Here is a 57,671-nt window from a genome sequence, read left to right as displayed (position 1 = left end):
GATATAACACCCACTGCTCCGCTCACTATCATAGGGAAAGTAAGAGCATCATCGCCACTGAGAACTTCAAAGTTATCTGGCTTATATTTTATAATTTCATCTACTTGCTCTAAGCTACCTGAAGCCTCCTTGATAGCTACCACATTAGAGAAGCTATTAGCTATCCTTATAGTTGTTTCTGCCGTCATATTAACGCCTGTTCTTCCTGGTACATTATAAAGCACTATGGGCAATTTGCTTACATTGGCTATTGCTTTAAAATGTTCATACAGCCCTTCCTGACTCGGCTTATTATAATAAGGACAAATACTTAATATGCCATCTACCCCTGACCAATCAGACTCTTTTATTTCACGTACAACTGCTGCGGTATTGTTTCCTCCACAATATTTCAATATAGGTACACGCCCTTTTACTACGTCTATGACCGTTTTAGTAATTTCGTCTTTCTCACCCTTTTCCAAGCATGGCGTTTCACCTGTTGTTGCAAGGATAACTATAAAGTCGGCTCCGTTACCTATCTGGTAATCTACCAAACTTTTTAAGGCTTTATAATCCACACTTCCATCTTTCTTAAAAGGTGTAATAAGAGCTATACCTAATCCTCGAAATATGTTTTGCATACGTTTTATGTTTTTAGAAGTATCTTTATATAATAAATGCTTGTAAATATAAGCCTAAAGACCATTATCTTTCGTCCCAACTTATATATGCAAATGTAATAATTAATAGTTAGATGTCCAAAGTTTTCAATGTTTATTTATACATTAACATCAAGCATAATAACAGCGACAAAGCAATCTGTTAGCTGCACTAATGCCATTTTAAAGCATTAAAAGGGTATCTCCTCTAAAAGGAAATACCCTTAACTTTTTATACACTTAAAAGCGCGCTTACGCTTTTATATTTGGCTCTTCAAGACCTAAATGCTTCTTCTTATCTACCACTTTCAAGAACAATCCAATAACCAAAGCTGCTACTCCAAGCCCGGCTAACATAAGTAAAGGAGCAGTATAATTGAGCTTTGTAGGATCTGTAATACCCACATTAGTAGCATCAAGAACATTACCAATGAGCAAAGGTATTAACCATAAGCCTATGTTCTGTATCCAAAAGATTAAAGCGTATGCCGAACCAATGATCTTAGCATCTACCAGTTTAGGAACAGATGGCCATAAAGAGGCAGGAACAAGTGAGAAAGAAGCTCCAAGAACAAGTATTGTCAGATAAGCTACTATAACGCCACCTACATCATTACCCTTAAACATAGGAAGCACAAAAGCAAATGTAAGATGACAAGCTATTAACAATATAGAGCCTAACACAAGCATAGAGGCTGCCTTACCCTTATGGTCTACATAGCTACCAAGTATAGGAGTTATACCAACTGCTAACAATGGGAACACGGCAAATATTGTTTCTGCTGACTGTCGCATATATCCCATATAGCAATATGCCACTAAAGAGCATACAGAAAGACAAAGAACACCATACTTCACACTCTTATTCTTCATAAAATTGAACATAAAAGCGGTAGCCGCAATAACTAACATCAAGCCATATTGCACAAAGGTTACCGTACTGGAAGCCCAAAACGAGTCTGCTGGCACTGGCTTAAAAGTAAGATTACACTGAAGCATATTTACAGCATACTTCTGGAATGGGAAGATAGCAGAATAGTAAAGCACACAAAGTAATGATACTAACCAAAAGCCCATAGAGCTTAATATCTTACCAAGATCGCTGAGCTTAAAGGGATCGTCTTGTTCTTCTGCCTCACCAGTCTGACTATCGAGCTTCTTATCCATAAAGAAGTAAACAACAAACATCATCAAAGCAATGCAAATAAGCACTACACCAAAGGCTACCGAACGAGATACATCAATGTTTCCGCCAAACTTGGCAAAGAAAGGAGAAAAGATCATACAAGTAGCAACACCTAAACGAGCCAATGCCATTTCTGAACCCATGGCTAAAGCCATTTCTCTACCTTTAAACCATTTCACTATACCTCGTGAAACAGTAATACCTGCCATCTCTGTTCCACAACCGAAAAGCATAAAACCTATAGAAGAAACCTTTGCCGATGCGGGCATTCCTTCATAAAAAGGCGACACTCCAAGTTGGTCGAAAACAGGTATATAGTTAAGATTAGCTGTAAACCAGTGGTCTAAGCCGCTACCTTTAAACCCTTCACTTATAGCATAATATTTTATACATGCACCACAAAGCATTACCAAGCCCGAAAGCAATGCAGTGAAACGTACCCCCATCTTATCAAGTATAATACCTGCAAAAATAAGGAAAAACACAAAAACATTAAGAAAAGTTTCTGACCCCTGCATAGTTCCAAATGCTTTAGAACTCCAGCCGCGCTGGCTCTCCATTAAGTCTTTTATAGGCGACAAGATGTCTACAAAAATATAAGCACAAAACATAGCAAGTGCTAAAAGAAGAAGTGCTGTCCAACGGATTCCAGCAGAATCTCTAAGTGTTGTTTTTTGGTTTGGATCTGACATATTTATCTTTTTATTAGTTGTCTATATTAATATTCTGTTTTGTTTCTCTTTTCACTTCTTTAACCATCTATCAAGCCAATTCTTGAAAGTACGTTGCCATAATATGCCGTTCTGTGGCTTCAACACCCAATGATTTTCATCAGGGAAAAGTAGTAATTCGGCAGGTATACCACGTAAGCGGGCAGCATTAAAAGCTCCCATACCCTGATTAGCATTTATACGATAATCCTTTTCTCCATGAATGCAAAGTATAGGTGTATCCCACTTATCTACACTTTGGTGAGGACTGTTCTCGTATGTTCTTCTTGCAGCTTCTGTACGATCCTTATTCCAATAAGCATCATCATACTCCCAATTGCTAAACCAGACTTCCTCTGTATCGGTATACATACTCTCAAGATTAAAAGCACCATCATGCGAGATAAAACACTTAAAGCGTTTATTATGATGACCTGCTAAATAATAAACGGAGAAGCCTCCAAAAGAAGCACCTACTGCTCCAAGACGATCTTTATCCACATAAGGCAAATGTGCTGCGGCATCGTCTATGGCAGATAAATAGTCGCTCATACACTGACCTGTCCAATCGCCTGAAATATCTTCATTCCATTTGCTGCCATATCCAGGCAAGCCACGCCTGTTAGGCGCTATTATAACATACCCATTTGCTGCCATCATCTGAAAATTCCAACGATAGCTCCAAAACTGAGATACAGGGCTCTGCGGTCCCCCCTCACAATATAATAATGTAGGATACTTTTTACTTGCATCAAAATTAGGAGGAGTGATTACCCATACCTGCATATCCTTACCGTCAGAAGTTTTAACCCAACGATCGGTTACATTAGCTTTTGCAAGCTGATCAAGGATATGTTTGTTTTCAAAACTTATCTGTGTTTGCACACTTGCCTTTTCCTTTTTAGAAGGAGTTACTACATATATATCTGCCGGTGCAGACATACTCTGCCTTATTGCCAAAAGCTTCTTTCCAGCATCACCTAAAAGAGCCACACTTGTATAATCGTGCTGACCTATAGTAAGCTGCTTAACTTCACCTTTCAAATTAGTTTGATAAAGGTTTACACATGCATGCCAGCAACCATAAAAGTACAAGTCTTTAGAATTAGCAGCCCATGTAAAACCATCTACATTAGAATCGAACTTTTCTGTAACATAAACTTTCTTTCCTGTAGCCAACTCCATTACACAAAGACGATTACGATCGCTCTCATAACCATTATTCTTCATGCTCTGCCAAGCAATATATCTACCATCTGGCGAAAACTGAGGATTAACATCATAACCCACCTGCATATCGCCACTTTGGCTGTTTACTTTTTGGGCGCGCATACTCTTTGTAGCATCTATCTCAGGCTCTTTATACCCTACTGGCTTGCAAATATTTACAGTGTTCTTAGTAGCAATATCGTACATATAGATGTCCGCATCTGTAGATATTGCATACTTAACACCTTCACGCTTGCGAGAAGTATAAGCTATCTTCTTTGAATCCTTGCTCCAAGCTATCTGCTCTATGCCTCCAAAAGGTGCTAAAGGGCTCTCAAAAGGCTCACCTTCCATAATATCTATACCCTCAGATACTCCCTTATCACTCACTTCAGATAAGAAAGGGTGTGTATTAGTCTGCACATAATGGTCCCAGTGTCGATAGTTCATATCTGTTATTACCATACCAGAGGCTTTAGGAAGGTCAGCAGGATTCTTTTTTATCGTACCATAATAGGGTATGCTTTTTAGAAGAACTACATGCTTTCGGTCAGGTGAAAACTTAAAACCTTCTATATCAATAGAAGAATGGGACAACTGCTTCCTATTATCACCATTAGCACTCATCACCCACAACTGCCCTTTAGAAAGATAAGCTATGGTGTTATTATCTATCCATATAGGGTCAGTCTCATTGCTTGACGATTTTGTTAATAAGCGGTCATTCTTTCCATCGGCATCCATTACACGGATAACTTGGTGCCCCTTATTTTCCTTCACACTATAATAACCTACCTGATACACCACTTGTCTACCATTTGGCGACGACTGGGCAGAGGTAATCCTGCCCATTGCCCATAACACTTCTGGTGTCATCACATTACTTGAAAGAGATATTTCGCTCCTTCCTATATTAACATTTTGCGCTTTAGCCATACTTCCTCCTGATAATAAAGCCGCAGTCATAGCAATTATTATTCCTTTATTCATATATAGAAAATATCAGATTAGATGTTAATGTTTTTTCCTTTTGTTAAGCTCCTCTTGCCTACGCCTAATATCTTCCTGCTTTTTTGCCTGAAGCTCCTGCAAGGCTTGCATACGAGCAGCTAAGCCGCCCATCTTCTTCTTAGGATTATTTTTATTCTCTTTCCTTCTGTTTTCCAAATAAGCTAATAGCTTTTCTTCATTTGTAGTCTTACGAAGAGCCCACATAATAGCTGCAGAGAAAAATAGTGAAACAAAATAATAGAAATTTAATCCTGAAGAGTAATCATTAAAAACAAAGAAGAAGAACAGTGGCATAAATAGCATCATATATTGCATCATCTTCATCTGATCGCCTTGCGAGCCTACCATCTGGTCTTTCTGCTGCTGCATAGTAAACCAAGAATAAAGCAAGTTAGCTGCACAGAATAAAATACAAGTAAGCGAGATATGATCGCCTATCAACCACACATTATGTCCCCACTCTACAATTGGGTCATACGTGCTTAAATCCTTCATCCATAAGAAGCTTTCACCACGCAGCTGTATAGCATTAGGAACAAAGTTGAACATAGCTATCCATATAGGTGCTTGTATAAGCATAGGCAAACAGCCCGAGAGCGGGCTAACACCATACTCTGAATACATCTGCATCATAGCCTGTTGCTTCTTCATCTGATCTTCTTTACCATTATACTGCTTAGTAGCCTCATCGAGTTTTGGCTTTAATACGCGCATCTTTGCAGAGCTCATATAGCTCTTTTTTACCATAGGATAAGTAATGGCCTTAAGCAGCAAAGTAATTAGTATTAATACTATACCCATAGGGAACAGCTTGCTCAGAAAGTCGAACACGTATATAGTAAACCAACGATTAATGATACGGAATAGTGGCCAGCCTAAGTAAACCAAACGTTGCATCTCAAGATTTTTACCAAAAGTGCTCTCTGCCTCTACTGCTTGCAGCTTACGAAAGTCGTTTGGTCCAAAATAAAACTCAAACTCTGAAGGCTTCTTTCCACTGGGGTCGAAAGCTGTTTTCATATTAGCTTCATACTGCTTTAGATAGCCGGAAGATTTATCTTGTGGCACACTCTTTAGCTTAGCTCCTGAAGAGAAGTTGTCTTTAGAAATCATAACCGCCGAAAAGAACTGATTTTTAAAAGCTACCCAGTCTGTAGCTTCCTCTGTAGTTTCTTCTTTTTCAGCCCCCTCACTTAGGTAACTTGTACCTCCTTCGCTCTTCTTATACGTAAGCGTTGCATAGCGATTTTCAAAAGAAAAGCCACGCTCCTGCTGCCGCACCTTATCAAGCCACTCTACCTCCATCTGATTATTAGTAGGACTAAATAACCCTTCTACGCCCTGCGCCTTAACGCTAAGATGCAACAGATAGTCTTTACCTAACTTATAAGTTAATGTCAATGATTTTCCCTGTGCTGCATTTGCTGTAAAAGTTACAGTAGAATCGGTCTGATTAGTAGGAGTAAAATAAAGATCTTTTGTCTCTATATTATTAGCCTTTGCTGCTAAAGCAAAGTTAAGACTCTGATCATTACCATCAAAAAGGGTTACATACGGCAAATCCTTTGATCCGTCCTTAACAGCTATATTATGCCCGACATAGTTTTTTATAATAGCCTTTGTAACAACACCTCCCTTGCTGCTTAACGTAAGAGCCACATTGTTATTTTTTAAGACTATATCCTGCTTTTTTCCTTTCAATGCTTCATAAAAAAGCTTTGTTGTGTCTAAAGCTACAGCTTGCTTTACTTGCTCTGCCTTAAAGCTATCTTCTTTATCCTTTTGTGCTTTTTTAGCAGTAGCTATAGAGTCGGCTACAAATTGTTTTCTCTGTTGTGCTATCTGTTCTTTTGAAGGCTGTTGCCACCAAGCAAAGCCAAAAAGCACTAACGCCATTAGGACAAAGCCTGTAATAGTGTTTTTATCCATTATTCTTATTTCTTATTTTCAATTGCTGTTTTTACAAAATCTACAAAAAGAGGGTGCGGGTTTAGCACTGTAGACTGATATTCTGGGTGAAACTGTGTACCTATATACCACTTCAAACTTGGTATTTCCACTATTTCCACTAATTCGCTCTCAGGATTTTTTCCTACACAGTTCATGCCGTTACGCTCATATTCCTTTATATAATCGCTATTAAATTCGTAACGATGGCGATGACGTTCCTGTATGTATTCTTGCTTATATATATTAAATGTACGCGAACCTTGTTTCAAAACACATTCATAAGCCCCTAAACGCATTGTACCTCCCATACTGGTTATGTTCTTTTGCTCTTCCATAATGTCTATTACATTATGCTTGGTCTTCTCGTCCATCTCACGTGAGTTAGCGTCCTTATAACCTAAAACATTACGTGCAAACTCTATAACCATCATCTGCATGCCTAAACATATACCAAAAGTAGGAATATCATGAGTACGGGTATAATGAGCTGCAACTATCTTTCCTTCAACTCCTCGCTGCCCAAAACCAGGACATATCACTATACCATCTTGCCCCTTCAGATGCTCTGCTACATTATCTTGGGTAAGCTCTTCGGAATTGATAAAAGTAAGCACAGTCTTATAATCATTATAAGTACCTGCTTGCAAAAGCCCTTCACGAATGCTCTTATAAGCATCTTGTAAATCGTATTTGCCTATCAACCCTATATGTACTTCTTTCTTTGCCTTACGCCTACGCTCAAGAAAGGCTTTCCATGGACCTAACTCTGGTGTAGGTCCTATAGGCTCACCACACTTACGTAATATAGCCACATCAAGCCCTTCCTCTAACATTTTTAAAGGCACTTCATATATACTTGGCAAATCTTCGCTCTGAACGACACAGTCTAAATCGACATTACAAAAAGCTGCCACCTTCTTTCTAAGAGACTCGTCAAGGTGTAACTCGGTACGAAGAATAAGTATATCAGGCTGTATACCTACACTTTGCAGCTCTTTTACACTATGCTGTGTAGGCTTTGTTTTAAGCTCTCCTGCTGCTTTAAGATAAGGTACGTATGTTAAATGTAGGTTTATGGCTCTCTTACCAAGCTCCCATTTCATCTGCCTAATAGCTTCTAAGAAAGGTGCCGACTCTATATCGCCAATAGTACCCCCTATCTCTGTAATAACAAAATCGTAATGCTTCTTCTTGCCTAACATCTTTATGTTACGCTTTATCTCATCTGTAATATGAGGTACCACCTGAATGGTCTTACCTAAATAATCGCCACGACGCTCCTTATCTATAACACTTTTATAGATTCTACCCGTTGTCATAGAGTTAGCCTTAGTAGTTTTAATATCGGTAAATCTCTCATAGTGCCCTAAGTCAAGATCTGTCTCCATACCATCAACCGTTACATAACACTCTCCATGCTCATAAGGATTTAATGTTCCGGGATCGATATTGATATATGGATCAAACTTTTGAATGGTAATATTATAGCCTCTTGCCTGTAGAAGCTTACCTATTGACGAAGATATAATTCCCTTCCCTAAAGAAGAAACAACACCACCTGTTACGAAAATATACTTTGTTTCAGCCACGATAGATATTTTTTAAGTTTATAAGTATAAAGGCATAATTGCCCAAAACTAAAGTGCAAAGATACAAAAATATGTGTATTAATCGTTTCATATCTATATTTTTCTTACAAAAGAAACATTAAAACAAAGCAAATAAAGCTCTTTCACAAGAAAACAACTTCTAAGCAGGCATTATGACCTATATAAATTATATCTTTTTACATGCCTTTTATATAGCATAGATTAAAAAAGAATTGTAATTTTGCAAACAAGAGATTCTTTTTATTTTAATCAAAATATTTCCAAGACAACATGAAACGTTTTCTAACAGCTATAACTTTCCTTTTCTTAATCTTATTATATGGCTTTGCACAAGCCACTACTACTACACCTATAAAAGCCCCTACTAAAGACATTTACCTACAATACATCGACTCTCTACAAGCAAAAAGGGACACAATATTATATAGTAAAAACTTTAGCTTATCTCCTAAAGATAAAATAAAATATAAAGAAGTGAGGCTATTTATGCCTACTACTTTTTACCACGACATTATACATAAGTCGTTTGCACCAAATAACACACTCTCCAGCTTTGACAACACACTGCTCAATATTTACTTACAACGCCCTTATCTCGTAGAAAACTCCTCTACTAAGCTAACAAAAGATATTAACACTATTGACAATCTTAGGGTTACTATTCATCATGATGCTGAAATAGTAAAAAAAGCAGAGGAGAAAACTCCAGAGCCTATAGCAGCCCCCATAAAAGTCATGATAAAGAAGCCTAATTTCTGGGCTTTCAAAGGCGATTATTCTTTACAGATGATGCAGAACATTGTTACCGACAATTGGTTTCAAGGAGGTGAAAGCAACTATTCTGCCTTGGGAGCTATAAGTATGCAAGCCAACTATAATAACAAACAAAAAATAAAGTGGGATAATTTTCTTGAAATGCGTTTCGGCATTCAAAGCACACGGTCAGACTCCTTACACAGAGTAAAAACTACAAACGACCTTATACGTCTTACATCAAAATTCGGATTACAAGCTACAAAGCGTTGGTATTACTCTGTGCAGATCATTGCCAACACGCAGTTTGCACACTCATATAAAGCCAACGACCCTAAAGTATATTCAGACTTTCTTGCACCATTCAACTTAAATTTATCTCTCGGTATGGACTATTCCATAGACTGGGCTAATCATCATTTAAAAGGAAACATACATATAGCGCCTTTGGCATACAACATGAAATATACCAGACTTTTAGACCTCTCATCACGTTTAGGAATAGGGACGGAGAAACATTTTCTCAACGATATAGGTTCTGAATTTAATATACAATTAGACTGGAAAATACTCGAAATGCTTTTATGGCGTACTCGCCTTTACGGATATACCACCTATTCACGTACAGAAATAGAATGGGAAAACCTCATTTCATTCAAATTCAACAGATATATTTCTACACAGCTATTTATATATCCGCGCTTCGACGACGGTGTGGCTCGTGATAATAATCATGGCTTTTGGCAGTTTAAGGAATATGCTTCCATCGGATTTCAATATAACTTTTAATCAATCAGTAAAATAACCACAAGACATACAAATATATAATGGCAAAAAAAGCTATAACTATCAATAAGCTAATCTTCTTCTTTAAACGCCAAATATGGAGACATTCCTATGTACGTTTTAAGGATAATCCTTTAATATATATAGCTCAAAGGCTATATCTTGTGTTTAACGGACTTTTCGTAGAACGCCATTGGGGATATGCTGCACAATTAACATACAACACCCTGATGGCACTTGTACCTATGTTTGCTGCTATCTTAGCTATCGCACGTGGGTTCGGATTTGAGGACTATATCGTAGAATGGTGTAGACAGCTCTTTGCTAATCAGCCTAATACTGCTAAAGTAGTATTAAACTTAGCAAAATCGTATATCAACTATACCCATACTGGTGTTATCCTTGGCATTAGCTTAGTATGGATGCTATATTCTGTAATATCGCTCTTTAACAACATAGAAGCTGTCTTTAATGGCATTTGGGGAGTAAAGAAAGAACGTAGCATGGGTAGGGCTATTACCGATTATGTGTCTATACTGATATTCCTGCCTCTTACATTAATCTTACTTTCCGGGCTTAGCATTTTCTTTCAATCTGTAATAGGACATCTTCCAGAGTTCCAACTTCTCACGCCTATCTTGCAAGAGCTTATCAGCTTTATGCTACCTCTATCTATACTAACCCTTCTCTTCATCTCTATGTACACGCTCTTACCTAACACTAAAGTGCGTGTATCTATGATATTTATTCCTGCTTTAATGGCTGCATTCAGCATTATTATTATACAAAGTATCTACATACATTGCCAAGTGTTTTTTGCAAGTTACAATCTCATTTATGGCTCTTTAGCTGCCTTACCACTACTTATGTTATGGCTACAGCTTTCATGGTATATCTGTATAGGCTTTGCTGAGTTAGGACGAGCTAATCAGGAGCTTACAGACGGAAGATATATCGGCGAGATGCGTAAGGATAGCCCACGAGAAAAGCTACGTAAAGCCTGCGTTATAATGAGCATTATGGGGCGTAGACAAATGAACGCGGAAGGACCTACTGACGCTCAACTACTACAACAACTAACAAGCTATACTTATACACAGATTATGCGCTCTATTAACGACCTTATAAAAGCAAAACTAATAACCAAAACCCTTAGTGAAAACAATATAGAAGTATTTACGCTTAACCACGACTCTTCCAAACTTACAATGGGCTTTATCATTCGTTCGCTACTTGGAGCAAAGGCACGCCAACGCAAAAATAGCACAAGCCTACATATCAATGATAACGAAGAAACATTACTTAACAAACACTTCGACAACTATATAAAGTCTATTGACAATATAGCTGTTACCAAATTAACTAACAAAAAAGACTATTAAAAAAGCCATCTTCTACATTCTTAAAAATAAGATTTTTCAGAAAAGAGAAACATACTTAAAGATTAAAAATAAGTTATTTTTAATCCATTTTTAACCTATTTTTGAGTTAAAAATAGGTTATTTTTCTTTTCTATACATGATTTTTACCATAAAGAAAGCAAACCTTTTTCTTACAAAGAAGCATAAATTTTCCGGTGTATAGACATCTTTTCCCCTTCCTAAACATAAAAGACGCCCATATACTATATATTTCTTGCTTTATATATAGCTTCTTTAGCTGCGTTTATCTCTTGAAATTTAGCTTCTGCGGCTTTCCTTATATCCTCACCAAGCGATGCCACACGGTCTGGGTGATGCCTAAGAGCCATTTTGCGGTAAGCGTCTTTTACCTCTTTATCCGTTGCCGAAGGTGATATTCCTAATATCTTATAATATACATTAAGATCCGCTTTCGAAGATGAATATTTTTGCTTTCCCTCGTATGAATACCCCATATTTAGCATAGATTCAACATCTTGCACGCTAAGATGAAGATGAAGGGCTATATCCTTTAATACCTCTACTTCTTGAAAAGACACCGTTCCGTCTGCTTTAGCTATCATTATAAGATAATCGAGAAGCTGAAGACGCTGCTCTTCACTCATGTTAAAAGATATTTCCATGCAACTTCTATGAATAACATTCTTAAAAGCAAGCATACCTTCATTATCCATTTTTTTTAAAAGACGTTTAAGAATAATCTCGCCTTGCAAAACAGCTTCATCACCAAAATTATAACGAAGGAACTTACGAACATATTCCATTTCAGAATGCATAACCTTAGAGTCTGCCTTAATGACATAAGAAGATAGCACAAGCAGGGAAAAGAGAAAAGAGTTGCGCATCTCTTCAAAAGATGTTTCTCCATAATTTTCTGCCGACGATTCTTCGTCATAACCGCCATTATTAACATTGCCGTCTGCCCCTTTTGCTGCATCTGCTAACAGGCTACCAACACAGTAACCTGCCAAAGCTCCTAATATATTACCACCTGAAAGTATCCAGCCAAGTGCAGCACCTATCCATTTTCTCTTAGTCATTATTTATATATTTATTGTTCTTAAAATAAGTCTTTTGCAATAAATGTGCCAATAATTTTTTAATATAATTTCTCTACAACTCTTCATAATATGGTATATCATCTAAAAACATATATCTTTTCTCCTTTTCATTAAGCTTGCAAACATATATTTCTATTCCATTAGTCACTATAATATATGGCACAGAAAGAAGGATATTATAACTAAAAATCTGATCAAAAACCCTTTGAGTGATAGATATTTTAGGAGCTTTATACTCTATTATCATACGGGGCTTTAACATTTTATCGTATAAAACACTATCGGCTCTCAACTTTTTATTACCTAAGCTGAGGCTAATTTCATTAGCTAAAAGTGCTTGAGGATAATTTTTCTTTTCAACGACAAAACGTATAAAACTTTGTCGCACCCATTCCTCAGGTGTTAATGCTATATATTTCCGACGAAGTATATCTAAAACATAACGCCGCCCATTGTGTTCTTTTATAGAGAGATCCTTATATAAAAAGTTTGCTTTCATTGCCTTTTATTATATTTTTATGATATAGCACAAACACAGTAAGCATACTTAATGCTTAATACATATACCATAGCTTATCCACTAACAAAGATACATATTTTCTGTAAAGTGCTGACAAATTTCCCTTTTAAAGTATAGAGCTATAATGAAAAACAAATATCTCATACCTTAAAAACCTGAAAGCAAACAGCCTTTGTAAAACTGTAAAATAATGATTTTTAACATATTGCAAGGACATAATAACTATTTTGTCATGTTGCGCTTTTTTTGTACTTTTGTTTTTCATAAACAATATTCATATCACTCACAAAAAAAACAGTGGGCTAAATACAGGATTTCAAAATCTTTTTATGCAGAAATATATAGAGGTAAAGGGTGCAAAGGTAAACAACCTAAAAAACATAAATGTAAGATTACCACAAGAAAAATTTATAGTTATCACAGGAGTATCAGGTTCAGGAAAATCGTCTTTAGCTTTTGATACATTATATGCAGAAGGACAACGCAGATACGTAGAAAGCTTATCAGCATACGCGAGGCAGTTTCTTGGCAGAATGGCAAAACCTAATGTCGATTTTATTAAAGGATTACCTCCTGCTATAGCTATAGAGCAGAAGGTTATCTCAAGGAATACTCGGTCTACTGTAGGGACCTCTACCGAGATATATGAATACTTACGTTTACTTTTTTCAAGGATAGGGCACACATATAGTCCTATTAGCGGAAAAGAGGTAAAACACAACTCTATAGAAGATGTAATAGAAAAGGTAAAAGAATATCCAGAAGGGACTAAATTCTGCATTTTAACACCTATACATATAGCCGAAGATAGGACTTTTACACAACAGTTAGAAATGAATATGCAAGAAGGCTATAACCGCATTTATATAAATGGCGACTTTATAAGAATAGATGACTATTTAGAAAAGTCTCACGATAAGAGTATAAATGAAAAAGATGTTTACCTTGTAATAGATCGCCTCTCTTTAGATGGTACAAAAGATAATATCTCTCGACTTACAGACTCTTGCGAAACAGCATTTTTTGAAGGGCACGGAGAGCTATTATTACTCTTTTTACCTTCAAAAACCATTTACAATTTCTCTATACGCTTTGAAGCAGATGGCATTATTTTCGATGAGCCTAATGATAATATGTTTTCTTTTAACTCGCCTATAGGAGCTTGCCCTACATGTGAAGGGTTTGGTAGTGTTATCGGAATAGACGAAAGGTTAGTGGTTCCTGACTCCACACTCTCTGTATACGATGGCTGCGTGCAATGCTGGCATGGCGATAAGATGAAACAATGGAAAGAAGAATTTTGCCGCCGTGCTGCAAAAGACGATTTCCCTATATTTAAGCCGTATCATAAGCTGACACAAAAGCAGAAAGACCAGCTTTGGAAAGGACTACCTTGCGAAAAAAACATGGACATTCATGACAAATTTTGCATTAATGCCTTTTTTCAAATGCTGAAAGAAAATCAGTACAAGATACAGTATCGTGTAATGTTGAGTAGGTATAGAGGGAAAACTACTTGCCCTGACTGCAACGGAAACCGCTTAAAAAAAGAAGCATCATGGGTGAAAATAGCAGATAAAGCCATAACCGACTTAATAAACATGCCTATTATAAAACTAAAAAAGTGGTTTGACAATTTAGAGCTGCCTAATAATGAAAAAAATATAAGTAAACGTCTGTTGGTGGAAATAATTAACAGGCTACAATTTCTCATAGACGTAGGGTTGGGATACCTTACCCTTAACAGACAATCTAACACATTAAGCGGAGGGGAAAGTCAGCGCATTAATCTTGCCACCTCATTAGGCTCGCCTTTAGTAGGCTCTCTTTATATTTTAGATGAACCCTCTATCGGACTTCATAGCAGAGACACCGAACGCCTTATCTATGTTCTTAAAGAATTACAAAAAAGTGGTAACACGGTAATAGTAGTAGAACATGATGAAGAAATAATGAGAGCAGCCGATTATCTGATAGACATGGGGCCTGATGCAGGCAACTTGGGAGGAAAAATAGTGTTTGAAGGCAACATGAAAGCATTAGACAGTAAGCTAAACGACAAAGATGCTATAAACAAACTTTTAAAGAAATATCCACTATCGCATACCATTGCATATCTTACTCATAATGAGAAGATAGAAGTTCCATCTACACGACGCCCGTGGAATTTATACATAAACATAAAAGGTGCGCGTATGAACAATCTTAAAGGCGTTGACGTAAAGATTCCTCTTAACATTTTTACAGCTATTACCGGAGTAAGTGGTAGCGGAAAATCTTCACTTATAAAAGGAATTCTTTACCCTGCGCTAAAACGTAAGTTAGACGAAGCTGCTGATATGCCTGGCGAATACTCAAGCATGGAAGGAGATTGGAAAAAAATAAAGCATGTAGAGCTCGTCGACCAAAACCCTATAGGGAAAAGCACTCGCTCTAATCCTGCTACATACGTTAAAGCTTACGATGAAATTCGTAAAATATATGCAGATCAGAAACTATCAAAACAGATGGGTTATACACCACAATTCTTTTCTTTTAATGCAGAAGGAGGAAGATGTGAAGAGTGTAAAGGAGCAGGAGTAACAACAGTAGAGATGCAATTCATGGCAGACTTAACACTAAAATGTGAAACATGCCACGGCAAACGCTTCAAAAAAGAAATCTTAGAAATAAAATATAATGGAAAAAACATATACGACATATTAGAAATGACCGTATCGGAGGCTATTTCCTTTTTTACAAAAAATAAAAATAAGTCGGTTGTTAAACGATTAAAACCTTTAGAAGATGTCGGATTAGGATATATAAAAATGGGACAAAGTTCCTCTACATTATCAGGTGGAGAGAACCAACGCGTGAAATTAGCTTATTTCATAGGACAAGAACAAATAGAGCCTACCTTATTTATTTTTGATGAACCTACTACAGGCTTACACTTCCATGATATTAAACGCTTACTTACGGCTTTTTATGCACTAATAGAACGTGGTCATTCCATAATCGTTATAGAACACAATTTAGACGTAATAAAATGTGCTGACCACATTATAGACATGGGACCTGAAGGAGGTGATAACGGGGGAAGTATCATTGCAGAAGGAACACCTGAAGAAATCGTAAAATGTAATGCAAGTTTGACGGGTAAATACTTAAAAGAAGTATTATAAAAAGTAACAGATGCTTAGTATAAAATACTACTAATAAAAAAACAACAGGTAAGTTGTAGTATATAAAAAACATACATTAACAAGATTATAGCTTATAAAGAAAGAGGGTATACCATTTTTGGCACACCCTCGTTTTTTACTTATAAATGTTGTTTTGTAACATAAATAGCACAACAACTTTTATATATAAAATAAAAAACAGAAGTAATAAAAAGCAGTTTACTAAATAGAGTCTAAATAGTTCTTAGCCGGATTAGCATACATCTCAAGCATACGTTTAGTTAAAAACTCCTCATCACGATTAGGTATCTCTATCCTATTGAGCTGGTTATTAAGATATTGCTCAAACTTACGCTCCTCTTCTAACGTATAATAATCCTTATAATCCTCGCAACCATTTAATAGATCTAAAGCAATATAGTTATTTGGAAACAATTTATAATTACGATATATCTCTTTATCTATATGTAATGCTACAGTGTCAAGCAGCTCAGAATTGTTCATTTCTACCTTTTTTAAAGAATCAAGATAGTCGTTAATACAGCAAGCTGCATGCAAATGAATCTTACCTTTATATCCCATTATACCAGTACGCATACTTATAACATCGTCCATAGGACCTTTTTCCCAATTAATGTTATCTCGCCGTGCCTGATACTCTGCAGCTTTAAGATAATCGCAAGGATCATATTCGTATGAAATAGCTAATGGCGATATGCGTAAAGATTTAAGCCTGTCTAAAGCACTACCCTCTCCTGCGAGTGTCAACATTTTAAGAATAGAACGTTGTGTTCTATCTTTAGAGTCCTTTGAGCGACCCTCACGTTGTGCTATCCATAAATTTTCATGTTTCTCTTTTATAGCAAAATGCATATAGGCAGACAGCGTATGACTAAAGGCTAAACGCTCACGAGCCAATAACCCACGCTTTACTATAAAGCTTTTATTAACACGTACTATGTCGAGTACCCATGGAATACTAAGCAAATTATCTCCAATAGCTATTTCGCAAGTAGTAGAAAATTTCTTTTCTATGAGCAACATATCTAATAAAGCTGAATCGAGCACTATATCACGGTGGTTACTCATAAAAGTATAACATTCCTTATTAGAAATCTCTGATATATCCATATCGCAACCAGTACTTTGCTTAGCAAGCAATTCTTTCAAAAACTTATAACAAAAAGCTAACTGAAAGTCTAAATTAGTCTTGCAAGCTCGCATCTGTTGTGCTATCACTTCCAAAGGTACATCTGGATATAAAAAACTTAAAACAGCCCTAAACTGTTGGTTAGCAAGCAACCTATCGTACACAGCAGGCAACTCCTCTGGCTCAAAAGGGCGAATATCATTAAAGATATCTGGAATTTTCATTGATTTAAAAAATATTTTATTGTTTAATTTTCGTATAAGAAAAAGGTAATTATTGTTTACTATTTACTTGTGTATTACCGCGAGCTATAACCAGCTTTATACCTAACTCCTCTATGCGTAATACATCAGCCTTCTTTATATGCTCATCTGTAATAATTATATCAATATCTTCTAAATTAGAAATTTTTGCAAAGCCACGCTTACCAAACTTAGATGAATCGGCCAAAACTATAATCTTTTGAGATGCTTCCATCATGGCTTTGTTAAGGCGGGCTTCACGTATATCAGTTGTTGTAATGCCAAAATCAAAGTCTATACCATCCACCCCAAGGAAAAGCTTACTAAAAGAACACTCGCTTAACATCATTTTGCTATAATCACCCACTACTGATAACGAACTGTGACGAAGTGTTCCACCTAACTGTATAATATCTATATCTTCTTTTTGAGATAGAATTTGCGAAATAGATGTAGAAGAGGTCATAGCCGTTAGCCTATGTTTAGGATGAATACAACGAGCAAAATTATGCAACGTAGTACCTGATGCTATCAAAATAGAATCGTCGTGAGTAATAAGCTGAGCTGCTTCGTAACCTATAGACATCTTCTCCTCTTGATATAAACGCTCTTTATCATTAACAGAACGGTTAATTGTAAACGGATCTATAAGAATAGCTTTACCATGACTACGATATAGCTTACCTTGTATTTCTAATTCTGTTAGATCCTTACGGATTGTTACCGAGGTTACATTAAGTATAGAAGCTAAATCAGTAACAAGAACAGAATCTTTCTTTATTAGCTGATCTAAAATGATAGAATGTCTTTCTTCTTTTGTCATATGAAGATAAGTTTTTATTTCTTATTTATTTAATAGTATACTAAATATATTTTTCAAAGGTACTAATAAAGATAATACTTTTTCTCAAAGTTATTTACTTTTTTAGGGAATAGTGCTTTTTTATAACTTTTTTATATGATATTAACGGCTTCAAAAAACACTTTCGTTACGTAAAAATCATATTATTTTACATTTTAAAAACACACTACCAAACACTTATTTTTATACAACATACTATATACATTTACTATAACTTAGTGAAATGTTTGCGCAAACAGCTAAAAAGAACACTGAAGAAAGACTTTCTTATCTTAAAAAATAGTTAAAAATAAAGCTATTCTTTGGATATAAAAACGTCTTATTGTATTTTTGTTTCGCAAAGAAATGTTTTATATTTCGTATCAAAAAAAACAACTGGTCTTAGTCTCGTTGAACATAAACAATAATCTATTAAACAACCGACATATTTAAAATGAAGGATTTTACAACTAAACATTATGATGTAATTATCATTGGCGGTGGTATTACTGGTGCAGGAACAGCGCGCGATTGTGCTATGCGAGGCATGAAAGTACTATTGGTAGAGAAAGATGACCTTACTAATGGGGCTACTGGACGTAATCACGGATTACTCCATAGTGGTGCACGTTATGCCGTAACAGATCAAAGCTCGGCTACAGAATGTATTAAAGAGAACATGATCCTTCGCAAAGTAGCACGCCATTGCGTAGAAGAAACCGATGGACTTTTCATCACTCTTCCCGAAGACGATTTGGCTTATCAGGCTACTTTTGTAGAATCTTGTCAAAAAGCTGGCATTAACGCAGAGATCATAGATCCCGAAGAAGCACGCCACATAGAGCCTGCGGTTAACCCTGATCTAATAGGTGCGGTACGTATCCCTGATGCTTCTATCGACCCTTTCCGCTTAACTGCAGCTAACATTCTTGACGCACGAAATCATGGAGCTGATATTCTAACTTACCATGAAGTAACAAACCTTATTGTAAAACAAGACAAAGTGGTAGGTGTAACTCTTCGTAACAACTTAACAGGAGACGTTTATGATATACACTCCTCATTAACAATAAATGCAGCAGGAATATGGGGGCATCTTGTAGCTAAACGTGCAGGAATAACTGTAAACATGTTTCCTGCCAAAGGAACATTACTTATATTTGGACATCGTGTTAACAATATGGTTATAAATCGTTGTCGTAAGCCTGCTAATGCCGACATATTAGTGCCAGATGATACCGTTTGTGTTATTGGCACTACGAGCGATCGTGTTCCTTTCGATACTATAGACAATCTAAAGGTTACAAACGCCGAGGTAGATTTATTAATAAGAGAAGGCGAAAAATTAGCTCCAAGCCTTGCTACTACACGTGTTTTACGTGCATATGCTGGTGTACGCCCATTAGTTGCAGCAGATAACGATCCCTCAGGAAGGAATATTAGCCGAGGTATTGTATGTTTAGATCATGCCTCACGAGATGGAATGGAGGGATTTATAACCATCACTGGTGGCAAGATGATGACTTATCGCTTAATGGCAGAAGAAGCAACTAACCTTGCTTGTAAAAAACTTAACATTAATAAGCCTTGCCAAACTGCAACCGTACCATTACCAGGGTCAGAAGAAATCGTAAAAGATTCACATGGCAAACGATACAGCACGTCAATAAATGCTGCTGAAGGCAGACATGGACAGTTTGCGAAAGACCTAAAATTAGACACCGTTGAAGATTCTGCTCTTATATGTGAATGTGAAGAAGTCAGTGTTGCAGAAGCAAAATTTGCAATAGAGAAATTACATGTACATAACCTATTAAATCTTCGTCGACGCACTCGTGTAGGTATGGGTACTTGCCAAGGAGAGCTTTGTACTTGTCGTGCGGCTAATTTTATTTGTGGAAATAATGTAAAAAAGTCAGAAGAAGATTTATTAGAATTTATTAATGAACGATGGAAAGGTATGCGCCCTGTAGCATGGGGACAATCGCTTAGCGAGGCGCAGCTATCAGCACATATCTATCAAGATTTATGTGGATTAGACAAACTTAAAGCATCTTTGGAGGAAAAATAATGAAATTTGATACTATTATTATAGGAGGTGGACTAAGTGGCTTAACTGCAGCTAATGTGTTAGCTACAAAAGGGCAACGGGTAGCTATTATTACTAATGGGCAAAGCAGCTTACATTTCGCGTCTGGTTCGTTCGATTTATTAGGATATGATGCTAATGGCAAAGAAATAGAAAAGCCTTTAGAAGCTATAAAGCATCTAAATGCGAAACATCCATATACTAAAATAGGGGCAGAAAAGATAGCTTTGTTAGCTAATGAAGCACAAGTATTATTAAATTCATGCGGTATCCAAACCATAGGAAGTGCTGAAAGAAACCACTATCGTATCACCCCAATGGGAACATTAAAGCCAACATGGATAAGTATTAAGGGAATGGCTACATGTAAAATGGGAGAAAAACTTGCACATAAAAAGGTTGCTTTAGTAAATATTGCTGGTTTTTTGGATCTTCCTACTAACTTTATTTTAGCCGGACTTTCCAACTATGGCTCAAATATAGAATTAAAAAGCATTCATTTAAAAGAGTTCGATTATATACGTCGCAACCCTACAGAAATGCGAGCTACAAATATAGCTAAGGTAATCCACGACAAAAATCTAATAGAACGTATAGCTATAGAAATAAATAAGTTATCAGGATATGATACTATTCTTTTCCCTGCAGTAGCAGGATTACGCAATTCTACCGAAGATGAAATGCTACGCAAACTGGTAACTACACCTTTATATTATATAATGCCTATGCCCCCTTCTGTGATGGGAGTACGCGTTGCTATGACAATGATGAATAGTTTTAAGGCACATGGTGGAGTTGAGCTTGTAAGCAACAGGATAAATGGTGGTAAAATAAATGATGGTGAGGTACAATACCTTACTGCCGACCATCTTCCTGAAGAGAAATTAAAAGCTGACAATTATATTCTTGCAACAGGATCATTTATGAGTCAAGGATTAGTAAGTGATTATGAACATATCTTTGAGCCTATTCTTAACCTCGACGTACATGCCTCTTCTAATCGTGAAGAATGGTCGGAAGAATCGGTTTTCGAGCCTCAAGCCTATATGAACTATGGAGTTGCAACCGACTCAAAGTTTCATCCTTTTAAAAAAGATATTACCATTACTAATATGTATGCCATAGGCTCTGTGCTCGAAGGGCATAACCATATCAAGCAAGCTGATGGTACTGGTGTTTCATTATTAACAGCTTTGCAAGTAACAAAGGATATATTAAAGTAATAAGCTAATGACTATGGAAGGTATTCAATTAAAAAATATAAGTAAAAACAACTTAGAACAATGCTTAAAATGTTCTATCTGTACAGCATATTGCCCTGTATCAGCTGTTGAGCCTAAGTATCCCGGTCCTAAACATTCAGGTCCTGACGTAGAACGTTATCGCTTAAAGAACGAAAAATATTTTGAAGAGATACTCAAGCTGTGTCTTAACTGTAAAAGATGTGAAGTAGCTTGCCCACATAATGTACGAATTGCAGACATCATACAAAGTTCGCGTATTAAATATAGTAAAAAGACTCCTAAGTTGCGCGATGTAATGTTGGCAAATACTGACTTTGTCGGAACAATGTCGAACATGGTAGCACCACTTGTCAATTTTTCTTTATCCTTAAAACCAACAAAGATTATACTTCATAATGTCATGGGAATAGACAAACACAGACAATTCCCTGCATATACTACTCAAAAATTTGAAACATGGTATAAGAAGTATGCTGCATCTAAACAAAATGATTATAATAAGCATGTCAGCTATTTTCATGGTTGCTATGTAAACTATAACTTCCCACAACTTGGAAAAAATCTTGTAAAAATCATGAATGCTTGTGGCTATGGTGTCCACTTATTGGAAAAAGAAAAATGTTGCGGAGTAGCTTTAATAGCTAATGGACTATCAAAGCAAGCGCGCCGACAGGGAGAAATAAATATGGAAAGCATACGTAAATCATACAAGAATGATAATCGTATAGTCCTTACAACAAGTTCTACTTGTACGTTTACCATGCGAGACGAATATAAACATCTTCTCAATATAGATAATGATGATATACGCGAAGGCATAACTTTAGCTACTCGTTTCTTATATCGCCTTATAGAAGAGGGGAAAATAAAACTCGCTTTCCGCAAAGATTTCAAGATGCATGCTGCATATCATTCGGCTTGCCACATGGAACGTATGGGCTGGGTTATTTATAGTACAGAGCTTTTACGTATGATACCTGGGTTAAAACTCACTATACTCAACTCTCAATGCTGTGGTATAGCAGGAACTTATGGCTTCAAAAAAGAAAACTATGCCAATTCTCAAGCAATAGGTAATGACCTTTTCAAGCAGATTAAGGACGTTAATCCCGACTATGTTACTACAGATTGTGAAACTTGCAAATGGCAAATAGAAATGTCTTCAGGCTATAAGGTGCTTAATCCTATATCTATTATTGCAGATGCTTTAGATGTAGAAAAAACTATAGAGCTAAATAAATAGAGAACGTTTTACTTGTTTTGTCTTTAATAATATTATCAACCGTGTATTAATAGTTTTATGCTATAATAATACACGGTCTTATTTTATATTTATCCTTATGTCTCACCATAAGAAAACGCATCTACTTTTATAATATAAAAACACTACTATTAAATGTTATTCAAACCTCACTGCCCAGTTTTTAAAACGTATTATACCTTCTTCACCAAACTTAGAAAGACTCTTTATAGCCTGCTCATACGTTTTAGTAACATTAGGTTTGCTTTTTGAGAAAAACTTATCAGCATAACAAATAATTTCTTCTTCAACCGTTTCTGGTAAAAAGTCTTGCTTGGGAAGAGGCAAATTACAATCTATTATCTGCTGCTTTGTTATACCTGCTCCTGTATGTCGCTCACAAACTCGAGCATGTAACGGATAACCTTCTTTACGCAAAAGGTTAGCTCCTAAACGCCCATGACAAATATAAGGCTCACTTCCAAAGCAAAATATGCTGGGAGCATCACAAAGGAAAATCCCTATGTCATGTAACATTGCCGCCTCTTTTATAAAGGCTCTGTTTACCTTTAAGTCAGAATGAGAGTCTACTATAGCAAGAGCTTTATCTGCAACATCCATACTATGTTCTAACAAAAGATGTCTTAACTTATCATTATCAGAATAATATTTATCTATTATAGCAATATAATCCATTAATAAAATGATCTTATAAAATAAAACAATCCATACGTAAGAAGTGTTCTATCGTATGGATTGCTATTTTTATTTATTATAGAAAGTTATCAATCTTTGTGCTCTCGCTCTATATAAGCAATAACATCTCCTTTATTTACCTTAGCTCCTTGCTTTGCATTAATCTCTACAAGTTTACCACCAAGAGCTGCTGGTACTATAACTATCTCACCCCAAGTAGCTACAATATAACAGAAGACATCTCCTTCCTTATATTCCTTACCTATAAATGGCTCTATAGCAGGTGCTGCCTCGCCATCTCCTTGGAACTCCCAGAACAATTGTCCCTTAACAGGAGCTACTAACGCATCGGCTTTAGCATGTTTGAAAGCAGTAGCCTCTTCTATGCTAACACTTGCGCCCAACTTTGCATCTTTAGCTTTTTGCAAGTCGGCAAGGAAATTTTTCTTTGCCTGACCACTCTTATAGTTACGATACTGCTCTGGGTGCATAGCAAGCTCAAATAGCTCTTCATCATCTTGTCCATAATCCCAACCATTCTCATCCATCTCTTTTCGGAAATCGTCTAATGATAAAGGTATAAGGGTATGAGGGTCGGCTGTAGTAAATTCTAATCCTTTCTCTTTGGCTAAAGCTACTATCTCTGGAGCTATCTTGCCCGGTACCTTACCACTCTTACCTAATATCATTCCCCACATAGAATCGTCCATCATGACAAAGCGTCCTTTGCCTTGCTCAAGCGTTAACAAATTCATTAAAGCTATATTCTTAGTATACTGTGAGAAAGGTGTTACCAATGGAGGATAACCTATACGAGGCCAGACATAAGCTACTTCGTCAAAGAGCTTAATTAAAAGGTCGTCTGTAGAAAGCTCTGGTTCTCCTTTCTTTCTACGAAGATTATTTATAGTGGCATGAATACCACCTAAATCTGCCATCATAGAACCCATCATACCTCCGGGTAAGCCGCAGCCAAGAAGTAAAGAACTGGATATTTTGTTTTTAGGATTAATAAAATATCCCAACCATTCATCTATAAACTCTTGAGTCATAGCACGCGCCTTCATATAAGCGTCCATATTTATTTCTGGCACATCAAAGCCTGCATGCTTTAACATGCTTTGAACAGAAATAACATCAGGGTGTACCATACCCCATGACAAAGGCTCTATAGCAACATCAAGAATATCACAACCATTCTTTGCTACCTCAAGCATAGATGCCATAGAAAGACCCGGACCAGAGTGGCCATGATATTCTATAACAATGTTAGGGTGCTTATCCTTTATGTTCTTAGTTAGCTGTCCTAATAAAGCTGGCTGTCCAATACCTGCCATATCCTTCAAGCATATCTCTTCTGCACCTGCAGCTATCAACTCTTCTGCAAGATTAGTGTAATAATCTATTGTATGGATAGGAGAAGTAGTAATACAAAGAGCTGCCTGTGGTATCATACCTGCTTCCTTAGCCCACTTTATTGAAGGTGCTATATTACGGATATCATTCAAACCATCAAATATTCGAGGAATATCTACACCCTGTGCTTTCTTTACACGATACATCATAGCACGAACATCATCAGGAACAGTGTACATACGTAAAGCATTTAATCCACGATCAAGCATATGTGTCTGAATACCTGCTTCATGAAGTATCTTTGTATAAGCACGGACAGACTCGTTAGGATTCTCACCAGCCAGCAAATTAACTTGCTCAAAAGCTCCACCGTTTGTTTCCACACGTGCGAAACAACCCATTTCTATAAACACTGGAGCTATCTTTACTAACTGATCTTTGCGTGGCTGAAACTTTCCTGAGCTCTGCCACATATCTCTATAAATGAGACTAAATTTTATTTGTTTTGCCATATTTAATGCTATAATTTGCTAATGTATACCTCTTGCACATACGCAATAAGTAGTGCAAAAGTAGATAAAAAATACCAAAAACAAGTGCTAACGACCTACTTTTTGCAATAATTGACTATCTTTGCAAATAGATTTTAACACACTAATATGAAGAATATATACATACTAATTATCACCATACTTTGTATAGTATCTTGCTATAATAAAAAAGCTACATACGATTATGGAGCTATAAATAATAGCACGAAGCTAAAAGGCGACAAAACATTATATGGCTTAGCCTGTGATGGGTGTTCCGATTCTATCGTTGTATTCCTGCCTAACGATGGTGGTAACCCCATTCGATTAAACATTGTCAACGCACGCAAGAACAATAAGGTGTTTGGAACACTTAATATAGGCGACGAAATAGCAATATTACTTAACCCACACAACAAAAAAGAAGCCATACTTGTTATAGACTTAGAACAAATGAAAGGCACATGGACTTTCCAAGTAATACCCACTTTAAAGCCAAATCCCTTAAAAACAGAAAGCCAAATAATGGCAGAAATGAGCGACTCTCTAAAACAAGCACTCTTTATACCACGCGAATATGGATTTACTCTAAAAAGTTTTAACCAAGCTTCACCCGTGGGATATGTTAAGAAAAATAACACTTTAGAGGACGAAAGCCCGGTAGAATATCCTAAAGTAACTGTATACACTTCATGGCACATTTATAACGGAAAGTTATACCTATATAAAGATACTATTGATAACCATGGGAAACGTATACCTAACGACTCCGTTGGGCATGATGACGGTACGATGATATTTCTTTCAGCCGACTCGATGGCTGCTAAATTTGGAAAAAAAATAATGCAATATCATCGCAAAGCAAGTGCAATAGAAGCTAATAAAAGAGCACAAGAAGCTCAAAAAACTATACCAATAACTGCTAATAAAAAAATAACAACTAAATAACACAAACCATAACAATGAACAAACAAGACCTTACAACCTATTCCATCTCATGCTATGCTAACAATAGCCAGTGCAAACACATTAACGACTGCATACATCAGCATGTTGCAAAACTTCGTAACCAAGACGCTATAAACAACAAAATAGAGCTAACCGTGTCGCCATCATATCTTGCTCATGTACAAAAAGAGGGTGAATGCGAATATTATAACTCTAAGGAAGAACTACTTTTTGCAAAAGGTATGACACATATCTTTGACAAAGTGCCTATGGCTATATACCCTCAAATACGCAAAGCCGTCATATCTGTTTTTGAAAGTAAACGCGTCTTTTTCTACTATCGCAATGGCGAACGCCTTTTACACCCTACACAGCAAGCTGAAATTATTAATATCTTTAATAGTTATAAAATAACGCCACCTACCTTTGATGAGTATATTAAGTCTATCGACTGGGATAAAGCATAACTAAAAAACATTATCTAACCATAAATGTAACACACATACATAAGTAGTGTACATCACCTACACTACTTGTGTATATCACCTACACCGATAGTGTACATCATCTACACTAACATTATAAGAGCATTTTTGAATCTTAATTCCGAAAAGATATTACTTCGTTTTTAGCCCAATAAGTTTTATTATAAAATAACTATAAAATAAAACACAGTAAATTATCTTGCCTTTTAAAATTCTTTTGTAACTTCGCAAAATAACTATATACACTTTTTATATGTATGGAAAACGAGGGAAAACTAACTAACATACCACAATCATGGACTAAATTTATATTAAAAGATGCCAACTTTGTAGATCTTATGTTACGACGAATAACTAACGTTCTCATTGTGGCAAATCCCTATGATGCCTTTATGTTAGAGGACGATGGACGCATAGAGGAAAAAATATATAATGAATATATGGAGTTGGGGTTACGCTATCCCCCTATGTTTACCCAAGTTTCTACGACAGAAGAAGCCGAAGACATACTCGCTTCCACACAGATAGACCTTGTTATATGTATGCCTGGCAATGCTGATAACGATGCCTTTACTATAGCACATGGTATAAAAGAAAAGTTTCCACAAATGCCCTGTGTGGTTCTTACACCTTTCTCCCATGGTATAACACGCCGTATGAAAAACGAAGACTTAAGCATCTTCGACTATGTCTTCTGCTGGCTTGGAAACACTAATCTCATTCTCTCTATAATAAAGCTCATAGAAGACAAAATGAATATTGAGCACGACATAGCACAAGCAGGAGTACAAATGCTGCTACTCGTAGAGGATAGCATACGTTATTACAGCTCTATCCTGCCTAATCTATATAGCTATGTCTTAAAACAAAGCAAAAACTTTGCTACAGAAGCTCTTAACAGGCATGCTGCTACTATGCGTATGAGAGGACGCCCTAAAGTAGTTTTAGCACGTACATATAAAGAAGCCATAAAGATATATGAAAAATATAAAGAAAACTGCTTAGGAGTAATTAGCGATGTGCGTTTCCCTATGTCAACAATAGAAGAGTCGGAAATAGCAATGGCTGGGTATACACTAAAAGAAAAAGATGAGGAAGCCGGATTTAAGCTATTAGAAACTATTCGTGCTCAAGATGAATATCTACCTCTTATCATGGAAAGCACCGAAACAAGTAACCGTGAACGTGCAGAAAAAGAAGGATTTAATTTTGTAGATAAAAACTCTAAAATGCTTAGCGTAGACCTTCGCCACCTTATGGAAGAGCGTATGGGCTTTGGCGATTTTATCTTTCGAGACCCCAAGACACACAAAGAGATAATGCGCATTCATAACCTAAAAGAGCTACAAGACAACATCTTTACTATTCCTAACGACTCTATGCTTTATCATGTATCACGCAATCACATGAGCCGCTGGCTCTGTGCACGTGCTATATTTCCTGTAAGTAGCTTTTTAAAACACGTTACATGGCATGAGCTTAAAGATATTAATGCACATAGGCAGATTATCTTCGATGCTATAGTGCAATATAGACAAATGAAAAATATTGGTGTTGTTGCAGAATTCGACCGTGTACGTTTCGACCGTTATGCACATTTTGCACGCATTGGCGACGGCTCTTTAGGAGGCAAAGGGCGTGGGCTGGCTTTCTTAGATAATGTCATTAAGCGACAAACCGACTTTAACAAGTATGACAATGTTAAAGTACAGATACCCAAAACGGTAGTTCTTTGCACTGATGTGTTCGATCAGTTCATGGAAAATAATAACCTATACGAGCTTGCTTTAAGCAATGCTACCGATGAAGAGATACTTAAAGCTTTCCTTAAAGCGCAATTACCCGACAGCTATCATGACGACTTTCTAACCTTTATAGATGCCACTCGCTCGCCTATAGCTATCAGGTCGTCCTCTCTTTTAGAAGATAGCCATTACCAACCTTTTGCGGGTGTTTATTCCACTTATATGATACCTTACTTAGGTAACCACGAACAGATGTTACACATGATGGCTGCCGCTATAAAAAGTGTATATGCTTCGGTATTTTATAAAGAGTCAAAAGCATATATGACTGCAACAAGCAATGTTATAGATCAGGAAAAAATGGCTGTCATTCTTCAAGAAGTAGTAGGAAAAACTTATGGCGACCACTACTATCCTAACATCTCTGGGGTGCTGCGTAGCATTAATTATTACCCCGTTAATAACGAAAAAGCAGAAGAAGGTATAGCCTCGTTAGCTTTAGGGCTGGGTAAATATATTGTAGATGGAGGACAAACTCTGCGTGTATCACCCTATCACCCTAATCATATTATTCAGCTTTCACGCAACGATTTCGCTATGCGAGACACACAAAATTATTTCTATGCTATAGATATGACTCTCGCTGGCACTGACTTTAAGGTAGATGATGGCTTTAACATAAAAAAGTTTGATATACAAACAGCTATCGAAGACAACTCTCTTAATTTCATAGCCTCTACTTATGACATAAACGATCGACGTATTCGCGACACACATATAGGTAAAGGTCCTAAAATTATTTCCTTTGCAGGCGTGTTACAATATGATGTTATACCATTACCCGAACTACTACGTATGTCGATGCGTTATGGTGAAGAAGCTATGCGTCGCCCCGTAGAAATAGAGTTTGCTTGTAATATTAACCCAGACCGCACAGCAGAATTCTATCTTTTACAAATACGACCAATAGTCGACTCTAAACAGATTTTAGATGAAGATATAGAACAAATACCTGATGAAAAATGTATCTTACGTAGCAATAACTCTTTAGGACATGGTATATCAAATGATGTTTACGATGTTGTTTATGTGAAATATGATGATAAATATGATGCTCGCTATAACTCACAAATAGCTTTAGAAATAGAAAAAATTAACGACCAATTCCTTGCCAATGGCAAAAGCTATGTGCTTGTAGGACCGGGACGCTGGGGAAGTAGCGAGCCTTGGCTTGGGATACCTGTAAAATGGGCACATATATCTGCCGCACGAGTAATAGTGGAAGTAGCTCTGAAAAACTATAATATAGACCCTAGTCAAGGTACACACTTCTTTCAAAACCTCACTTCTTTCGGAGTAGGATATTTCATGGTAGACACTAATAAGCCTGAAGAAGGGAGCCTATTCAATAAAAATATGCTCGATGCCATGCCTGCTATATATGAAACAGAGCATATTCGTCATATACGCTTTACACACCCATTAACAATAATGATGGATGGAAAGAAGCAAATAGGAGCCATTTTAAACAAATAAAAGAACGGTTTTCTTGCACGGTATAATTACTACTAAAAAGCCTTTCTTTATCATTCTAATACGCTATAAAAAGAATCTTCTAAAGAAAGGCTACATCTTTATTAATAATTTTACTCTTTAAAAGATATGCTACATCTTATGATTCATAAACCTATATTCTGCTAATTTCTCATACTTTGTGCCTGGCTTACCATAATTAGCATATGGATATATACTTATACCGCCACGTGGAGTAAATATTCCTGTTACCTCTATATACTTAGGACTCATCAGCTTTATAAGGTCTTTCATGATAATATTTACACAATCTTCATGAAAGTCGCCATGATTACGAAAACTAAACAAATAGAGCTTCAAGCTCTTACTTTCCACCATACGCACATCAGGAACATATGATATTCTTATTTCAGCAAAATCTGGTTGACCTGTAATAGGGCACAAGCTGGTAAACTCTGGACAATTAAACTGCACCCAATAATCATTACCTTGATGTTTATTCTCAAAAGACTCTAAAACCTCTGGAGCATAATCGCTCTTATATTCAGTTTTTTTACCTAATAACTGTAGTTTATCTTCTTCTCTATCCATCTTTTAAAATATATACCCAAGCATTTTTAATATGCTTGGGGGGAAAATTAGTTGTGTTTAATTAAGACTAAATACCTTCCAAATACTATAATTAATACCTGTATCGTAGACATCTTCACCTTCATGCGCCTTCAAAGCCTTAACTACTCTTATCGTTATAGGTAAGGCTAACACCTCATAAAATGTTTTAAGGAACACCTGCCAAAGCATCAGCTTGGGTAGCTCTTCCGTAGGAACAACTCCTGATAAAGCAAGAGGAAAAAATATTATAGAGTCTACACTCTCACCTGCTATAGTACTAAGAATAGCACGAGCAGAGAAACGCTTACCTCCATCACGCAATTTCATCTTACTCATAACGTAAGCATTTGCAAACGAGCCTAACACAAAAGCTATAAAAGAAGCTACTGCTACACGAGGGGCTAAGCCAAAGACAGCATGAAAACCTGCATCATTTTTCCAATAAGGAGCACCCGGAATCCAATCACATATAGCACCCATTGTTACAAAAAAGAAATTCATAGCAAAGCCTAACCATATTAACAGACGAGCTTTCTTATACCCCCATACCTCACATACACAGTCATTAATAATGTAAGACACAGGAAACACTATCAAACCACCTGTCAAACTAATACCTAACACTGAAATCTGCTTTGTTTCCAATAGGTTTGCCGCAATAAGGCAAACACAAAAAAGCACACTGAAAAGCAGGAACAGTACGCTTACCTGTTGTTTTGTTTTTTGCATATCTTGTTTTTTTAAAGAGGGTTTAGCAAGTACCCCTGTAATAATTAAAGTGGTGCAAAGTTACAAAAAATATTGTAACTTTTAGTAACATATACATTTTAAGATATGAATAAAAAGTAAAAGTAGTGTTTTTATTATAAAACCTGCGTCCTATATAAATAAATATTACTACATTTGTACGCATTGAAACTAACTACAAATACAGGATTATGAAAAAGTTTTTAATAATGGCTACGCTTGCAGTGTGCACTTTTGCTTTACATGCTCAAGATACTAAGCCTTATGAGGAGAAAATGAATAGTATTGAAGCTCAATACAAAGTATTGCTCAATGAATATCAAGCTATTAAGAAAAGATCTAAAACATCTATCACAACAGAAGATGCTAATAAGATAGAAGAGATAAAAGCTAAAGCTGAACGCTTAGACTCCTTACAGAAAGCAACAACTTTAGAGATAGTACGTAAATTTAAAAACACTACTTTCCCTGCCAAATATGTTTCTGACTTAGTATATAGCTTCGACTTTGACGAGATGAAAGAGGTGTGCGACCCTTCTTCTGGCTATTACAATGACAAAAGCATGGAATTGGTAAAGAAAAGATGGGAATCATTACAACTTCGTCAGCCGGGAATAAAATTCCATGAACTAAAAATGGCAGACCTTAATGGTAAAGCTGTTACCCTTAGCGATTATGCAGGTAAAGGCAAATATGTCCTCGTAGACTTTTGGGCTTCATGGTGTGCCCCTTGTCGTATGGAAATGCCTAATGTCGTAAAAGCATACAAACAATTTCACCCTAAAGGATTTGAAATAGTAGGTGTTAGCTTTGATCAAAAGAAAGAGTCATGGGCAGCTGCAGTAAAGAGCTTAGGCATGACATGGCCACAAATGTCCGACTTAAAGGGTTGGCAATGTGCTGCTGCTAAGACTTATGGCATCACGACCATTCCTTCTAACATACTAATAGACCCACAAGGCAAAATAGTAAAGATAGACCTAATGGGAGAAGAGCTGCAAAAAGTCTTGTCTGAAATATATAAATAAAAAACACATAAATATAATACTTAGTATATATATAATGTAAAGAACATCTATAAGGTATAAAACCTTGTAGATGTTCTTTCTTTTATTATCAAGATATATAAGACTTTGAAATATCATTCTTTTTAACTACCTTTGCATATTTAGAATTAAACTATTATTATGCAAGATCTCTCAGATGCACAATTAGCACATTTATTAAATAAAGATATATTTCATAATATTTCCAAAGCTGCCGATAAATTAGGATTAGAATGCTATGTTGTAGGTGGTTATGTTCGCGATTTGTTTTTAGAACGCCCATCTAATGATATAGATGTAGTGGTAGTAGGAAGCGGCATTAAGGTAGCTCATGAGCTGAAAAATATCTTAGGAAAGCAAGCACATATATCTATTTTTAAGAATTTTGGCACTGCTCAGGTAAAATATAAAAACATAGAAGTAGAGTTTGTTGGTGCTCGTAAAGAAAGCTATAGCCATGATAGCAGAAAGCCTTTAGTGGAAAATGGCACCTTAGAAGACGACCAAAATCGTCGCGACTTTACTATTAATGCCATGGCAATATGCCTAAACAGCCATCTTTTTGGAAAGCTAATAGATCCCTTTGGAGGCATTGATGACCTTTGGGACGGTATAATACGCACACCTCTCGACCCTGATGTTACCTTTTCTGATGATCCATTGCGCATGATGCGTTGTGTACGTTTTGCTACACAACTCAACTTTTTCATAGAAGACGACACTTTTGCCGCACTTGAACGTAATGCGGAACGCATAAAAATAATTAGCAATGAGCGCATTATAGAAGAGCTAAATAAGATAATTATGACTAAAACTCCCAGTAAAGGATTTGTAGACTTGCAACGTTGTGGGCTATTACAAATCATTATGCCAGAGCTTACATCTATGGACGTTGTAGACATAAAAAATGGTAGGGCACATAAAAACAACTTTTATCACACACTTGAGGTGCTTGATAATATTTGTAAAAAAACAAATAACATTTGGCTAAGATGGGCAGCTCTATTACATGATATTGGGAAACCTAAATGTAAACGCTGGGATAACATTATAGGTTGGACATTTCATAACCACAACATAGTAGGTGCAAACATGGTACCTAAACTATTTAGGAGAATGAAATTGCCCATGGATATGAAAATGAAATATGTACGCAAACTTGTAGATATGCATATGCGTCCTATTGCTATTGCTGATAAAGAGGTAACCGACTCTGCTGTAAGACGACTTATAAATGACGCTGGAAATGATATTGACGACCTTATGACACTATGTGAAGCAGATATAACAAGCAAAAACGAGGTACGCAAACAACGCTTTTTAAATAATTTTAAAATAGTAAGGGAAAAGATAGAAGCACTTAAAGAACAAGATTACAAACGCCTTCTACAACCATGTATTGATGGAAATGAAATTATGGAAATATTCCATTTAAAACCAAGCTATGAAGTAGGCTTACTTAAAAAATCATTAAAAGAAGCTATCTTAGACAACAAAGTGCCAAACGAACGTGAGCCTTTACTAAAATTACTAAACGAAACTGCAAAAGAGTTAGGCTTAATATAAGTTTTAACTCTTTTATTTTTACAAAGTAAATATTGTTAAAAAGAGCACACCACTTTATATATTTACAAAAGAAATTGAGTACTTTTGCATTAAAAGGATAAGCATTTTAACAACTCAAGTTATCATTTCTTTTAGTACTTTATTAATTTAATAGTTATTAGGAACATCTAAAAATGAGTTGTTAAATATCTCCCAACTGAAATAATATTATAATAAAACAATATATGAAAATAAACAAATTATTATTAGTTACAATCACTTTGTCTATAATTTTAGTTGGTTGCAATAAGAGCCAGCATACCCTGCCTACAAGTGATGAATATCCTGTAATTACTATAGGAGCATCAAATGCACAATCAAAAACAACATATCCTGCCACTATAAAAGGTATTCAAGATGTAGAGATAAGACCAAAAGTTAGTGGGTTTATTACTCAACTTAATGTGCATGAAGGTCAATATGTTAAAACGGGGCAAGTATTATTCGTTATAGACAACTCTACCTACCAAGAAGCTGTGCGCCAAGCACAAGCACAAGTAGCAGCAGCACAAAGCACTGTAATGCAAGCTCAAGCAGGAGTTGTTACTGCTAAAGCTAATTTAAATTCGGCTACTGCACAAAGAGCTACTGCCTATTTAACTTATAGTAACAGTAAAAATCTTTATGCTAACAAGGTTATTGGGGAATATGAGCTACAATCTTCAAAAAATTCATATACCACAGCAGAAGCTTCTGTGCGCCAAGCACAAAGCGGAATATCACAGGCTGAAGCAGCTGTGCGCCAAGCTCAAGCACAAGTAAAACAAGCTCAAGCAGGATTATCAACAGCTAAGAACAACCTAAGCTTCTGTTATGTAAAGAGTCCTACTTCTGGATATATCGGAAGTTTGCCATATAAGGAGGGGGCACTGGTAAGCCCTTCTTCTATACAGGCTGTTACTACTGTGAGCAATGTTTCTACTATGGAGGTTTATTTCTCCTTAACAGAATCAGATATGCTAAAACTATCACGCACAGAAAATGGATTAACTAAAGCTATTAGGACTTTCCCTTCTGTTAGCTTACAGCTCATAGATGGATCTATCTATAACCATGAGGGTACTATAGTGAAAACAAGTGGTATAGTAGATGCCGCAACAGGGACTATCAGCGTTATAGCTCGTTTTCCTAATCCAGAAAGATTATTAAAGAGTGGTGGTAGTGGTCAGATTATAATAGCAAAGACTGACAACCATGCTATAGTTATCCCACAAGAAGCAGTGGTGCAGGTTCAAGACAAAATGTTTGTTTATAAAGTAGATAAATATAACAAAGTGCATTATACCGAAATTATCGTTGCTACAGAGAACGATGGCAAAAACTACATTGTTACTCATGGGCTAAAGATGGGTGAGAGAATTGTTGTCAAAGGAGTATCTGCTCTTACTAATGGTGAAAAGATAAAGGCTTTAACAGAAGCCGAATATGCTAAAGCCATTAAGAAGGCACAAGAGTTAAGCAAGAGTCAATCTTCTGCTTCTGCCTTTGTAAAAGCTATGCAAAGTAATGACAATAAATAATATTAATATTCTCACATAGGATAAACAAATATGACTTTTTCTAATTTTATTAAGCGACCGGTATTATCAACAGTAATATCTATCTTTTTTGTTCTATTAGGTATAATCGGATTAATAGCTTTACCCGTTGAGCAGTATCCTGACATAGCTCCTCCTACCATACAAGTATCGACAAGCTATGCAGGTGCTGACGCTCAAACCGTATTAAACTCTGTAATTGTTCCTTTAGAAGAAAGTATAAATGGTGTAGAGAACATGACTTACATGACCTCTCAAGCTACTAACGAAGGTAAAGCTCAAATCACTATCTACTTTAAACAAGGTACAGACCCTGATATGGCTTCCGTTAATGTACAAAACAGAGTAACTCAAGCACAGGCACTATTACCTTCGGAGGTAACACAAGTAGGAGTAACAACCTCTAAACGTCAGAGTAGTAATGTTATAATATTTGCTCTAACAAGCGATGACGGACGTTATGACGAAAAGTTCTTAACCAATTATAGTGATATAAACATCGTTCCTGCCCTAAAACGTGTAAAGGGAGTAGGTAATGTGCAGATTTTTGGTGCATTAACTTATAGTATGCGCATTTGGTTACAACCTGATAAGATGAAGCAATATAACCTAATGCCGCAAGACATAGTTGCTGCTCTTGCAGAGCAAAACATAGAAGCTGCTCCGGGAAAGTTTGGAGAACAGAGCGATATGGCGTATGAATATACTATGCGCTATAAAGGACGTTTAAAAAATCCACAAGAATATAACAACATTATTATTAGTAGTAATACCGACGGAAATACTTTATATCTTCGCGATGTGGCAAAGATAGAATTAGGAGGATTATCTTATGCTGTTAGTATGGAAAGCGATGGTAAGCCTGCTGTTATTGGTGCGGTACAACAAGTATCTGGATCGAATGCAACCGAAGTGGCTAATGGCGTAAAAAAAGAATTTGAAAACCAAGCAAAAAATTTCCCTCCCGGCATGAAGATGAATGTCGTTGTTGATGTTACCGACTTCTTATTTGCCTCTATCGAAGAAGTGTTTTTTACACTATTCTTAACCTTGGCTTTAGTATTTCTTGTAGTATATATCTTCTTACAAGACTTACGTTCCACACTTATCCCATTGATTGCTGTCCCTGTCTCATTAATAGGTACTTTCTTATTCTTATGGATGTTTGGCTTCTCTATTAACCTGCTCACTCTATCTGCTTTATTACTCGCTATTGCAATAGTAGTAGACGATGCTATTGTAGTAGTGGAAGCCGTACACGCTAAGCTGGACATAGGATATAAAAGAAGCTTAACGGCTTCTATTGATGCCATGAACGAACTCTCAAGTGCTATCATCTCTATCACTCTTGTTATGGCTGCCGTCTTCGTACCTGTTTCGTTTTTAAGTGGTACATCAGGTACTTTCTATCGTGAGTTTGGTGTAACTATGGCTATTTCTATAGTTATTTCAGCCATCAATGCCCTAACATTGTCCCCTGCTCTTTGCGCTTTATTATTAAAACCACATAATAAAAAAGAAAATAAAGCAAACTCTACTTTTATTAATCGCTTTAATACATCTTTTAATACCGCATTCGATAAGATAACAAATAAATATAAAAAAGGTGTTGAACGTATTATAAAGAAACCTATTATCACAGCAATAGCAGTTGTTTTTGGCATATTAGTGCTAATAATCACTATGAGCACTACAAGTACGGGGTTAGTACCTAATGAAGATACTGGTAATATTATGATATCCATATCTACTCCTCCTGGTACCTCTAAATCGGTAACGAGGCAAATAGTAAACGACGTTGATAAGATGTTAGCTAATAATCCTGCCATAGAAACACGTCAAAACCTTGTTGGATTCAGCTTAATAGGTGGGCAAGGCTCTAATCAGGCAGCTTTTTTTATAAAACTTAAGTCGTTTGATAAACGTGCTTCTAAAAATATCTTCTTACGCATAGCAGAATGTTTTAAGCAAGGTAGCCTCATTCCGCTGTTCTTAAACCCTATGGAGTCGAACATGGTTTTAGGTATGATATATAAGCAAGTGGCAAGCATAAAAGGTGCTCAAATATTAGCTTTTGGACCTCCTATGATACCAGGCTTCTCTATGGTAAACGGTATTACTATGACCATGCAAGACAAAACAGGTGGCGACATAAATAAATTCTTAAGCGTTACACGCAGTTTCTTAGAAGAATTGCAAAAACGTCCTGAAGTTTCAAAAGCTATGACTACCTATGACACACAATATCCTCAATATATGGTAGATGTAGATGTTACCAAAACTAAACAGGCTGGCATTTCGCCTAAAACTGTTCTTTCTACTTTACAGGGATATTATGGTGGTATGTATGCTTCTAACTTCAATACTTATGGTAAGCTATACAGAGTAATGATACAAGGATCGGCAGAAAGCAGACTAACAAAAGAAAGCTTACAAAACATATACGTGCGTACTCCAAAAGGTATGGCTCCTATAAATAGCTTTATTACTTTACAGCGCATTTATGGACCACAAGTAATGAATCGTTTCAACTTATTTACTTCCATAGATGTTAATATAACTCCACAAGAAGGATATTCTTCTGGAGATGTGCTAAAAGCCATAAAAGAAGTCTCTAAAGACCATCTTCCTGCTGGATATGGGTATGAGTATTCGGGCTTAACACGATCGGAGAGCGAGCAAAGTAACACTACAGTTATTATATTTGCATTATGTATAGTTTTCGTTTATTTAATTTTAAGTGCGCTATATGAGAGCTATCTCTTGCCTTTAGCTGTGGTACTTTCTATTCCTTTTGGCTTAGCAGGAGCCTTTCTCTTTACACTTTTGTTTGGACATAATAACGATATTTATATGCAAATATCTCTTATCATGCTTATTGGCTTATTAGCAAAGAACGCTATCTTAATAGTAGAATTTGCTTTAGACCGTCGCCGCACAGGTATGGATATACGCCATGCTGCCATTCTTGGAGCTAAAGCTCGCCTTAGACCGGTGTTAATGACAGCATTAGCTATGATAGTGGGCTTAATACCACTAATGTTTGCAAGTGGTGTGGGACGTAACGGAAACCAAACTTTAGGAGCAGCGGCTGTAGGTGGTATGCTTATAGGCACACTTTGCCAAGTATTCTTTGTTCCTACATTGTTTACAATATTCCAACACATTCAGGAACGCTTTTCTCCTATACACTTTAATAATGAGAAAAACAAATATAACTTAGAAAAACCGGATTAATATGCTTAGAAAGCTAATTGTAAAAAGCAAGAATATAACAGGTTATAACTTTTCATATAGATTATAAAATGAAGAAATTACACATATTTATAATAGCGTTTGCAGCCTTGTCTTTGACAGGCTGTAAAAGCCTTTATGGCAACTATAAACGTCCTAAAGCAAAGATGATGGGCGTTGTTCGCCACCCAATAGACGACCATGCACAGCTTGATGGTACTAACGATTTTGGCAATTTGCCATGGCGCAGCGTCTTTACTGATACCCTATTACAGAAAATCATAGAACGATCGCTTGACAATAACCCTAACCTTATCAATGCAATTCTCAATATAGATATTGCAGAGCAACAGCTTAGAGCAGCAAAGTTAGCCTTTTTACCTAATGTGATATTAAGTCCTACAGGGACAATATCTTTATTTGGTAGCCAACCAGAGCCTACTAAAGCCTATACCTTCCCCATTGCTGCAAGCTGGAATGTTAGCCTTTTCGGTCAACTCCGTGCACAGAAGAAGTCGGCACAGGCCATGCTCATGCAAACTAAAGATTATAAAGTAGCTGCCCAAACATCGCTTATTTGTAATGTTGCTAACCTGTATTACACACTCTTAATGCTTGATAGCCAGAAAGAGATAGTGGAAAATATGGCTAAACTTGCCAAAGACACATGGGAAATGATGAAGCTACAAATAAAGTTTGGACGTGCTCGCTCTACAAGTGTGCAAAGTGCAGAGGCAGCATATTATAATATTCTAACACAAGGAGTTACTATAAGAAACAATATTCGTAAAGCAGAAAACTCTTTAAGCCTGCTATTAGGTGAACCCGCACATAAAATTAATCGTGGAAACTTCTACTATCAAACTCTTCCTGTAACCTTCTCTGGTGGCATTGGTATAGAGCAGCTAAGCAATCGCGCCGATGTTCATGCTAACGAGATGGCTCTTGCACAATGCTTTTATAACGTGCAAGAAGCTCGGAGCAGATTTTATCCTGCTTTAAACATATCGCCAACAGCAGCGTGGTCGAATGGTAATGGATTAATAAGTCCCGGAAAACTACTTCTTAGCATAGCAGGAAGCCTTACCCAGCCCATCTTTGCACAAGGAAAACTAAAAGCAGGACTTCGTGTTACTCAAGATCAATATAAGCAGGCTTATAACAAATGGCAAAACAGTATTCTCACAGCTGGAGCAGAGGTTAGCAATGCCCTTGTAGGATATAGCTCTGCTAACGAAAAGACCAAACTTATTCAACGACAAATAGATGTGTTAAAAAAGAATGTAGAGCAAACACAGCTACTTTATAAGCAAAGCTCAAGCTCGTATATAGAAGTTATTACCGCACAACAGGGGCTATTAAACGCTCAAATAGAACAGGTGCAAGAACAGTTTGCCAAGCTACAAGCTATAGTAAATCTATATTATGCCTTAGGAGGCGGTGCAAAATAAAACAATAAAAAACACGCCTTTTACTAAGGCTACACCTCTTTTTATATTATAAGTCCACTCATTCTCTATAGGGTAATATATCCCTTTTTAGAATGAGTGGACTTATTTTTTTTTATAGCAATACCTATAAAACAAAAGCTATAGGGTTTTTATAAATATGCCTTTACTTATTAGGCACTACAACAGGCTTCACCTCAAAGTCGACTGAAGAGTCGTCAATATCAGAGAATTTCTTACCATCAAAACGTCTTGTTAGCATCTTTCCTGCACCTACCTCTAAATCATCGTCAGCTTTAGTGTAAACACCATTCCATGCTTTATCTAATTTTCGTGAAATAGGTGCATATGAAATCTTAGTTGTTGTTGCCCCCTTATACCTCACATTTACTGCATCTACTACCCATTCATTAGGTAAAAACATTAATATTTGATGCTTAGAATGACCATCGCTTGTCCAATTTACATAACGTCCATATTTACTTCCTGAATTTTCAACTTCTTTAAGTAGCTTTTCATTAGTAGTAGCATTAGTCATATCTGCTTTTATCTTTTTTATAGGCTCTGCCAAGCGTATAAGTGCTATTGTAAAGTTTCGCTCAAAACTAAAATCACTTGCATCTTCTTCGTTCCAAATTCCTACTTTTGTTTTATCATCTTTCATATTAAGTTGCTGATCCTTATTGTCATCTACACAGTAAAGGAAAGTCATATGTGGCACTTCATCATTACCATTCTGTCCCCACTCAAAATTAGCCTTTGAAAGATCTATAAACTTATCCCAGCCTTTATATTGCTTAGGATCTGCCTCAGAATCTTCCAAATATTTCTTTTGATGCTCTGCATGGTTAACAGCGTTCATGGCAATAACAATAGTTTCTCCCTTCTTTACAACATAAGGCTTATTGTCTTTATTCAATGGGAAACCTATCATATTTGATACTCCAAAACCTTTTTGAGTATAATCGTCTTTAGGGTTTGTAAACGCAACAGGTTCTGCCGCATCATACAAACATAATGCCAATACTGTATTCTCAAGACTTATATCATGGTCGGTAGGATTATAAATAGAAATAAACTTATCGTCAGTTTCTTCTGACTTATCACCATTAGGTGTAATCATATAGTTACCAGCGTAATAAATATCTTTTATTATCAAGTCTGGAGATTTTGCCTCTGCATTGTTTTTGTCTTCAATTATGTCACCATTACGGGTACAGTTAGCAAACAGCGCTATTATAGCCAAAGCGCATAAAATAGTTTTCTTCATTGTTTTATTTGTTAGTTATATTAATATATATGTATACAAAATAGGTGTAAGTCCAAAGGTATGTGGGAAAAGGTTCTACGCATATCTACGAACTTACACCTTTGTTAATAAAAAAAATAATCTATCTTTTTTTTTATTCTAATGCTTACTTTTTCTTTGTGCGAGCTTGTATAGAATTTACTTTCCAATAAGCTTCTGCATTAAACGTTGGTTTTCCTTTCTCATCGCGCTTACAAAGAGAAGGAATGCCCTTAGCGAAGTTAAGGCTTGAGTTCATCTGTGCCACAAAGCCCTTGCCATCTGTTCTACGTATCAAAGCTCCTTGCATATCGAGAGGGTTGAAAGATGTGTTAGCAAAATCGGCACTACCATAAATTCTTTTACATACGCTTGCAGTACCAGCATCATACCACCATACCTTTTCTTTCTTCTCATTGCCATTCTCCATTATTGGACGCCCCTTAGCATCATACATAGTAACCTCACTTGGAGCAGTAAGAAGGTCAAACTTCTTATTTGAAGAAGGGCATATAGTTAAGAAGTCTACCACCCAGTTGTAGTCAAGCTCTATTGTTGCAGGAAGACTGGTGCCACCTTTAACATATATCTCTTGATAGTAAGCTGTAGGATATTTGCTCTTATCTTCTAACGCCTTTTTCTTAGCAGGATCAGATTCATCATTTATAGCATCTCTCTCTGTAGCATAATGGTCGTATAACGTATACCAGTTATGACGAGAACGTGGAGACTCATCAGGGAAAAAGCCCTCTGCATCTTTTACATGAGGCTTTGTAGCGTCGCCGTCAGGCAGCTTAACTAAAGCTATACGCATGCTCTGGTCTACACCACTAAAAGGTAAATCGTCCCATAAAACCAAATCCTTCATGTTAGGAATATCCTTATTATCATATTTATCATCAGGGTTAGGTTCACGTTGGTTACATAGCTCAAAGGTTTTATCCTTAGGCAGCTTGCTATAATCTGGTAAAGCCTCCCAACCCATATAGTCCGATGACTTAGATGCGTATTCGCTTCCTGTTTCTATTTCGTTCTCTTCAAAGAACTTCTTTTTATGATCGCAAGCGTATTTTACTATTATTACGCTGTCGCCAGGCTGAATAATATGTGGCTTTTTTGTTACAGGGTCGTTAGGGAAATAAGACATTCCGCTAATGCCATAATAACGATTAACAAAAGTACCATTACCTTCTGCTTGCAAAGAATATTGCATGCTTGGGTCTGCAGCATGCACAGCTATAGCCATATTAGCAAGCGATATAGGCTTATCGGTAGGATTAGCTATCACTAAATAGTTAGCATCGGTATATCTCGCATATTGGCTATCCATTTTATACATTGATAAATCTTTCCAAGTAAGATACCCTGTATAAAACACCTCTTTAAAGATAAGGTGGTTTACTTTAGAATTAGCATCAGTTTTATTGGGCATATCCCCATTTCTCTGACACCCAACGAAAAGCGTTGACAACGACATGCACGCCAACGCTAACATGCAATTGATTTTTTTCATATCTTTGATCTTTTATAGTTAATTATATCTGCTCTCGTTTATAAGAACCAGTTACCGAAGGCTCCAAAGCCATGTGTCTTAACATTTTGGCTTGCCCCGTATGCCTCTTCGCCTGTTAAACCTATCTCCTTGCCAAGATAATAATAATAAGGCTCTGTAGGAGAAACGTTAGTAGGGTCGGAATCGAACCTGTTACAATACACCTTTATAGGAATATTAAAGCGTGTAAGCTCTTTCCATTCTGGCTTTTCGAGTGATGTTACCTTAGAGTCCCAGTAAGGATCATAGAAAGGCGCGCATGCTTTTACGCTCTTCATCCAGTCCCAATAACCAGCATAGTCTAACTCTTTATTAGCAATGGTAGCCTTAGGAATGTAAGCCTTTTTACCTTTCTTTATCTTCATAACCCTTACAGAAAGATAAAAATAAGGTAAGATGTATGAAGGACGAGAATACTTTTCGTGATCGCTTGTAAAACCTTTTACCTTAAAAGGCCATGTGTCGTTTGTATAACTTGCCCCTACTCTCTCATCTATATATGGTCTAAAGTTAGAAGAAGGCTCATTAGCCTCATAGTAAAAGTTGATATGCCCTTTTAAGCCTACACAGTCTTTATCGTATGTAGCACACGAATTAGCATCGGAAGCGTCGAGAGGAGGTAACAAACGAATGTTATAAAACTCGCGCATACCATCTGCCATAGCATTCTGGTGCCATGTGTCGCGATAAAAATACTCAAACAAGTTTTTAGTAGCGTTCTGCCTACGCTCGAATTTAGTATCACCTAAGTTCGTATCGTCATCTACTTTCTTAAAATAAGGCGACTCAAGAGGCGTTGGATCTACTTTGCCATTTTCTCCGTTTTTATCTAACTGCCATGTACCTCTACAGTCCATTACCTTATAATCTTTGCCCTTATCGTCTACATCGCTGATAGTAAAGAATATCTGATACTCATCAGAATGCTTATATATCTCGTCGTTAAGCAGCTTACCATCTTTATCTAAGAAATATAAGCATATACCCCAAAGGTTTTTATCTCCACCTATAAGGCGAATGTAAGGTTGCTTGGGGGTAGGCTTGCCCAACTTCTTCTCAAAGACCGTCTGTATGCTCTTTTCCCATTCTACCTTTACTGTAGGAAAATCTGTATTGTTGTTTTCGACAACTACAAACTCCTCTTGACGCCAAGGAGCTGCTGGGTAAACATAGTTGCCATGAAACTTCTCATCACCATGTGAATGGCCTTCCTTAAACATTACTACACAGCGTGCCCAGTTGTGAAAGGCTCCGTCCTTATCAGGATCTTTCATATCTTCGGTAAATGGAGCTTTCCTTTGCAAGCTATCTACCATGGCGTCAGCACCACTATGTGGCACTTCTTTTTGTTCCAACGGGTTCTCGGTATAGTTGATATGCATATTTCCAAAAACGAAATCATCGCATGAAGTGCAGCATAATATCAACAAGAGAACGAGCGAAAAACTATATTTCTTCATTTTGTTTTTTTTATATATGTATATATAAGTCTTCTTTAAAATTGTCTATATCTTATAGGCTTCTCATAGATAAGCACTATTTTTTACATGACAAATATATTCTTTCTATTTCTCGAGATTAAATAATCTTTAGAGAAGAAATATTTCTTTATAAGGTCAGTGCCCATCTTAGGGTAATACTTAGAGAAATCTTGCACAAACTTGTCTTCTTGCACAAACTTGTCTTCACAGTCTTTCATGCCGGCTATAACACGGAATGTTAAAGGAATATCGATGTCGTGATTGCTCCATTCTGATTTTATCTGATTAAATCTGTAAAGACCTGTTTCTGCTCCTTGGTGAATACTGCCAGTTATACCTGGAGCTTTCACGTTATCTTCAGGATCTTCGTTACCATATTTAGGCCAAATAGTAATCTTACTATTATTACCCTCTGCTGCCTGCTGCGAAACTATATTACACAGGCTAACCTGTAAAGCAAACTCTGTATTAGCCTGCTTAAACTGCATAACGCCTTTAAAGCCCATACGGTCTAAGAAGTTAGAATTGCCTGTACCTATCTTACGCATCTGATGTAAAAGCTCCACAAAGTCGCCCTGACGCTGTCTAAGATGGTTTGTACCATCTGTTACAACACCACCATCGCCACTACCCTCTTGGTATTCATAGCCTAACTGATGCTCAAATGGGTCGGTATCACGATACTCGTATGTAAAGAGTTTGCTTGCATACTCTGCTGCATGAGGCACACTAATAGCCTGATAAAACCTATGACCATTCCACTCTGCTGTGTTATCTTTCAAAGAAGGGAAGTCGTTAACAGCCTTTGCTATTAAGGTGGTATCGTATGGAACTGACTTTGAAGCATCTCCATCTAAAGGACCTGGCACGGCGTTAGTAGTGGTAATATCACATTGCTTTAGCTTATCGCCATCTTTTTCAAAGGTAAAGCCTGTATAGAAAACAGGATCTTTGCCCAAGGTATGTGGATAAAAGCCTTGCTTGCTGTCGCTCTTTATTGTTTTACCATCTATGCTGTAACGATGTCTTAACACCTCGTTACCAATGGTAAAGAAATGCTGATGCTGCACCAAGGTAGAGTTTTCATAATCTGGAGTACCATTTTTATTATAATAAAACTGGATAAACTCACCGTTTATAATCTGGTGATTAGCCCCATAATAGGTAAGCTCAAGACCATAATATACATTGTTTAAAGCTACAACATCGAAGTGGTCGCGCTCGCTGGTTATCTGCATCTGGCCATCATCGCCCTTGCTAATCTCTATCTGTTGCATTAAAGGATAGTTGCCTACGGCATCGGTATTAACACTTATCATGTTATACGAATCCTGATTGTAAGTGTTATCAATACTGTTGTCGGCACCAAAGTTGCCCACCTTTATGTTACCGCCCTTAAAACCCATTCTAAGAACAGCACTTACAGAATATATCTGTGAGTGGCCTTTACCATTATACTCGATAGAAGCAGGTGGCGCCTTTACTACACCCCTTAAGAAGTCGTCTACTTTATCTGTAGAGCAAGATGTTAACAAGCTGCCACATGCTAAAATAATAGAGTATATAAATATTTTATATCGTAACATTGTCTTTAAAATTTAATTAGTGTACGCAAAGAATAGTTCATACCACGCTCGTGTGCATAATATCTAAAGCGGTCGGTATATTCTTTATATAATGTATTAAGGATATTGTCTCCTATCAACATAAACTTAACCTCTCTCTTGCCAGGCAGCTTAAATGTAACATCAGCCGATGCTCCAAGCAAGAAATAAGGGTCTGGTGATACGGGTACCAAATCTTTATTAGGATCGAAACGGTTTTGCTTTGTAACATAATTGCCTGATAAAGAGAAAGAAGCAACTGTCTTTTTCTGTTTACCAAAAGCTATGTCATAGCTTGTAGACAAGCCGTATTTATCCGAAGGCATGAATGGTAACCAGTCGTCGCGGGTAACGTTACGAGCAAAAATCCATTCACCTTTAGCCACTACGCTCAAACCTTTAACAGGCTTTACAGTAGCCTCTACATCGCCACCAAACAACCTAACATCGTCTTGGTCGTACATAAACTTAGCATACTTTCCGCTCGGACTGTTATGAAAACGATCCACACCATAACCTATATGGTCGTATATGTAGCTATTAATGCGCTGATAAAACATACTTGGCTCTACAGATATCCATGTGTTACGATATCTTGCGCCCAAAATAGACTTCCAGCCACGCTCACTCTTTAGGTTTCTGTTTCCCACTACCCAGTAAGAACCTTCCTGAAGACCAATGGCATAAAGCTCATTAATATCTGGTGGACGCCATGACCAACCTATGTTAGCACGCATATCCCAATTGTCATTAAACTGGTAATGAGCTGCGAAACTTGAGGTAAAATTACTATATACCTTAAAGTCGTCATAATAGTTGTAAGCGTTTAGCGTAGTGTAACCACTTACACTCATAACACGGAAATCGTAACGCAAGCCCAGCTCACATTGCAGCTTTTCTAAGAATGTAGCCTTTTGCAGCAAGAATGCACCCATGGTAAGGGCAGCAAAGTTTGGCACAAAGGCAGGATTTCTTGTACCAGGGAAATTATAATTAGACTGATATGTGTTAGCTAACCCCGCAAAAGTAGACATCTTGAAAGGCTTCCACGTCTTTTTATAAGAAAGGTCGCCCTTATAAGTCTTTAAGATAAGGTCTTGCATAGGTATAACGCTCCACTCTTTCTTCATACGATTTTCATATTCCTGACGCAAATTCTCTTGGAAAGACACCGTAAGATCTAACGTCTGAGTTGGGTCTATACGATATTTTACCTCACCTTTTAACGTAAAGTGTTGCGACTGCTGGAAAGGTATACCTATATGATAAGAGAAAGGCTGCAATGACGACTCTAACGGACGCCCTATGCGGAAACGCTCCTGAAGCTGTGTAAGGTCTGATATCTGGCTACCAAAATATATTCCTTCGCGCTGATAAAACAAGCTCGCAAGCACTGTTGCTGTAATATGCTTATTCTCAAAGCCTCCTAAGGCAGACATGCTTATATTATTATAGCCAGTGTTATTCATTATATATTCCGGAGTATGATAATCGCCACCTTTGGTATAATTGCCATGGAAACGCACACCAAAATTTTTCCAGCCTGCTTCAATACTTCCTGAACCGCTCACACCGCGTGCGTTAGTATCGTAACCTATATTAGCTACTCCCTTTACTATAGGCTTCTTATGCCCATAAGGTAAAGGAGCGTCGTTAAGCAAAACAACACCACCCATAGCACCAAAACCATAACGTATACACTCTGCACCCTTTACTACCTCTACCATACTGGCACCAGTATAGTCTATCTCAGGTGCATGGTCGTTACCCCAGCTTTGGCTTTCGAGCTTCACACCATTATTCATAAGCAAAATACGGCTACTGTGCATACCTTGTATAACAGGCTTTGCAACGGTGCTACCTGCACTAATAGAGCTAACACCAGGTATAGTTTCCAGCATCTTAGCAAGCGAAGTGGCACCTCCCTTTTCCAAAACGCTCTGATCTATGGCAGCAGCTTGCTGCAAAGTGTTAGTGTGCCTGCGCTGAGTAGTAACGGTAACACCTTTCAACGTCTGTGCATCTTCCTTTAACCTTACAGTAACCTTAGCACCGTCTTGCATGTTTACAAAAATAACACTGTTTTTGTAGCCAATGTAAGACACAGTAACTTTTGATTTACCCGTACTTTGCTTAAACACTAAAGTACTACGTCCAGCTTGGTCAGTTACACAAGGATTATCTAAATCGCTACTACGTATCACCGCTCCGGGAATAGGATCGCCGGATTGTGAGTCCACAACAGTAATAACGACACTCGCCTTATCTGACGCAGCCATTACGGACTTTTCTTGATTAACCACAATTCCGGCATAGGTCATATTGCTAAAAAACAATAAGGATACTAACAACAATGTTTCCTTCACAATCTTTCGCAAACTTAACCCGCACACCTGTGGATGTCGAAAATTTCTTAACATTTTTATTTAGTTGATAATATAATTTGATGCAAAGGTATAGTTCTTTTTTCTATCTATTTAAAAAGAGCTATCACCAAAAGTAGGTATTTTTACAAAACGCCTATCCTAATAAATGAGGATTAAAAAAGGTTTATATTTTCCTTTACAACTATAAAAGTGATAAACCCCATGTTTTACCACAATTTAAGGCATATATAGAAGAAGAACAGAGGAGGTATAGATAACAAAAATAGGTTATTTTTGTAGCATTTTTAATTTATTTTTAGTTTAAAAATAGGTTATTTTTAATCACCGCTAATAACCCTTTTTTTATAATAAAAATATCTTTTACCTGTTTATACATTATATTTCTTCTTTTAAGAAAATATCACAGGTGCTGTTTTTTCGATTTAATCCATAAAAAAAACTAAAACCGCTGCTCTATTTTTTATATACACTAAGCTAAGAAAGGACGCTTGGTAGCAAACAAAAAAAAGTGAATACCTAAATATTAGGTATCCACTTGCTTTTCACAGGGTGGAAGGTGGGACTCGAACCCACGACATTCAGAACCACAATCTGACGCTCTAACCAACTGAACTACGTCCACCGTATTGAGTACTTATCTAAAGCGAGTGCAAAGATACAAACTTTATTTGAATACTCAAAATAAATATGAAAAAAAAAACGTCTTATCCTTTTTATTTCTTTGCAGGAGCTATTGGAGCAGCTTGCTTCGTAGGAGTAGCCTGCTTCTGCTGACTTGCACCAAAATTAGGCAAGTTGTTAGGGTTAGTAGGCTGATCGCTTGTAGCAGCTTTCTCTATAACGCTTTCATCAGTGCTTGCCGTAGGAGCAACGTAGGCACTTGCTATACTAATTATTACCATTAAGGCAGCAAAAGTCCAAGTGGCTTTCTCTACAAAATCGGTAGTCTTACGGACGCCCATAATAGCATTAGAAGAAGAGAAATTAGACGACAAACCGCCACCTTTCGACTCTTGTATCAATACAATACAAATCATTAAAAGAGCGATAACTACAATTAAAACAATGAATAAAGTGTACATCTGCTACTGTATTATTTTTTATTATTATTAATGATAAGTTTCTCTAAGAAACGTATTTGGTCTGCAAAGTAACGATTTTTTTTTGGATAATCCAAATTTAACCGTGTAATAATTTCCAGTGCTTTAGAATATCTACCTTGTTTGATATAGATGCGTGCCAAAGTTTCGGTGAAGTAACCAGCATCTTCTGCATCATTGCTTTCGTCCTCTTGCGGCACATTTTCCTCTTCCTTATCTAAAGCGTCGTCCTCTTCTCTATGCAAGGTTATCTTACCACCGTCGTTATTAATAAAATTGTCTATCAGCTCTTGTCCCTTAAGCTGCTGCTCTTCAGAAGAAGGTGTGCTGCTTTCTGCCTTTAGCAAATATGCCACATAGTCTACCGTAGCATCAGCCACAGTGGGCTTTTCGCTTGAAGAGGAGCCGCCTGAAGCATTGTCATAATCTTCAGGTATCTGGCCTAAGAAGCTATCAATGAGCGACGTTGTGCGGTCTTCAGGGGCTGCATCGTCTTTCTTAAGGGCTGCGTCTTGACTTTTATGAGCATCATTCTTTTTTTGTATCAACTGATAATGAACGCCTTCTACAATATCAAACAACACCCTTCTATCGGTAATATACACAGCAGCACGACGCAACTCTTCATCGAAAGTAGGCTCATGGAGAAGAAACAAGTTCTTTAAAAGCAACACTCTCGCAGGCTGATAATAAGGATATAAGGCTATTAGGTTACGTAGCTCATAAAGCGTAGCCTTATCAAGAAGCTCTGGATGAGATATTAAAGATGTAATGTTCATTATAAATAACTTTTCCTATTACCAGTTAGCTAATGTAGCATTAAAAATCTGATCGGTAATATTTTTTATCATTTCCTCTACCAACTGCTGCTGAACGGCCTGAAGGCTCTTTGTAGACTCATACGTAGATGTGGCTGTAAACTGACGCTCAAAGTCCTCTTTATGGTTAGTAGTGTTAGTAAACCTCACATTCACCGTAATGGAAAGCTCTGTTTGAGAGGAACGTCCCTCACTTGAGATGCTCTTATTACGCTGCTGATAGCTAACTATCTCGCCCTCTACTCTCAAGTCGCCACCACGTTTTACTTGCTGTAGCTTAGTATGATTAGCATAAATATCTTTCAAAGCATTATTAAACATCGGACCCATCGGACCCCACACATAAGCAGAACGGATAGGAAAATCGGCTATCTGTATAGTATGCACCTTAGCATAATCTACACTTGCACCATTAAACTTATAACTTATCTTACACGCCGCAAGCAATGTTGTTACCATAACACACCATAGAAAAGCCATTAACAGCTCTTTCCCCGTTACCTTATATATATACTTGAATATTCTCATCATAGCTTCTTGGTTTCCCCTAATTTATTATTTTGCTAATTTCTCTAAGCCATATTGCTTAATACGGCGGTATAAGGTCCTATCGCTAATGCCTAACTCCTGCGCGGCTTTCTTACGATTACCATTATTACGAATAAGAGCTTTCTCTACCATTTGCCTGCCTATATCGCTTAGGTTAAGAGATGAAGGCTCTGATATTTCCTCAGCATCTGCCTCTTCTACTGTTTCTTCGTTAGCTGTTTCACTGGCAAGGGGAGCCTTACTTGCCACTACTGGGACATTGGGCGTGTGTGTAGAGGTAAAAGAAGAAGGTGTAGCGTGGACAGCACCTTCCTCTAACTGCTTACGCATAGAGTTAAGATCGCGCCTCAAATCGCTTACATTACCTCGTAGCTCATAGAGTATCTTATACAACATCTCACGCTCATTCTCGTATGAGTGAGAGCTACCAGAGCCTATAGTAGCTAACTGAGTGCTCTCTTGGTCGCGCGGAATAAACTGTAATAACTTCTCAGCGGTAATATCTGCATCTTCGCTCAATATGGAAATCTGCTCTGTTATGTTCTTTAGCTGACGCACATTGCCCGGCCACTTATATTGTAACATTATCTGCTTAGCCTCATCGGAAAGCACAACCTTTGGTAAATGGTATTTCTCTGACATCTGCATAGCAAAAAGGCGAAACAGTAACAAAATATCATTTCCACGGTCGCGTAGTGGTGGTATCTGTATAGGAATGGTGTTTAAACGATAAAACAAGTCTTCTCTAAACTTACCCTCGCTAACAGCTTTACGCACATTTACATTAGTAGCAGCAACAATACGGACATCGGTCTTACGTATGTCTGTGCCTCCTACACGTATATACTCGCCAGTTTCTAATACGCGTAACAAACGAGCCTGAGTAGCCATAGGCAGCTCTCCCACCTCATCGAGAAAGATAGTGCCTTTATTAGCTATGCCAAAATAGCCCTCACTATCGCCTATAGCTCCTGTAAAAGAGCCTTTCTCATGACCAAAAAGCTCGCTGTCTATAGTGCCTTCGGGAATGGAACCACAGTTGATAGCTAAATATTTCTCACGCTTGCGAGGAGAGTTGTCATGAATAACACGAGGAATAATCTCCTTACCTACACCACTTTCGCCAAAGATGAGCACAGACAAATCGGTAGGTGCTACCTGCAAGGCTACATCTAAGGCACGATTAAGCTCTTTATTGTTACCTACAATATTATATCGCTGCTTTATTTTCTGAAGTTCAGTTGTATTCATTGTAATGACAAAATTACATCTTTATTTTTAATATTCTGCAATTTTGGCAGACTTTTCACTCTACAAAGTTATCCTTTTTACGTATTTCAGGAAAAACTTTTCTAACATTTTTATATTATATAAAACAGTTTTGGAAAGGTATTTTTTATGATGTTTTCTGTTATCTGATTATTTTTAATAAATTTGTAATACAAAAAACAAAGTATAACCCTCATGGAAAAAAGTAAGATATTAGTGGTAGACGATGAGCAAGACTTATGTGAGATAATACAATTCAATCTTGAAACGGAAGGATACGATGTAGAAACAGCCCATTCAGCAGAAGAGGTATTAGCTCGCAACGACCTCTCTTCGTTCCAATTATTTATATTAGATGTGATGATGGGGCAGATGTCTGGATTTAAGCTATCACAAAAGCTTAAAGAAAACCCTACTACCTCTAACGCCTCAATAATCTTTGTAACAGCTCGCGACACTGAAAACGACACTATAACGGGGCTTACACTTGGAGCAGACGACTATATATCAAAACCTTTCTCTGTGCGCGAATTGATATTAAGGGTAAAGGCTGTTTTGCGACGAAACAACAATATTAATACAGATAGTGCTAATCTGATAACATACAAATCGCTATCGCTAAACCTTACCACAAAGCTTCTGCTTATAGACGGCAAGAACATTAACCTTACAAAGACAGAATTCGACTTGCTTAGCTACCTTTTAAAACACCCCGGAAGAGTGTTCTCGCGCAAAGAGCTGCTTAAAACAATACGTAGCAATGATGTTATGGTAGTGGATAGGGTAATAGATGTAAACATTACTCGCATCAGAAAGAAGTTAGGCTCTATGGCAAAAAACTTAGTTACACGGCAAGGATTTGGCTATTGCTTCGAGAAATAAGCATACCAACATAAGCCTCTACCCTGCATACAATAATAAAACAAACATCTTTACACCACTATCCCTACTAACACCCATAACACAGCAGCCTTTTAGCTATGAGCAAATAGCAGTATTATGCCTTATCCACCAAAGCTCTACAACGCCCCGAGTAAGCAGAAAAGATAAAAAGCCCAGCCATAAAGCATCGTTATAAAGCTTACCACGAAGCATGAAATAAACTAAGAAAAACATAGCCGCTGCTATAAAACACGACCAAAGCATACCCTTAGTTTCGGTTAATCCCACAAAGATACCGTCCATAATAAAAGCTGTTACACCGGCAATAGGTATAAAACAAGCCCAATATAAATAAGGTAAAGCAGAACATACTACCTTATCATCGCTTGTAAGCAAATGAAGAAAACGCAAACCTCCAAAAGCATAAAGAGCCGTAAAAAGCAAGGCAACAACACCTCCAAAGATAAAAAGCTGCTTTATTAACAAACGTAAAGTAGACACATCTTTTGCTCCATAATACTTACCCGAAAGAGCTTCGGCGGCATAAGCAAAGCCGTCCATGAAATAAGAAAAGATAGTAAAAAGCGTCATTAAGAGAGTGTTTACAGCTAAAATCATAGTGCCTTGCAAGCCGCCTGCCTTAGTAAAAAACATATTAACTATAACAAGACATAACGTTCGTAAAAAGATATTCCTATTTACTGCAAAGAAATCAAGCCAAGCCGCCTTGCCCTTAATAGTCTTAATATACACTTTCTTATAATAAGAAACACTAAAAGCCTTAAGATGTAAGCCCCTAACCTTACGATATGCCATATAAAGAGATAAAAGAAAGCCAAACCATTGGGCAAGCAACGTGCCAGTAGCAACACCCTCCATGTGCCAATTTAGCAAGTAAACACAAAAGAGCGAACTAATGATATTAACTACATTTTGTAATATAGCTATAAGCATTGGTGTGCGAGTATCTTGCATTCCTATAAACCAACCCATAAGACCATATAGCCCTAACATGGCAGGCGCACCAAAAATGACTATACCAAAATAAGTGCTTGCTAAAGAAACCGACTCTAATGGGACATCTAAAACAAAGAAAAGACCCTTACATAACGGCACTTGCATTAACACAAACATACACCCCATACCTAAACCTATAGTCAAAGAGCGAAGCAACAAAGCAAGACACTCAAGCCTATCGCTCCTGCCATAAGCCTGCGAGGTTAAGCCACTTGTTCCCATTCTAAGAAAACCCAACAGCCAATACATAATATTAAAAGCCATCGTTCCTACTGCTATCGCACTAATATACGTCTGATCTCCTATATGACCCACTATAGCAAGATCTATAAGACCTAACAACGGAATAGTAATATTACTTGTTATAGAAGGTATAGCTAAACGGAGTATCTCCTTACTACGACTATTAAACATAAGAAAAAACTTACTTTATTTTATTTGCGGATATAATCTTTAGCCACTAAATCATAATACAACGCCTCTAATTCGGCTAAAGAAAGACGCTCTATAGAATGTTCTAAAACACGTATCAACTCCATCTTTCGGCTATCAGCTTCTATCTTATCAAAATTCATATCCAAACTATTATTTATTTTTTTAATGAACAAAATTAGCTGTTTCGATGCTAAATACAAAAGTTTATAGAGATAAATTCGTAATTTTGCGATAGATAAAATAAAATAAAATATGAAACGTTTTCTACTTATGTGTGCAACAGTATTAACCACACTCCACTCCTTTGCAGGAGAACCCATTGAGCTAAAGGATTGTACTAACGGCTCTTTTGCTCCGAAATACATCCAAGGTATTAACCCCCTGAAAGGCTCTTCTGAATATGCCCAAATATCAGAAGACCATAAAAAAATAATAAAATACTCCTTTAAAACAGGAAAACAAACGGGTGTTATCTTTGATATAAATAACACAAAAGGGGAAAATATAAAAGAATTTGATAACTATAAAATATCAGAAGATGGCTTAAAACTGCTCATTCAAACCAACACGGAGCCTATATACAGACGGTCATTTACTGCCGAATTCTATCTATATAACGTTAATACAAAAAGCCTTAGTAAGCTATCTACAAACGGTGCACAGCAAATACCTACTTTCTCGCCAAATAGCAAATATATAGCCTTTGTGAGAAAAAACAACATCTTTATTACCGATGGAGAGAAAGAAAAACAAATAACATCTGATGGAGAGTTTAACAAGATTATCAACGGCTTACCTGACTGGGTCAATGAGGAAGAGTTTGGATTTAATAACGCCTTAGCGTGGAGCGCAGACAGCAAAACACTTAGCTGGATAAAATACGATGAAAGCAAAGTAAAGACATACTCTTTACAGCTTTTTCAAGGAGCATACCCTGCTTTAAGCAAATGTAGAACATACCCCAGCCTATACACATATAAATATCCAAAAGCGGGCGAAGATAACTCTATAGTTACTGCATGGACTTATTCCTTAACAAATGGTAAAACCATGCAGTATAATCTCCCACTAACTATAGATAGCTATATACCTCGCATAAAAACAACAAGCGATGCCTCACGTATCATAATATACACCATGAACCGTCATCAAGACGAGCTTAATCTTTATGCAGCCAACCCTACTACGGGGAAATGTGCTCTAATAATAAAAGAGAGTGTACCTAAATATGTAAAAGAAGAGGCTATGGCAGGGGTCTGTATTATGAAAAACTATATATTAATACCATCTGATAGAGATGGTTATATGCACCTATATCTATACAGTAAAGATGGTAAACTCATTCGCCAAATAGAAAAAGGCAACTATGATGTTACCGCTATATATGGCTACGATGAAGCTACAGGCAACACATACTATCAAGCAGCAAAAAAAAGTCCGATGACACGCGATGTGTTTGTTGCAGATAAGCAGGGCAAAGTTACTTGCCTATCACCTAAAACGGGCTGGAATATCGCTCATTTCTCTGGTGATTATAAATATTTTCTTAACACATGGAGCGATCGCAACAATCCCTACGTCTACACCATTTACGACAAAAAGGGGGAAATGGTACGCGAAGTCCTTAACAATGAAGAACTAAAAAACAAACTAAAAACATTTGGAAACTCCCCAAAAGAGCTATTCTCACTAACTACAAGCGAAGGTATAAAACTCAATGGGTGGATGATAAAACCTGCTAACTTTGATGAAACAAAAAAGTATCCCGTAATAATGTTTCAGTATAGTGGACCTGGAAGTCAGCAAGTTACTGACAACTGGAGCATCGGATCTATGGGAAACGGTGGACTATTCGATTATTATTTATCGCAAAAAGGCTTTATAGTAGTGTGTGTAGATGGTAGAGGTACCGGTGCAAGAGGAGCAGATTTTGAGAAATGTACTTATCTGAAGTTAGGCGAGTTAGAGTCAAAAGATCAGGTAGAAGCAGCTAAATGGTTAGGCAAACTATCGTATATTGACGCTAATCGCATAGGCATTTGGGGCTGGAGCTTTGGAGGATTTAACACGCTAATGAGTATTAGCCAAAGTGCTAACCGCGTTTTTAAAGCAGCAGTAGCTATAGCTCCTCCTACTGATTGGAGATTTTACGACTCTGTTTACACCGAAAGATACATGCGCACCCCTCAAGAAAACGAAGCAGGATACGATGTAAATCCTATAAAACGTGTACACAACATGAACACAAAACTTCTGTTATGCCATGGCCTTGCTGATGATAATGTACACCCACAAAACGTTTTTGAATATTCAGAAGCGTTAGTACAAGCAGATAAAGACTTTAAGGAAAACATTTTTACTAACCGTAACCATGGCATTCATGGAGGTAACACACGCCACTTCTTGCTAAGACAAATAGCAGAATGGTTTGTTAATAACCTGTAAAAACATATATAAAATAAATCTTTATAATTACTCCTTACAATGTAATGTTTATACACTACAACAAGTAATTATAAAGATCTATTATATAATGTAGTAAAGATTATTTTCTAACATTATAGCTTAAACAATCTTCTAAAAAAGCCTTTTTTAGGAGATTGTTTTTCTTTTTCCTTAGAAAGATTATCTTTCTTATCCTCAGTCTTTCTCTTAATAGTTACTACAGGAATGTCATCTCCTTCTATAATACCCATTTCACCCCAATGATATACTAATTCTTTTACATCTGCTTTTGCTGTATCTTCGTCAATATCGTAAATGCTGCAAAGATGCTTTACAAGATCTTCTATGGTAAAAGCCCCCAAGCGTTGTGCTTCTTTCCATAATATTACAGAACTTTTATTCATAGAAATAATAGGCGTATAGCTCATTTTGCAGGATGATTTTGAGAAGTATGTATCCTATAGCTCAAATTGCAGGATGATTTTTTCCG

General features: G+C 36.9%; 41 protein-coding genes and 1 tRNA gene (1 of these 42 running past the window's edge). 16 read left to right on the top strand and 26 right to left on the bottom strand.

Annotated elements, in window-relative coordinates; translation table 11 throughout:
- The 5 genes from dapA to AC1DCD_RS05405 all read right to left on the bottom strand — a co-directional run.
- A protein-coding gene (gene dapA, locus AC1DCD_RS05425) for a 4-hydroxy-tetrahydrodipicolinate synthase (protein ID WP_464640245.1) crosses the window boundary here: on the bottom strand, positions 1-623 show its 5' portion. The gene continues 262 nt to the left of window position 1, outside the view; only the first 623 of its 885 coding nucleotides appear in the window; it begins with the start codon at positions 621-623; the stop codon falls past the left edge of the window.
- A 270-nt stretch (positions 624-893) separates the two neighbouring features.
- Positions 894-2,519 (bottom strand): MFS transporter, encoded by a 1,626-nt coding sequence (locus AC1DCD_RS05420; RefSeq protein WP_464640243.1) that lies wholly within the window; start codon positions 2,517-2,519, stop codon positions 894-896.
- A gap of 51 nt (positions 2,520-2,570) precedes the next feature.
- Positions 2,571-4,736 carry a dipeptidyl-peptidase Dpp5 gene (gene dpp5, locus AC1DCD_RS05415; protein WP_464640241.1) on the bottom strand — a complete coding sequence of 722 codons (2,166 nt, stop codon included), beginning with the start codon at positions 4,734-4,736 and terminating at the stop codon, positions 2,571-2,573.
- 24 nt (positions 4,737-4,760) lie between these two features.
- The gene (gene yidC / locus AC1DCD_RS05410) at positions 4,761-6,686 is read right to left on the bottom strand and encodes a membrane protein insertase YidC (protein WP_464640239.1); all 1,926 of its coding nucleotides are present in this window, start codon (positions 6,684-6,686) and stop codon (positions 4,761-4,763) included.
- A gap of 5 nt (positions 6,687-6,691) precedes the next feature.
- Positions 6,692-8,296 carry a CTP synthase gene (locus tag AC1DCD_RS05405; RefSeq protein ID WP_464640237.1) on the bottom strand — a complete coding sequence of 535 codons (1,605 nt, stop codon included), beginning with the start codon at positions 8,294-8,296 and terminating at the stop codon, positions 6,692-6,694.
- 291 nt (positions 8,297-8,587) lie between these two features.
- On the opposite strand from AC1DCD_RS05405, the gene AC1DCD_RS05400 reads away from it, so the two are divergent.
- Together AC1DCD_RS05400 and AC1DCD_RS05395 are read left to right on the top strand one after the other, a co-directional pair.
- Positions 8,588-9,859, top strand: a complete 1,272-nt coding sequence (locus AC1DCD_RS05400; RefSeq protein ID WP_464640235.1) for a DUF3078 domain-containing protein — start codon at positions 8,588-8,590, stop codon at positions 9,857-9,859.
- A gap of 38 nt (positions 9,860-9,897) precedes the next feature.
- Positions 9,898-11,238 (top strand): YihY/virulence factor BrkB family protein, encoded by a 1,341-nt coding sequence (locus tag AC1DCD_RS05395; protein ID WP_036856282.1) that lies wholly within the window; start codon positions 9,898-9,900, stop codon positions 11,236-11,238.
- A 242-nt stretch (positions 11,239-11,480) separates the two neighbouring features.
- On the opposite strand, the gene AC1DCD_RS05390 is transcribed toward AC1DCD_RS05395, so the two are convergent.
- Both AC1DCD_RS05390 and AC1DCD_RS05385 read right to left on the bottom strand, forming a co-directional pair.
- Entirely contained in the window at positions 11,481-12,317 is an 837-nt protein-coding gene (locus tag AC1DCD_RS05390) for a DnaJ domain-containing protein (RefSeq protein ID WP_464640232.1), read from the bottom strand.
- 73 nt (positions 12,318-12,390) lie between these two features.
- Positions 12,391-12,837 carry a type I restriction enzyme HsdR N-terminal domain-containing protein gene (locus AC1DCD_RS05385; RefSeq protein WP_019035657.1) on the bottom strand — a complete coding sequence of 149 codons (447 nt, stop codon included), beginning with the start codon at positions 12,835-12,837 and terminating at the stop codon, positions 12,391-12,393.
- Between the two features lie 350 nt (positions 12,838-13,187).
- Between AC1DCD_RS05385 and uvrA the strand changes: the two genes are divergently transcribed.
- Positions 13,188-16,025, top strand: a complete 2,838-nt coding sequence (gene uvrA, locus AC1DCD_RS05380) for an excinuclease ABC subunit UvrA (RefSeq protein WP_464640230.1) — start codon at positions 13,188-13,190, stop codon at positions 16,023-16,025.
- A 222-nt stretch (positions 16,026-16,247) separates the two neighbouring features.
- Here the strand turns inward: uvrA and AC1DCD_RS05375 are convergent, their stop codons facing one another.
- Both AC1DCD_RS05375 and AC1DCD_RS05370 read right to left on the bottom strand, forming a co-directional pair.
- Positions 16,248-17,399, bottom strand: a complete 1,152-nt coding sequence (locus tag AC1DCD_RS05375; protein WP_008450075.1) for a hypothetical protein — start codon at positions 17,397-17,399, stop codon at positions 16,248-16,250.
- 49 nt (positions 17,400-17,448) lie between these two features.
- Positions 17,449-18,240 carry a DeoR/GlpR family DNA-binding transcription regulator gene (locus AC1DCD_RS05370; protein ID WP_308532553.1) on the bottom strand — a complete coding sequence of 264 codons (792 nt, stop codon included), beginning with the start codon at positions 18,238-18,240 and terminating at the stop codon, positions 17,449-17,451.
- A gap of 472 nt (positions 18,241-18,712) precedes the next feature.
- Between AC1DCD_RS05370 and glpA the strand changes: the two genes are divergently transcribed.
- Genes glpA through glpC form a run of 3 tightly spaced genes read left to right on the top strand, consistent with a single transcriptional unit; the run spans position 18,713 to position 22,834 of the window.
- Positions 18,713-20,329, top strand: coding sequence for an anaerobic glycerol-3-phosphate dehydrogenase subunit A (gene glpA / locus AC1DCD_RS05365; protein WP_464640227.1), 1,617 nt, complete (start codon positions 18,713-18,715; stop codon positions 20,327-20,329).
- On the top strand, positions 20,329-21,570 hold the full coding sequence (glpB, locus tag AC1DCD_RS05360) for an anaerobic glycerol-3-phosphate dehydrogenase subunit GlpB (RefSeq protein ID WP_464640225.1): 1,242 nt from the start codon (positions 20,329-20,331) through the stop codon (positions 21,568-21,570). The genes glpA and glpB overlap by 1 nt, the downstream gene beginning before the upstream one ends.
- A gap of 13 nt (positions 21,571-21,583) precedes the next feature.
- Positions 21,584-22,834 carry an anaerobic glycerol-3-phosphate dehydrogenase subunit GlpC gene (glpC, locus tag AC1DCD_RS05355; protein WP_464640223.1) on the top strand — a complete coding sequence of 417 codons (1,251 nt, stop codon included), beginning with the start codon at positions 21,584-21,586 and terminating at the stop codon, positions 22,832-22,834.
- Between the two features lie 156 nt (positions 22,835-22,990).
- On the opposite strand, the gene AC1DCD_RS05350 is transcribed toward glpC, so the two are convergent.
- Complete coding sequence (locus AC1DCD_RS05350; protein ID WP_008450110.1) at positions 22,991-23,527, bottom strand: HDIG domain-containing metalloprotein; 537 nt, start codon at positions 23,525-23,527, stop codon at positions 22,991-22,993.
- Positions 23,528-23,616: 89 nt separating this feature from the next.
- Entirely contained in the window at positions 23,617-25,395 is a 1,779-nt protein-coding gene (locus tag AC1DCD_RS05345) for a biotin/lipoyl-binding protein (protein WP_008450092.1), read from the bottom strand.
- Between the two features lie 147 nt (positions 25,396-25,542).
- Between AC1DCD_RS05345 and AC1DCD_RS05340 the strand changes: the two genes are divergently transcribed.
- The 3 genes from AC1DCD_RS05340 to AC1DCD_RS05330 all read left to right on the top strand — a co-directional run bounded on the left by AC1DCD_RS05340 (position 25,543) and on the right by AC1DCD_RS05330 (position 30,127).
- Positions 25,543-26,361: a hypothetical protein gene (locus AC1DCD_RS05340; RefSeq protein ID WP_036854521.1), complete on the top strand. Its 819-nt coding sequence runs from the start codon at positions 25,543-25,545 to the stop codon at positions 26,359-26,361.
- Positions 26,362-26,375: 14 nt separating this feature from the next.
- Positions 26,376-26,828 carry a DUF6078 family protein gene (locus AC1DCD_RS05335; protein WP_019035666.1) on the top strand — a complete coding sequence of 151 codons (453 nt, stop codon included), beginning with the start codon at positions 26,376-26,378 and terminating at the stop codon, positions 26,826-26,828.
- Between the two features lie 275 nt (positions 26,829-27,103).
- Positions 27,104-30,127, top strand: a complete 3,024-nt coding sequence (locus tag AC1DCD_RS05330; protein ID WP_464640220.1) for a PEP/pyruvate-binding domain-containing protein — start codon at positions 27,104-27,106, stop codon at positions 30,125-30,127.
- Between the two features lie 129 nt (positions 30,128-30,256).
- Here the strand turns inward: AC1DCD_RS05330 and queF are convergent, their stop codons facing one another.
- Entirely contained in the window at positions 30,257-30,715 is a 459-nt protein-coding gene (gene queF, locus AC1DCD_RS05325) for a preQ(1) synthase (protein ID WP_036854526.1), read from the bottom strand.
- A 57-nt stretch (positions 30,716-30,772) separates the two neighbouring features.
- Positions 30,773-31,465 carry a queuosine precursor transporter gene (locus tag AC1DCD_RS05320; RefSeq protein ID WP_008450087.1) on the bottom strand — a complete coding sequence of 231 codons (693 nt, stop codon included), beginning with the start codon at positions 31,463-31,465 and terminating at the stop codon, positions 30,773-30,775.
- Between the two features lie 209 nt (positions 31,466-31,674).
- Between AC1DCD_RS05320 and AC1DCD_RS05315 the strand changes: the two genes are divergently transcribed.
- The 5 genes from AC1DCD_RS05315 to AC1DCD_RS05295 all read left to right on the top strand — a co-directional run bounded on the left by AC1DCD_RS05315 (position 31,675) and on the right by AC1DCD_RS05295 (position 40,357).
- Entirely contained in the window at positions 31,675-32,511 is an 837-nt protein-coding gene (locus tag AC1DCD_RS05315; RefSeq protein WP_008450201.1) for a peroxiredoxin family protein, read from the top strand.
- A gap of 159 nt (positions 32,512-32,670) precedes the next feature.
- Positions 32,671-34,095 (top strand): CCA tRNA nucleotidyltransferase, encoded by a 1,425-nt coding sequence (locus tag AC1DCD_RS05310; protein WP_008450067.1) that lies wholly within the window; start codon positions 32,671-32,673, stop codon positions 34,093-34,095.
- A gap of 224 nt (positions 34,096-34,319) precedes the next feature.
- The gene (locus AC1DCD_RS05305) at positions 34,320-35,654 is read left to right on the top strand and encodes an efflux RND transporter periplasmic adaptor subunit (protein ID WP_008450203.1); all 1,335 of its coding nucleotides are present in this window, start codon (positions 34,320-34,322) and stop codon (positions 35,652-35,654) included.
- 30 nt (positions 35,655-35,684) lie between these two features.
- The gene (locus AC1DCD_RS05300; RefSeq protein ID WP_464640216.1) at positions 35,685-38,909 is read left to right on the top strand and encodes an efflux RND transporter permease subunit; all 3,225 of its coding nucleotides are present in this window, start codon (positions 35,685-35,687) and stop codon (positions 38,907-38,909) included.
- Positions 38,910-38,977: 68 nt separating this feature from the next.
- Positions 38,978-40,357 carry a TolC family protein gene (locus AC1DCD_RS05295; RefSeq protein WP_464640214.1) on the top strand — a complete coding sequence of 460 codons (1,380 nt, stop codon included), beginning with the start codon at positions 38,978-38,980 and terminating at the stop codon, positions 40,355-40,357.
- A gap of 163 nt (positions 40,358-40,520) precedes the next feature.
- Here the strand turns inward: AC1DCD_RS05295 and AC1DCD_RS05290 are convergent, their stop codons facing one another.
- The 10 genes from AC1DCD_RS05290 to AC1DCD_RS05245 all read right to left on the bottom strand — a co-directional run bounded on the left by AC1DCD_RS05290 (position 40,521) and on the right by AC1DCD_RS05245 (position 52,384).
- Complete coding sequence (locus AC1DCD_RS05290) at positions 40,521-41,624, bottom strand: DUF4876 domain-containing protein (protein WP_464640212.1); 1,104 nt, start codon at positions 41,622-41,624, stop codon at positions 40,521-40,523.
- A gap of 145 nt (positions 41,625-41,769) precedes the next feature.
- Positions 41,770-43,155, bottom strand: coding sequence for a hypothetical protein (locus AC1DCD_RS05285; protein WP_464640210.1), 1,386 nt, complete (start codon positions 43,153-43,155; stop codon positions 41,770-41,772).
- Between the two features lie 38 nt (positions 43,156-43,193).
- Positions 43,194-44,654: a hypothetical protein gene (locus AC1DCD_RS05280; protein WP_024992594.1), complete on the bottom strand. Its 1,461-nt coding sequence runs from the start codon at positions 44,652-44,654 to the stop codon at positions 43,194-43,196.
- An 83-nt stretch (positions 44,655-44,737) separates the two neighbouring features.
- A complete protein-coding gene (locus tag AC1DCD_RS05275) occupies positions 44,738-46,261 on the bottom strand; it encodes a hypothetical protein (protein WP_464640208.1) in 1,524 nt (507 codons plus the stop codon).
- A 5-nt stretch (positions 46,262-46,266) separates the two neighbouring features.
- Positions 46,267-48,600: a TonB-dependent receptor gene (locus tag AC1DCD_RS05270; RefSeq protein WP_100067237.1), complete on the bottom strand. Its 2,334-nt coding sequence runs from the start codon at positions 48,598-48,600 to the stop codon at positions 46,267-46,269.
- 613 nt (positions 48,601-49,213) lie between these two features.
- Positions 49,214-49,289: transfer RNA gene (locus tag AC1DCD_RS05265), tRNA-His, on the bottom strand.
- Positions 49,290-49,379: 90 nt separating this feature from the next.
- Positions 49,380-49,748 (bottom strand): preprotein translocase subunit SecG, encoded by a 369-nt coding sequence (gene secG, locus AC1DCD_RS05260; RefSeq protein ID WP_036854542.1) that lies wholly within the window; start codon positions 49,746-49,748, stop codon positions 49,380-49,382.
- Between the two features lie 11 nt (positions 49,749-49,759).
- A complete protein-coding gene (locus AC1DCD_RS05255; protein ID WP_464640206.1) occupies positions 49,760-50,545 on the bottom strand; it encodes a tetratricopeptide repeat protein in 786 nt (261 codons plus the stop codon).
- Positions 50,546-50,563: 18 nt separating this feature from the next.
- Positions 50,564-51,064 (bottom strand): LptE family protein, encoded by a 501-nt coding sequence (locus AC1DCD_RS05250; protein ID WP_231725366.1) that lies wholly within the window; start codon positions 51,062-51,064, stop codon positions 50,564-50,566.
- Positions 51,065-51,139: 75 nt separating this feature from the next.
- Positions 51,140-52,384 (bottom strand): sigma 54-interacting transcriptional regulator, encoded by a 1,245-nt coding sequence (locus AC1DCD_RS05245; RefSeq protein ID WP_464640204.1) that lies wholly within the window; start codon positions 52,382-52,384, stop codon positions 51,140-51,142.
- A 213-nt stretch (positions 52,385-52,597) separates the two neighbouring features.
- Between AC1DCD_RS05245 and AC1DCD_RS05240 the strand changes: the two genes are divergently transcribed.
- The gene (locus tag AC1DCD_RS05240; protein WP_308532651.1) at positions 52,598-53,284 is read left to right on the top strand and encodes a response regulator transcription factor; all 687 of its coding nucleotides are present in this window, start codon (positions 52,598-52,600) and stop codon (positions 53,282-53,284) included.
- A 96-nt stretch (positions 53,285-53,380) separates the two neighbouring features.
- Here AC1DCD_RS05240 and AC1DCD_RS05235 read toward each other — a convergent pair whose 3' ends face one another.
- The gene (locus AC1DCD_RS05235) at positions 53,381-54,715 is read right to left on the bottom strand and encodes an MATE family efflux transporter (protein ID WP_464640201.1); all 1,335 of its coding nucleotides are present in this window, start codon (positions 54,713-54,715) and stop codon (positions 53,381-53,383) included.
- 20 nt (positions 54,716-54,735) lie between these two features.
- Positions 54,736-54,876 (bottom strand): hypothetical protein, encoded by a 141-nt coding sequence (locus AC1DCD_RS05230; RefSeq protein WP_008450196.1) that lies wholly within the window; start codon positions 54,874-54,876, stop codon positions 54,736-54,738.
- Between the two features lie 112 nt (positions 54,877-54,988).
- Here AC1DCD_RS05230 and AC1DCD_RS05225 point away from each other — a divergent pair, with 112 nt between their 5' ends.
- Positions 54,989-57,181: a S9 family peptidase gene (locus tag AC1DCD_RS05225; RefSeq protein WP_464640199.1), complete on the top strand. Its 2,193-nt coding sequence runs from the start codon at positions 54,989-54,991 to the stop codon at positions 57,179-57,181.
- 113 nt (positions 57,182-57,294) lie between these two features.
- On the opposite strand, the gene AC1DCD_RS05220 is transcribed toward AC1DCD_RS05225, so the two are convergent.
- The gene (locus tag AC1DCD_RS05220; RefSeq protein ID WP_480349074.1) at positions 57,295-57,585 is read right to left on the bottom strand and encodes a PqqD family protein; all 291 of its coding nucleotides are present in this window, start codon (positions 57,583-57,585) and stop codon (positions 57,295-57,297) included.
- Between the last annotated feature and the right edge of the window lie 86 nt (positions 57,586-57,671).

It is taken from the genome of Prevotella sp. C0209C1, assembly GCF_056583855.1.
This window is presented reverse-complemented; position numbering and strand designations above follow the sequence as displayed.

Coding starts and splice junctions, on each gene's coding strand:
- AC1DCD_RS05420 (WP_464640243.1), bottom strand. CDS start 2,519: ATGTCAGATCCAAACCAAAAAACAACACTTAGAGATTCTGCTGGAATC.
- dpp5 (WP_464640241.1), bottom strand. CDS start 4,736: ATGAATAAAGGAATAATAATTGCTATGACTGCGGCTTTATTATCAGGA.
- yidC (WP_464640239.1), bottom strand. CDS start 6,686: ATGGATAAAAACACTATTACAGGCTTTGTCCTAATGGCGTTAGTGCTT.
- AC1DCD_RS05400 (WP_464640235.1), top strand. CDS start 8,588: ATGAAACGTTTTCTAACAGCTATAACTTTCCTTTTCTTAATCTTATTA.
- AC1DCD_RS05395 (WP_036856282.1), top strand. CDS start 9,898: ATGGCAAAAAAAGCTATAACTATCAATAAGCTAATCTTCTTCTTTAAA.
- AC1DCD_RS05390 (WP_464640232.1), bottom strand. CDS start 12,317: ATGACTAAGAGAAAATGGATAGGTGCTGCACTTGGCTGGATACTTTCA.
- AC1DCD_RS05385 (WP_019035657.1), bottom strand. CDS start 12,837: ATGAAAGCAAACTTTTTATATAAGGATCTCTCTATAAAAGAACACAAT.
- uvrA (WP_464640230.1), top strand. CDS start 13,188: ATGCAGAAATATATAGAGGTAAAGGGTGCAAAGGTAAACAACCTAAAA.
- AC1DCD_RS05375 (WP_008450075.1), bottom strand. CDS start 17,399: ATGAAAATTCCAGATATCTTTAATGATATTCGCCCTTTTGAGCCAGAG.
- AC1DCD_RS05370 (WP_308532553.1), bottom strand. CDS start 18,240: ATGACAAAAGAAGAAAGACATTCTATCATTTTAGATCAGCTAATAAAG.
- glpA (WP_464640227.1), top strand. CDS start 18,713: ATGAAGGATTTTACAACTAAACATTATGATGTAATTATCATTGGCGGT.
- glpB (WP_464640225.1), top strand. CDS start 20,329: ATGAAATTTGATACTATTATTATAGGAGGTGGACTAAGTGGCTTAACT.
- glpC (WP_464640223.1), top strand. CDS start 21,584: ATGGAAGGTATTCAATTAAAAAATATAAGTAAAAACAACTTAGAACAA.
- AC1DCD_RS05350 (WP_008450110.1), bottom strand. CDS start 23,527: ATGGATTATATTGCTATAATAGATAAATATTATTCTGATAATGATAAG.
- AC1DCD_RS05345 (WP_008450092.1), bottom strand. CDS start 25,395: ATGGCAAAACAAATAAAATTTAGTCTCATTTATAGAGATATGTGGCAG.
- AC1DCD_RS05340 (WP_036854521.1), top strand. CDS start 25,543: ATGAAGAATATATACATACTAATTATCACCATACTTTGTATAGTATCT.
- AC1DCD_RS05335 (WP_019035666.1), top strand. CDS start 26,376: ATGAACAAACAAGACCTTACAACCTATTCCATCTCATGCTATGCTAAC.
- AC1DCD_RS05330 (WP_464640220.1), top strand. CDS start 27,104: ATGGAAAACGAGGGAAAACTAACTAACATACCACAATCATGGACTAAA.
- queF (WP_036854526.1), bottom strand. CDS start 30,715: ATGGATAGAGAAGAAGATAAACTACAGTTATTAGGTAAAAAAACTGAA.
- AC1DCD_RS05320 (WP_008450087.1), bottom strand. CDS start 31,465: ATGCAAAAAACAAAACAACAGGTAAGCGTACTGTTCCTGCTTTTCAGT.
- AC1DCD_RS05315 (WP_008450201.1), top strand. CDS start 31,675: ATGAAAAAGTTTTTAATAATGGCTACGCTTGCAGTGTGCACTTTTGCT.
- AC1DCD_RS05310 (WP_008450067.1), top strand. CDS start 32,671: ATGCAAGATCTCTCAGATGCACAATTAGCACATTTATTAAATAAAGAT.
- AC1DCD_RS05305 (WP_008450203.1), top strand. CDS start 34,320: ATGAAAATAAACAAATTATTATTAGTTACAATCACTTTGTCTATAATT.
- AC1DCD_RS05300 (WP_464640216.1), top strand. CDS start 35,685: ATGACTTTTTCTAATTTTATTAAGCGACCGGTATTATCAACAGTAATA.
- AC1DCD_RS05295 (WP_464640214.1), top strand. CDS start 38,978: ATGAAGAAATTACACATATTTATAATAGCGTTTGCAGCCTTGTCTTTG.
- AC1DCD_RS05290 (WP_464640212.1), bottom strand. CDS start 41,624: ATGAAGAAAACTATTTTATGCGCTTTGGCTATAATAGCGCTGTTTGCT.
- AC1DCD_RS05285 (WP_464640210.1), bottom strand. CDS start 43,155: ATGAAAAAAATCAATTGCATGTTAGCGTTGGCGTGCATGTCGTTGTCA.
- AC1DCD_RS05280 (WP_024992594.1), bottom strand. CDS start 44,654: ATGAAGAAATATAGTTTTTCGCTCGTTCTCTTGTTGATATTATGCTGC.
- AC1DCD_RS05275 (WP_464640208.1), bottom strand. CDS start 46,261: ATGTTACGATATAAAATATTTATATACTCTATTATTTTAGCATGTGGC.
- AC1DCD_RS05270 (WP_100067237.1), bottom strand. CDS start 48,600: ATGACCTATGCCGGAATTGTGGTTAATCAAGAAAAGTCCGTAATGGCT.
- secG (WP_036854542.1), bottom strand. CDS start 49,748: ATGTACACTTTATTCATTGTTTTAATTGTAGTTATCGCTCTTTTAATG.
- AC1DCD_RS05255 (WP_464640206.1), bottom strand. CDS start 50,545: ATGAACATTACATCTTTAATATCTCATCCAGAGCTTCTTGATAAGGCT.
- AC1DCD_RS05250 (WP_231725366.1), bottom strand. CDS start 51,064: ATGGCTTTTCTATGGTGTGTTATGGTAACAACATTGCTTGCGGCGTGT.
- AC1DCD_RS05245 (WP_464640204.1), bottom strand. CDS start 52,384: ATGAATACAACTGAACTTCAGAAAATAAAGCAGCGATATAATATTGTA.
- AC1DCD_RS05240 (WP_308532651.1), top strand. CDS start 52,598: ATGGAAAAAAGTAAGATATTAGTGGTAGACGATGAGCAAGACTTATGT.
- AC1DCD_RS05235 (WP_464640201.1), bottom strand. CDS start 54,715: ATGTTTAATAGTCGTAGTAAGGAGATACTCCGTTTAGCTATACCTTCT.
- AC1DCD_RS05230 (WP_008450196.1), bottom strand. CDS start 54,876: ATGAATTTTGATAAGATAGAAGCTGATAGCCGAAAGATGGAGTTGATA.
- AC1DCD_RS05225 (WP_464640199.1), top strand. CDS start 54,989: ATGAAACGTTTTCTACTTATGTGTGCAACAGTATTAACCACACTCCAC.
- AC1DCD_RS05220 (WP_480349074.1), bottom strand. CDS start 57,585: ATGAATAAAAGTTCTGTAATATTATGGAAAGAAGCACAACGCTTGGGG.